A 57,671-nucleotide genomic window follows, 5' to 3' on the forward strand; every position below is an offset into this window, starting at 1 on the left:
CTGGACGCAGCGTGGGACTACGTGGCCCGGACGGGGCGCCGCGTGTCGATCGAGTACGCGATGATCAAGGACGTGAACGACCAGCCGTGGCGGGCGGACCTGCTCGGGCGGCTGTTGGCCGGCAAGCTGGCCCACGTGAACCTCATCCCGCTCAACCCGACACCCGGCAGCCGCTGGGACGCGAGCGCGAAGCCGGTCGAGCGCGAGTTCGTCCGGCGACTCCGCGAGGCCGGGGTGTCCACGACGGTGCGGGACACCCGGGGGCGCGAGATCGACGGCGCGTGCGGGCAGTTGGCTGCCGCCGAGGACAGGGACACCGATGCGCCGCGCGGGCGTGACCGGGCGTAGCGACGAGACCAGGAGACATAGTGGCGAGTCAGGGTCAGCGTTTCCGGCGTAAGGCGCTCCGCCGGGGATACAAGGTCGACGAGGTGGACGCCTTCCTGGACCGGGTCGAGGCGACACTCGCCGGCCAGCCGGTCGGCGCGCCCGTGGCCTCCCAGGAGGTCCACGACGTCGTCTTCCGGGTCCGCTTCAACGGCTACGACGAGTGGCAGGTCGACCTGCACCTGGACCGGGTCGAGCGGCAGTTGGCGGAGCTGGAGGAGCGCGGCGGCCTCGGCGGTCGCGGCGCCGACCCGCGGGGCGCCGACCGCCTCGGCCCGCCGATGCGCGACGACCACCGCGGCCTGTCCCCGGTGCCGCAGCCGCTCCCGCCGCGCGCCATGCCGGCCCAGGCCGGCCCGCAGGGCTACGGCAACCGGTACGACGAGCCCACCGGCGCCTTCGCCGGCGGGTACGACGCTCCCCGGGGCGGCTACGACGCGCCGCGCGGTCCGGGTGGTCCCGGCCCGGGCGGGCCGATGGGTCCCGGTGGTCCGGGCGGCCCGGGCGGGCACGGCGGTCCGCCGCAGCGCGGCCTGCCCCCGGGTCCGGGTGGCTACGGCGCCCCGGAGGAGCCGCGGTTCGACGGTTTCGAGGCGGGCCGGCACGGCCGGGCCGACATGACCGCCGAGATCCGGATGCCGGAGCGGGACCAGCGCGACATGCGCGGGCGCGGCCCGGCCGGCCCGCCGATGCCGCAGCCGGCGCTCGGTGGCCCGCCGATGGGTGGCCCGCCGCCGATGGCCGGTCCGCCGGTGGGCGGCCCGCCGATGGTGGGCCCGCCGATGGCCGGTCCGCCCGGCAGCGACCTCTACCGGGTCGACCAGATCCGGCGCAGCTTCCAGGTGCGTCGCTTCGGCAGCGGATACGACCCGGACCAGGTGGACCGGTTCTTCGAGACGCTGCTCGGCGGCATGCAGGGCCGCAACCCGATGCCGGTGAACCCGAAGGACCTGGACACCCTGCGCTTCGGGCTGGTTCCGGGCGGCTACTTCGAGGCCGAGGTCGACGCCGCGCTCAAGGACGTGCAGGACATCCTCTTCGGCCGCTGACCGCGCGAGGGGACCGCCGCGACGAGACAGCAGCGACAGGACCGGAGCGACGGGGACCGACGTGACGAAAGGGCCCACCCCCGAGGGGGTGGGCCCTTCACGCGTTCGTGGTCCGGCGCGGCGGTCGGGTCAGGAGCGCAGGCCGTTGCGGCGCAGCACGGCGTCGCCGATGACGATCGCCAGCAGCAGCACGGCCAGGCCGACCAGCCAGATGTCCTCGACCCTGCCCTCGTGGTTGCCGCACAGCATCGCCAGCAGCGCCAACGCGGAGAGCACCGCGCCGATCCGTCCGGACCTGCGGTGCCCGGGCTTGTGCTGATCTGGCGCGGTTACCGGCTCGCTTCCTGCCACTGTCGGTCCTTCCCTCGCGATCGGATCTCCGGTTAGTCTGGCACGCCCCGCGGCGGGCCCGGCGCAGGGTCCGGCCTGATGGGGGTACGCGGGCGGGGAGCGCCGGGCGGACCGGGCCGATGGACCCCCACCACGGGGGCGCAACGCCTCTGGCGGCGTCGCGGGTCGGCGACCACACTGCCTCCGGTAGCGTTCGGACGTACACCTTGATTGTCGTTTTGAGGGGGACTGCGGTGCGAGTGACCGGTACGGGACATGCCAGCATGCGGATCGACACGGCCGCGGGCAGCATCCTGTGCGACCCGTGGGTCAATCCCGCCTACTTCGCCTCGTGGTTCCCCTTCCCGGACAACTCCCAGCTCGACTGGGCGGCCCTCGGCGACGTCGACTACCTGTACGTCTCGCACCTGCACCGGGACCACTTCGACGCCGCCCACCTCAAGCGGTACGTCTCCAAGGACGCCACGGTGCTCCTCCCCGAGTTCCCCACCTCGGAGATGGAGGACGAGCTGCGGGCGCTCGGCTTCACGAAGTTCCTCAAGGCCCCGAACGAGCAGGTCGTGGAGCTCGACGGCGGCCTGAAGATCATGATCCAGGCGCTGACCAGCCCGACCGACGGCCCGATCGGCGACTCCTCGCTCTGGGTGGAGTACGACGGGGTCCGGCTGCTGAACCAGAACGACGCCCGCCCGACCGACCTGAGCGTCTTCGCCGAGCTGGGCCACGTGCACGCGCACCTGCTCCAGTTCTCCGGGGCGATCTGGTACCCGATGGTCTACGAGCTGCCGCAGGCGGCCAAGACCGCGTTCGGCAAGCAGAAGCGCGACCGGCAGTTCGACCGCACCTGGCGCTACATCGACGACCTGAAGGCCGACCACGTCTTCCCGATCGCCGGTCCGCCGTGCTTCCTCGACGACGCGCTGTGGCAGTTCAACGACATCCACGGCGACGAGGGCAACATCTTCCCCGACCAGTCGGTCTTCCTCGCCGAGTACGCCAAGGTCGGCGGCACCAACGGCATCGTGCTGCTGCCCGGCAGCGTCGCCGAGGTGACCACGGAGGGCGCGAGCACCACCCACCCGGTGCCGGTGGAGGAGTTCTTCGCCAACAAGACCGCGCACCTGGAGGAGATGCGGGAGCGCAAGCGCCCGATCATCGAGGCGGAGAAGGCGTCCTGGCGGCACCCCGAGGTGGACGTGCTCGGCGAGATGAAGCGCCGCATCGAGCCGCTGCTGGACGAGTCGATCTACCTGGCCAAGGGGGTCGGCGGCCCGGTCCGCTTCGACCTGGTCGGCTACGACGGCGAGAGCGTCGAGTCGATCGTGGTGGACTTCCCGGGCAAGGAGGTCCGCCCGTACGCCGACGAGAAGGTGCGCTACCGGTTCCGCACCGAGCGGGCGCTGATCGAGCACCTGCTGCACATCGGGGAGGTGGACTGGGTCAACTCCCTCTTCCTCTCCTGCCGCTTCTCGGCGGCCCGGATCGGCCAGTACAACGAGTTCGTCTACGCCTTCTTCAAGTGCCTCTCCGAGGAGCGCCTCCAGTACGCCGAGGGCTGGTACGACGAGCACGAGCGGGCCGTCGATGCGGAGGACATCACCATCGGCGACTGGGTGGTGCAGCGCCGCTGCCCGCACCTGAAGGCGGACCTGAGCCGGTTCGGCATCGTCGAGGGTGACCAGCTCACCTGCCAGCTGCACGGCTGGAAGTTCGACATGCCCAGCGGCCGCTGCCTGACCAGCGTCGGCCACAAGATCCGCGCGCACCGCGCCGACGAGCAGACCCCCGCTCCCGCGGGGGAGGCGCTCAGCTAGGCGGTTCACCCACGCCCGCCGCCCCCGCCGGGTGACCATCAGGTCGGGAAGGGGGGCGGCGTGGCCGACGGCGCGGGCGAGAGCGGGTACCGGTACCGGCGGGACCGGGAAATGGCTCGGGACGCCTCCCGGGTGGAGACGTTCAGCGACGGCGTCTTCGCGGTCGTGCTGACGGTGATGGCCGTCGAACTGCTCCAGTACGGCCCGGCCAGGGCCGCCGGAAGGGAGCTTCCCGACGCCCTCGCCCACGCCTGGCCGACCTACCTGGCGTACGTCATCACCTTCGGGATCGCCGGTCAGATCTGGCTCGGCCATCACAACATGTGGCGGTACGTGGTCCGGGTCGACCAGCTGCTGCTGGTGTTCAACCTGCTCGTGCTGCTCTTCGTGGCCGCCATCCCGTTCACCGCCGACCTGCTGTCGGACAACCTGCGCGCCGGTGCGGCCGAGCAGCGGCTGACCGCCGCCCTTTACCTCGGCACCGTGCTCGGCGAGTCGCTCTTCTTCAACCTGAGCTGGTGGTGGGCTCGGCGGCGGCAACTGCTCCACCCCGACCTGGATCCCCAGCTGGCCCGCGCGGTCTCGCGGCGATTGCTGGTGCGCCCACTGCTCTACCTGATCGCATTCGCCTTCGTCTTCGTCGACCCGATCCTCAGCCTCGTCCTCTACCTGCTGCTCGTCGGCCTCTCCCTCATCCGCCGCCCCGGCGACCTGCCTCCCGCCGAGCTCGGCGGTGAGGTCAGCGGCCGAGGTCGGTGAGGATGCGACGGGCGGCGTTGTGGCCGGCGGCGCCGATCACGCTGCCCGCCGGGTGGCAGCCGGCGCTGCCCGCGTAGACGCCGTCGACGCCGGTCGCGTACGGCATGCGGTCGGTGAACGAGACGGTGTTGTCCACGTGGTGGATGTGCCCGCCGGTGATGCCGAAGTGCGCCTCGATGCCGGGCGGGGACAGCGGTACCGCGTCGGCGATCAGATCGCCCGTGCCGGGGGCGTACCGCTCACAGATGGCGATCAGCTTCTCGACGTACCCGGGCATGGCCTCGTCCCAGGTGGTGCCGGCCAGCTCGTAGGGGACCGACTGCACGAACAGGGCCGACGAGTGGTGGCCGGCCTCGTCGGAGAGCGACGGGTCGACGGTGGTGTGCAGGTACCACTCGATGGTCGGCTCCTCGGGGAGCCGGCCGGCCTGCACGTCCGCCCACATCGCGCGCAGCGCGGCCATCGGCGCCTCGCCGCCCCCGCCGACCAGCGAGGCCGAGCCGGGCAGCAGGTGGATGGTGGAGCCGAACGGGCTCGGCGCCCCCGCCGGCAGGCAGGCGAACCGGGGCAGCCCGGTCAGCGCCAGGTTCAGCTTCAGGGTCGTGCCGGGGCGGCGGACCGCCGTCATCCGCTGGTGCAGCGGCGCCGGGAGCGCGCCGTCGGGCAGCAGGTCCATCAGCCGGTACGGGTCGCAGGCGCCGAGCACCACCGGGGCGGCGACGTGCCGGCCGTCGGCGAGCGTCACCCCGCTGGCCGCGCCGCCAGCGTCCAGGGTCACCCCGGTCACCGGCGTACCCGTGCGGATGGTGGCCCCGGCGGCGCGGGCGGCCTCGGCGAAGGTCCGCGAGACGGTGCCCATGCCACCCCGGGCGATCATCCAGGTGCCGCCCGCGCCGGGCAGCCGGCACATGTTGTGCACCAGGAAGTTGTGCCCGGTGCCGGGGTCGTCCGGCCCGGCGTTGAGGCCGGAGAGGCCGTCGGTGACCGCGTACATGCTGACCAGCAGCTCGGAGCGGAAGTCGAAGCGGGCCAGGTAATCGGCGACCGAGCCGCGCACCAGGTCGACGAAGACCTGCCGCAGCGCCGGGCGGACGTACCGCTCGGCGGTCTCCTCCACCGGCAGCGGCTCGGCCAGCCAGGCCGGCGCAAGGTCCTCGCGCAGCTGGGCCAGTTCGGCCTGCAACGCGTCGTCGGCCGCCGCGTCGGCGGGGGAGAAGAACTCGGCGAGCTGCTTGCGGGTCGCCGCGGTGTCGCTGCCGAAGAGCAGGTACGGCGAGCCGATGCCGCCCGGCGTGGGCAGGAAGTAGTGCGGGTCGCGGCGCAGCACCGGGATCCGCACGTCGAGCGTGGCGAGCAGCTCCGGCGGCATCAGCCCGAGCAGGTACGACCCGGTGGAGTGGCGCAGCCCGGGGACCTTGGGGAACGGGTTCTCGGTGCGGGTGGCCCCGCCGATGTCCTCCGCCGCCTCCAGCACCAGCACGTCCAGCCCGGCCCGGGCCAGCAGGACGGCCGAGACCAGCCCGTTGTGTCCGGATCCGACGATCACGACGTCGGCGCGGGCCGGCAGCTCACTCGCTTCGCTCATGCCCGGGCAGCCTAGTGCGGCGCAGCCCGCGGCGGGAGGGCTTCAGCGGCCGGAGGGTTTCCGCGGCCGGAGGGTTTCCGCGGCCGGAGGGTTTCAGCGGCGCTGGGCGCGCCAGCGGCTCAGGGCCAGGGTGGCGGAGTAGCCGACCAGCACGATCACGTGGAACAGGTAGAGCCAGAGCAGCACCGCGACGCCCGCGCCGATCTCGTCGAAGCCGCCGAAGGGCACCCCCAGGTCGATCGGGAGCGAGGCGAACAGCACGAACCCGTGCAGGAAGCCGGAGAGGTTCGCCGCCGTGAACGAGCCGAGGAGGAGGGTGGACAGCCAGTCCGGGGAGGCGGGCCCCACGACCCGGAACACCCACATCAGCACCGGCGTGAGCACCAGCCACACCGCCAGGAACGACAGCACCACGCCGAGCGCGCCGATCCAGCCGCCCTGCCGAACCAGGTTCGTGGTGGTGGGCAGGGCGATCAGGATCGACAGCAGCAGCGCCGGGGCCGGGGCGAGCAGCGGCAGCAGCAGCAGCCGACCGCGCCAGCCCACCAGCGACTCGTCGGGGTTCGGCGGCGTGGCGACCGAGACGAACGCCCGACGCAGCCCCTCGCCGTAGAGCGACGCCGGCAGCAGGGAGGCCAGCGCGAGCAGCGGGGTCAACTCCACCCCGGCCGCGACCAGCGCCTCCACCGCCCGGGGCGCCCCGATCGCGTCCGGCAGCGTGTTCACCGCGTACGAGGTGAGCCGGCGGACCCGCTCCCCGCCCGCGAGCAGGGAGGTCAGCCAGATCGCAAGCAGCGCCACCGGCACCACGGCGATCCCCCCGTAGAAGGTGATCGCGGCGGCGTGCAGCGAGATGTCCCGGCCGCGTACCGGCCGGAAGGCGGCGCTGGTGATCCGCTTCGTGCGCTGCCATGCGTGGCCCATCGCGATCTCCTTCCCCCTCCCGGGCCGGGGCACGCATTACGATCGCGCGTCATGACGGTGCTCACCACGGAACGCCTGGTGCTACGGGACTGGACCGACACCCCGGCGGACCTGGATCGGATCTTCGACATCTACTCCCGCATCGAGATCACCCGCTGGCTGGCCGCGTCCGGCCTGCCGCTGACCGACCCGGCCCAGGCCCTGGACCGGCTGGCCATCTGGCGGAAACGGCACGCCGGCCAGGGCGGCCGGTACGGCACCTGGGCGATGGAGGTCCGGGACACCGGCCGGGTCGCCGGCACCCTGATCCTCAAGCCCCTGCCCGGGGCGGACGGCGTGACGGAGACCGACGACATCGAGGTGGGCTGGCACCTGCACCCGGACTCCTGGGGGCGCGGGTACGCCACCGAGGCGGCCCGCGCGGTGCTGGCCCGCGAGTTCGCCGCCGGCACCCCGCAGGTGTACGCGGTGATCCCGCCCGGCAACGACCCGTCGATGGCGGTGGCCCGCCGGCTCGGCATGGTCCACCTGGGCCGGCGCACCGACTGGTACGGCGGCGAGGTGCTGGAGACCTTCGTCCGACGGGCCGACGCCTGACGCCCGCCGGGACAGCGGCGAAGGCCGCGCGGGCCGTATCGTCGTCCGCCGTGATGATCAGTTTCGAGACGCAGCCGGACCGGCGGCGACTCACCGCCGCCCTGCGCCGCGCCTACCGGCACACGCTGCTGCTGTACTGGCTCTGCCCGGTCGCGCTGCTCCTGCCGGCCCTGGTCGACGTGCTGCTCGGAGATCCGCTGGAGGGGGTGCCCTGGGTCGCCGCCGCGGTGACCGCCGTGGTGCTGTCGCCGCTGGTCCTGCGGGCGCTGGTCCGGGCCAGCTGGAAGATGCACGGCATCCCGATCACCTGGACGATCTCGGACGAGGGCGTGCGCGGCGCGAACGCGCTCTCCGACGGCGTCGTGCGCTGGGCGGCGCTGACCGGGGTGGAGCCGATCCCCGGCCAGTTGCTGTTCCGGCTCAGCCGGTACCAGGTGTTCCCGGTCCCGATCGACGGTCTGAGCGTGGAACAGCGGGCCGAGCTGTACTCCTACCTGCGCGGCCGGGGACTGCTCACCGCCGATCCGGTCGAGCCGGGGCCGCAGGCCGTCCGGCGGTAGGCCACCCTGCCGGATCGGTTACCGCGGGTAGTGCCCACCCCCGAACATGCCGGTGAGCGATATGCCTGGGAGTCATATTTATGCCTCTGAGGTATATCGCTCACCAGGCATACGTCCTCCTCACCGCGACACGCCGAGGGGCAGTGGAGGCGCGGCGCTTACGGCCGCCGCATCTCCTGGCAGATCGACGCGACCGGGGTGCGCCGGATCACCGAGCTGACCGACTCGCGGCTTCCGCCCGCAGCCGGCGGCGGGTGGGGGCAGGCCGAACTCCTCGACGAGGAGGCGCCGGCCGAGGACCCGAACGGCGGGGGTTGAGGCTCCCAGCGGGCGCACAGTGACGCCGGGGCAGAATGGCCGCGTGACAACTCCCCGCGACCTCGTTCTGCTCGGGTCCACCGGCTCGATCGGTACCCAGGCCATCGACATCGTGCGGCGCAACCCGGACCGGTTCCGGGTGGTGGCGCTCGGGGCCGGTGGCGGCAACGTCGAGCTGCTCGCTGCGCAGGCCCTGGAGCTGGGCGTGGACGCGGTCGGGGTGGCGAAGTCCTCCGCCGCGCAGGACCTCCAGCTCGCCTTCTACGCCGAGGCGAGCCGGCGCGGCTGGGCCACCGGGGACTTCCGGCTGCCGAAGATCGTCGCCGGCCCGGACGCCATGACGGAGCTGGCGCAGTGGCCCTGCGACGTCGTACTCAACGGGGTGGTGGGGTCGTTGGGGCTGGCGCCGACCCTGGCGGCGCTGCGCGCCGGCCGTACCCTCGCCCTGGCCAACAAGGAGTCGCTGGTGGCCGGCGGCCCGCTGGTGAAGGCCGCGGTGACGCGGCCGGGGCAGATCGTGCCGGTGGACTCGGAGCACTCGGCGCTGGCGCAGTGCCTGCGCGGCGGGGCCCGCGGCGAGGTACGCCGGCTGGTCGTCACCGCCAGCGGCGGGCCGTTCCGCGGCCGGCGCCGCGACGAGCTGACCGAGGTCACACCCGCGCAGGCCCTGGCCCACCCCACCTGGAACATGGGCCCGGTCGTCACGATCAACTCCGCCACCATGGTCAACAAGGCGCTGGAGGTGATCGAGGCGCACGAGCTGTTCGACGTGCCCTACGCCGACATCACCGTGATGGTCCACCCCCAGTCGGTGATCCACTCGATGGTCGAGTTCGTCGACGGCTCCACCCTCGCCCAGGCCAGCCCGCCGGACATGCGGCTGCCGATCGCCCTCGGCCTCGGCTGGCCGGACCGGGTGGCCGACGCCGCCGCCGCGGTCGACTGGACCACCGCGCACACCTGGGAGTTCGCCCCGCTGGACGACGAGGCGTTCCCGGCGGTCGCCCTGGCCAAGGCCGCCGGCGAGACCGGCCGCTGCCGCCCGGCGATCTACAACGCGGCGAACGAGGAGTGCGTCGCCGCCTTCGTCGCCGGCCGGCTGCCCTTCCTCGGCATCGTCGACACCCTGCGCCGGGTGTTGGAGGAGGCACCCGATTTCGGCGAACCAGGTACCGTCGAGGACGTGCTCGCGGCCGAGTCGTGGGCACGCGCGCACGCGCAGGAGATCATCTCGGGGTCGGGGAAGGAAGCCTGATGCTCTATCTGCTCGGGGTGGTCGCGATCGCCCTGGGGATTCTCATCTCGGTGAGCCTGCACGAGGCGGGTCACATGCTGACCGCCAAGGCGTTCGGGATGAAGGTCACCCGCTACTTCGTCGGCTTCGGCCCGACTCTCTGGTCCTTCCGCCGGGGTGAGACCGAGTACGGCATCAAGGCCATCCCGCTCGGCGGCTTCTGCAAGATCGTCGGGATGACGCCGCAGGACGACGACGTCGAGCCGGGCGACGAGCACCGGGCGATGTGGCGCTACCCGGTCTGGAAGCGGACGATCGTGATGTCCGCCGGCTCGGTGACCCACTTCGCGCTCGCGATCGTCGCCATCTGGCTCGTCGCGATGTTCGTGGGGATGCCGAACCGGGACCTGCCCAACCCGCTGCCGGCGCACGTCAAGGTCGTGGACTGCGTCATCCCCACCGACGCGCTGCGCGAGTGCGCCGCCGGCGACCCGGTGAGCCCCGCCAAGCAGGCCGGGCTGCGCGACGACGACAAGATCCTCGCGGTGAACGGGACGCCGGTGGCCGACTACACCGAGCTGGTCAAGAAGGTCCGCGACCTGCCCCCGGGCAAGGCCACCATCCGCTACGAGCGCGACGGCGTGCAGAACGACGCCCAGGTGACGCTGGCCGCCGTGCAGCGCAAGCCGCTGGACGACCCGAACGGCGTCCCGAAGACCGTCTCCGCCCTCGGCGTCGCCGGCCCGGTCCCGCCGCCGGGCGTGCCGGCCACCGTCACGTACGGCCCGGTCGAGGCGATCCCGGCCACCGCCGGCTACACCAAGGACCTCGCCGTCGGCACCTATGAGGCGATGAAGCGGATTCCGGAGAAGGTGCCCGCCCTCTGGACCGCCATCACCGGCGGCGAGCGGGACAAGGACACCCCGATCAGCGTGGTCGGCGCCAGCCGGCTCGGCGGCGAGGCGTTGGCGAACGGCTTCTGGCAGATGCTGCCCTTCCTGTTCATCTCGCTGAACTTCTTCGTCGGCGTGTTCAACCTGCTGCCGCTGCTGCCCCTGGACGGCGGCCACATCGCCATCGCCTGGTTCGAGCGCGCCCGCTCCTGGCTGTACGCCCGGATCGGCCGCCGGGACCCGGGTCGGGTGGACTACATGAAGCTCATGCCCCTCACGTACGCGGTGATCCTGGTCGGTGGCGCGTTCACGCTGCTGACCGTCACCGCGGACGTCGTCAATCCGATCACGCTCTTCTCAAGGTGAGTGCCTGAAGTGACCGCTGTCAGTCTCGGTATGCCCGCCGTACCGCCCCCGCCGCTGGCCCCCCGTCGGGCCAGCCGTCAGATCATGGTCGGCTCGGTGCCGGTCGGTGGCGGTGCGCCGGTCTCGGTGCAGTCGATGACCACCACCCTCACCTCCGACGTCAACGCCACCCTCCAGCAGATCGCCGAGCTGACCGCGTCCGGTTGCCAGATCGTCCGGGTCGCCGTGCCCAGCCAGGACGACGTCGAGGCGCTGCCGGCGATCGCGCGCAAGTCGCAGATCCCGGTGATCGCCGACATCCACTTCCAGCCGAAGTACGTCTTCGCCGCGATCGACGCCGGCTGCGCCGCCGTCCGGGTCAACCCGGGCAACATCCGGCAGTTCGACGACAAGGTCAAGGAGATCGCCAAGGCGGCCGGTGCGGCCGGCGTGCCGATCCGGATCGGCGTGAACGCCGGCTCACTGGACAAGCGGCTGCTCGCCAAGTACGGCAAGGCCACCGCCGAGGCGCTGGTCGAGTCGGCGCTCTGGGAGTGCTCGCTCTTCGAGGAGCACGGGTTCCGGGACATCAAGATCTCGGTCAAGCACAACGACCCGGTGGTCATGATCCGGGCGTACCGGCAGCTCGCCGAGCAGTGCGACTACCCGCTGCACCTGGGCGTCACCGAGGCCGGCCCGGCGTTCCAGGGCACCATCAAGTCGGCGGTCGCCTTCGGCGCGCTGCTGGCCGAGGGGATCGGCGACACCATCCGGGTCTCGCTCTCCGCGCCGCCGGTCGAGGAGATCAAGGTCGGCAACCAGATCCTGGAGTCGCTGGGCCTGCGCGAGCGGGGCCTGGAGATCGTCTCCTGCCCGTCCTGCGGCCGGGCCCAGGTCGACGTCTACAAGCTGGCCGAGGAGGTCACCGCCGGCCTGGAGGGGCTGCCGGTGCCGCTGCGCGTCGCCGTGATGGGTTGCGTGGTGAACGGCCCGGGTGAGGCCCGCGAGGCCGACCTCGGCGTCGCCTCCGGCAACGGCAAGGGCCAGATCTTCGTCAAGGGCCAGGTCATCAAGACCGTGCCCGAGGGGCAGATCGTGGAGACGCTGATCGAGGAGGCGCTCCGCCTCGCCGACGAGATGGGCGCCGAGATCCCCGAGGAGCTCCGCGACCTGGTCCCCGGCGCCACCGTCACCGTCCACTGACCCACCCCGCCCCGGCGCCCCTCGCGCCGCAAGTGCACTTACAGAGAAGAGTGGCTATTCCGGCCGGAATAGCCACTCTTTCTCTGTATCTGTCGGCCCAGGCGTCCGCTCGCGGGGGCGGGGCGGGGGTCAGTCGGATTCGGCGAGGATGGCGTAGAGCTTGCGGCGGGTCTCGTCGAGGACCTGGGCGGCGCGTTCCCGCTGGTCGTCGGTGCCGGTCATCATCACCTGGCGCAGCGCGTGCATCGCCTGCGCGCCGGCGTCGCGGATGTCGTGCCAGCTGTTGACGGTGTTCTCGGCGAACTCCGCCCAGGGCGGTGTCTGCGCCGCCGCGGCGGCCTCCTCGCGGCCGGCGTCGGTGAGGCCGAACCGCTTCCGCCCGCCGCCGGAGGAGTCGGTGCTGGCCTCGATGACCCCCTCGTCCTCCAGCAGTTGGAGGGTCGGGTAGATCGAGCCGGGGCTGGGCCGCCAGGCCCCGCCGGTGCGGGAGTCGATCTCCTGGATCATCTCGTACCCGTGCATCGGCCGCTCGGTGAGCAGCGCCAGCACGGCGCCTCGGACGTTCGGCCGGCGCCCGCGGCCCCGACCCCGGCCGCCCCGGCCCCCACCCCAGCCACCGTGCCCGTGCGGGCCCGGCGGGAAGCCGAACCCGCGTCGACGGGCCTCGTGCATCGCGTGGAAGTGCTGATGGAATCCCATGCCACGATCCCTTCTCGGGACTGTCGTTGATGCATCGACGATATATCGGCAACGTGTCGCCGACAAGAGGATTGGCCGAGGTGGGAACCAAACCGTACGTACGTCTTGCTAGATTGGCGGGGTGCGCCTGCTTCCCGAACCGGGTCCGGCCCGGACCCTCGCCCTCTCCACCCTGGTCAACACGGTCGGCCGGGGCACCTGGCTGACCGTCAGCGCGCTCTTCCTCACCCGCTCGGTCGGCCTCTCGGTGCGCGAGGTCGGCGTCGGCCTCACCGTCACCGCGCTGGTCAGCCTGATCGCCAGCACGCCGATGGGATACCTGGCCGACCGGCACGGCCCGCGCGGCATCCAGCTCGCCGCGCTGGTCGCCTCCGGCGTCTTCACCGCCGCCCTGGTGGCCGTCCGGTCGTTCCCGACCTTCCTGATCGTCGGCGTGCTGATGGCGGTCGCCGACGCTGCCAGCCGGGGTGCCCGGGGCGCGCTGATCGCCGGAGCCGTCCCCGCCGACCAGCGGGTCCGCCTCCGGGCCTGGCTGCGCGCCGTCACCAACGTCGGGATCTCGGTCGGCGCCGTGGTCGCCGGCGTCGGGCTGGCCGCCGACACCCGCGGCGCGTACGTCGCGCTGATCCTGCTCGACTGCGTCACCTACCTGCTGGCGGCGGTGGTCCTGCTCCGGCTGGCGCCGGTCCCGCCCGTGCCGGCGCCCACCCACGGGCCACGGCTGATCGCGCTGCGGGACCGCCCCTTCCTGGCGTTCACCGTGCTCGACGGGCTGATGTCGATGCACTTCGGGCTGCTCAACATCGCCCTGCCGCTCTGGATCGCCGACCACACCACGGCGCCGCACTGGCTCATCTCGGCCTGCATGCTGGTCAACACCGTGATGGTGGTGCTCTTCCAGGTGCGCGCCTCCCGAGGCACCGAGGACCTGCGCGGCGCCGCGCGGGCCGCCCGACGGGCCGGCGTGGTCATCGCGGTGGCCTGCGCGCTCTTCGCCGCCAGCGCCGGCGTGCCGACCCCGGCCGCCGTGGCGCTGCTGCTGGCCGGGGCGCTGGTACACGTGGTCGGCGAGCTGTGGCACGCGGCGGCGGGCTGGGGCATCTCCTTCGGCCTCGCCCCGGCCCGAGCGCAGGGCCAGTACCAGGGGGCGTACGGGATGGGCATGCAGCTCGGCGGGATGGTCGCCCCGGTGGTGGTGACCAGTCTCGCGGTCGGCTGGGGCGCGCTCGGCTGGCTGGTGCTCGGCGGGTTGTTCCTGGTGCTCGGCGCGCTGGTGCCGCCGGTGGTGCGGTGGGCGGCGCGGACCCGGCCGGCCGAGCCGGTGGCCGAACCTGTCACCGTCTGACCGGTCGGCCGGCGAGTGGCCGCCCACATCTGGCAGGCTGGTAGCCGTGCTGACGGTGCCGGTACGCCAACTGGGGGAGTCGGAGCGCCGCGCGGTCGAACGGCTGCTCGACCTCGACCCGTTCGCGGGCGCGCAGGTCGCCGAGCGGGTCGCCGCCCGCGGCCTGGCCTGGTGGCGGGCCGAGGGCCGGATCCTCGGGTACGGGGCGCGCCGCAACCTGGAGTCGATCTGCTGGCTGGGCGGCAACCTCACCCCGGTGCTCGCCTCGGAGCCGGCCGTCGCCGCCTTCGCCGAGCAGCTCGCCGCCGAGGAACGCCTCTGCTCCTCGATCGTTGGGCGGGCCGACGCCGTGCTCGGCCTCTGGGACCGGCTCTCCACCCACTGGGGTCCGGCCCGGGACGTCCGCCCCAACCAGCCGCTGCTGGCCACCGACGCGCTGCCCCCGGTCTCCGCCGACCCGCAGGTGCGCCGGGTGCGTGCCGCGGAGATCGACCGGCTCTTCCCGGCGGCGGTGGCAATGTACACCGAGGAGGTCGGCGTCTCGCCGCTGGCCGAGGACGGTGGACGGGCCTACCGGCGGCGGGTCACCGACCTGGTGCGGGCCGGTCGGGCGTACGCCCGGTTCGTCGACGGCCGGGTGGTCTTCAAGGCCGAGCTGGCCGTGGTGACCCGGCGTACCGCCCAGGTCCAGGGGGTCTGGGTGGCCCCCGAGTGGCGCGGGCGGGGGATCGCCACCGCGGCGATGGCGGCGGTGGTGCGCGACGCGCTGCTGCGGGTGGCGCCGACCGTGAGCCTCTACGTCAACGACTTCAACCTGCCCGCCCGCCGGGTCTACGAGCGCTGCGGCTTCCAGCCGGTCGGCACCCTCGCCACCGTGCTGTTCTGACCCGTCCCGCCCGCCGGCCATGGCGGGGATCACGCCCGCTCCGGTCGGGGAACCGGACGTCCGGCGCTATGCTGGGCATGTTTTTATACTGACCAGTCAGTTCAAGCATGTCGGGATGTTGAGTGAAGATCGTCGAGGCGCACGGGTTGGGTCTGCGCACCCGGCGGGGCTGGGTGTACCGGGACGTGGACCTGACCGCCGAGGCGGGTGAGCTGCACGTCGTCACCGGGCCGCCCGGCAGCGGGCGTACGTCGCTGCTGCTCGCCCTGGCCGGCCGCTTCCCGCACAACGAGGGCACCCTGCGCACCCGGGGGCCGGCCGCGCTCGGCCAGGTCGCCGGGGTGCACGAGCCCGACCCCGCGCTCACCGTCGCCGAGCACATCCAGGAGCGGCTGCTGCTGCTCGGGCCCGTCCCGCGCCGCCGTCGCCAACTGGTGCCGGTGGCCGCCGTCCGGGCCCGCCGGGCGTACCGGCGGGACGCCTTCGCCGCCGCGATCGCCGGGGCGGGCTTCACCGACGTACCCCTCGATCCGGACGTGCGCGGCCGCGACCTCACCCCGCAGCAGCGGCAGGTCCTCGGCCTGGTCCTGGCCACCCTGAGCGGCCCCAGCCTGATCGTCGCCGACGACGTGGACGCCGGCTCGGACGCCCCCGAACGGGCCTGGCTCTGGGAAGCCCTGGCCCGCCTCGCCGACCAGGGCTACGCGGTGGTGGCCAGCGCCCGCGCGGTCGAGCCCGGCGCCCGGGCCGTCGTGCACCGGCTCGGCGACCCGTCGCTGCCGGTTCGGCCCGACCTGAGCCTCCCGGCCACCACCGTCCCGACGCGCACCGTCGCCGTCCCCGCCCCGGCCGTCCCGACGGACGCCACCGACCCCGCCGCGACCGCCGATTCGGATGCGACCGCCGACTCGGACGCGACCGCCGACCCCGACGCGACTGCCGACCCGGAGGGTGCCGGCGACCCCGCCGGCGACCCGGCCACCCCCGACATCGTCGACCCCGAGGTGAACCGATGAGCGTCTTCCGCCTCGCCCGCTTCGAGCTGCGCCGGATGACCCGGGGCCGGCTGCCGCGCGCCGCGCTCGCCGTGCTGACCGTGATCCCGCTGCTCTACGGCGCCCTCTACCTCTACGCCTTCTGGGACCCGTACGGGCACATGGACCGGATCCCGGTGGCGGTGGTCAACGCCGACCGGCCCGCCACCGCCGGCGACGGCACGGTGGTGCACGCCGGCCGGGACCTCACCGACGAGCTGCTCGACCGCAAGGTCTTCGGCTGGCACGTGACCGACGCCGACGACGCCACGGCCGGCCTGCGCAGCGGCCGCTACCACCTGGTCTTCTCCATCCCTGCGGACTTCTCCGCCACCCTCGTCGCCAGCCCCGAGCCGGACCAGCCGGCCCGCCGGGGCGAGCTGCGGGTGGTCAACGACGACGCCACCAACTACCTCTCCGGCCTGCTCGCCCGCTCGGCGTTCAGCGAGATCCGGGCCGCCGCCGCGGAGAGCACCGCCAGCGGCTACTTCGACAAGATGCTGGTCGGCTTCACGGACCTGAAGGCCGAGACCGGCAAGGCCGCCGACGGCGCCGGCCAGCTCGCCGACGGGCTCGGCACCTCCCAGGACGGCGCCGGTCAGCTCGTCGACGGGCTGGGCCGCTCGGAGGCGGGCGCCGGGCAGCTCGCCGCCGGGCTGGACCGCAGCGCCCAGGGCGCCGACCAGCTCTCCTCCGGCCTCGACGAACTCCGCACCGGCGCGACCCAGCTCGCCGACGGCAGCGCCCAGGCGGCCACCGCCACCCGGGCCGCCGCCGACAAGGTGGACGCCCTCGCGGACCGGGCCGAGCCGTTCCTGCGCGAGAACGCCGACGAGATCGGCAGGGCCGCCACCGTCATCGCCGAGGGCGCCGACGCGCTGGCCGACGGGCTCGACACGCTGCCCGGGCAGGCCGACGTCGTGCTGACCCAGGCGCGCAAGGTCGCCGACCGCCTCGACGCGCTCGTCGCGGCGCATCCCGAACTCGCCGACGACCCGGCCGTCACCGCCGCCCGCGCCGCCGCCGACCAGGCCGTCACCGAGGCCGAGGACCTGACCGCCACCATCGACCGGACCGACCTGGCCGCGCTGCAGAAGAAGATGCGGGAGGTCGCCGCCGCCGCCCGCGAGGTGGCCGCCGCCGCGCCGCACCTCGCCGACGACGTGGCCGGCGCCAAGACCAAGGTGCACCGGCTCGCGGAGGCCATCGACCGGATCGCGAAGGGCAACGCCGAGCTGCGGGACGGGCTCGGCACCGCCGCCACCGGCGCCGACCAGCTGCGGGGCGGGCTGTTCCGGCTCTCCACCGGGGCCCGGGACCTCGACGGCGGGCTCGCCCGGCTCAGCGGGGGCGGCGACCGGCTCGCCGCCGGCCTGACCAAGCTGGAGGGCGGCGCCGGCCAGCTCGCCGACGGGCTGGCCGCGGGGGAGAAGAAGATCCCCGGGTACGACGACGCGGCCGACCGGGCCGGCGTCCTCGGCGACCCGGTCTCGCTGGACCACACGTCCGAGCACCCCGCCGGCTCGTACGGCGTCGGGTTCGCCCCGTACTTCCTCGGGCTGGCGCTCTGGGTCGGCGCGATGATCACGTACATGCTGCTGCGGCCGGTGAACCGGCGGCACGTGATGTCCGACGCGTCCGCCTGGCGGGTCGCGCTCGCCGGCTGGCTGCCCGCCGTGGCGATCGGTCTGGCCCAGGCCGGGGTGCTCTTCACCGTGGTCACCCTGGTGCTCGGCCTCGACCCGGAGTACCCGGCGGCGACGTTCGGGCTGCTCGCGCTGACCTCGCTGGCGTTCACCGCGATCATGCAGTGGCTCGGCGCGCAGCTCGGGCCGGCCGGCCGGCTCGCCTCGCTGGCCCTGCTGATGCTCCAGCTCACCTCCTCCGGCGGCACCTACCCGGTGCAGACCTCGCCCGACTTCTTCCAGGCCGTCCACCCGTGGCTGCCGATGACGTACGTGGTGCAGGGGCTGCGGCACACCATCAACGGCGGGTCGTCGGCGACCGTGGCCACCGGCGCGCTGGTCATCGTCGCCTTCGGCGCGGCGGCGCTGGTGCTCACCGTCGGCGCGGCGCGCCGGTCCCGGCGACTGACCCCGGCGAAGCTGCACCCCGAGCTGACCATGTGAGGATGCTGATGGGCCGGACGGGGGTACGAGAGCAGCCCCTCCCCGGCTCGCACCGGTCCGCCACGGGCCGGTCGGGCGGACGGGGAGGGCGAGTGACGGACGGACGGTCGCGGCGGCGGGAGGACACCCGGCAGCGCCTCTTCGTGGCGGCGGTGGAACTCATCGCCGAACAGGGCTTCTCCGCTACCACCGTGGACGACATCGCGGCCCGCGCCGGGGTGGCCAAGGGCACCGTCTACTACAACTTCGAGTCGAAGACGGTCCTCTTCGAGGAGCTGCTGCGGCACGGCATCGGCCTGCTCACCGCCGACTTCCGGGCCGCGGTGGCCGGCCTGCCGCCGCGCGAGGCGCTCGCCGCCCTGGTCCGTGCCGAGCTGGAGTACATCCGGCGCTACCGGGCCTTCGCCCAGCTGCTGCTCTCGGAGATGTGGCGGACCAACCGCGAGTGGCAGCAGACCCTGCGCCTGCTGCGCGGGGAGGCGATCGAGGTGATCGCCGACACCGTCCGGGCCGGGGTGGCCAGCGGTGACCTCCCCGCCGACCTGGACGTGCGGACCGCCTCGTCGGCGCTGTTCGGCGTCGGTCTGGTGGTGGCCGTGGACTGGCTGGTCTTCCAGCCGGAGCGGCCGATCGAGGACGTGCAGGAGGCGCTCCTCGGCATCGTCCGGCGGGTCGCCCAGACCTGACCTCCGGGGATCGCCGGGCAGGTCGGGGCGCGGGTGGGGGCGCGGTAAATGCGTTGAATCGTCGCGGCCGGAGGACCAGGCTGGGGCGTACCGCCACCAACCCGAGTCCGGAGGGACCCTCCCATGCGCCTGCTCCGTGATCTCTGGGCCACCGCGCCACGTCGGATGGCGGTCGTGGTCGTCCTGATCGTGCTCGGCGCCGCCGGGCAGGCCGCCGCCTCGGCCCTGGCCGGCCCGGTCCTGGTGCACCGGTCCGCCGCCTTCTTCGCCCTGCTGGTGGTGGCGCTGGTCGCCGCCGTCCTCAGCGATCTCGTCATCGGCCTGCTGATGGCCGGGCTCACCGCCGACTGGTCCGCCGACGTCCGCCGCCGGCTCTGCCGGGTGGCGCTCGGGCAGGACCTGACCACGCTGGAGACCACGCCGGTCGGCGAGCTGCTGGACCGGATCGACAACGACGTCTACCAGGTCGCCTCCGAGCTGCGGAACACCGGCGTACGGCTCGTCCAGGGGCTGGCGGTCTGCCTGCTGGCCACGGTCAGCGCCCTGTTCGTCTGGTGGCCGGCCGGTGTCGGCATGCTCGTGCTCACCGCCCTGCTCGGCGTCGTGCTGCGCCGGCCCACCGCGCGCATCGCCCCGGCCCGGATGGCCGAGGAGGAGGCCTGGTCGGACCTCGCCGCGGTGATGGAGGAGGCGGTGCACGGCCAGGACGACGTGCGGACCAGCCTGGCCCGGCCGTACGTGCTGCGCCTCTACGCCGGGCGCGCCGCCGAGGTGCTGGCGCGGTGCCGGCGGGTGTTCCTGATGTCCGCGCGGGTCACCACGATCGCCGCCGGCGCGATCCGCGCCGGCATCGCCGCCGTGGTGCTCGGCGGGGCGTGGGCGCTGGCCACCGGCCGGATCGACGGCGCCCGGCTGACCGCGATCTGGCTGCTGGCCATCGCCTTCGGGGCCACCGTCGAGCACCTCGCCCGCTGGGTGCCCCACCTGCAGTACGCGCTCGGCGCGTGGGCCCGGGTGCAACTGCTCTCCGACGCCCGGCAGGAGCCGGCGGGCGGCGCCGCCCCGGCCGAGGGTGACCTGAGCGTCCGCGGGCTCACCTTCCAGTACCCGGACACCGCCGACGGCGAGCGGGGGCCGGCGCTGCGCGACATCCGGCTCACCTTCGCCCGCGGCCGGTCGTACGCCCTGGTCGGGCGGACCGGGTCGGGCAAGTCGACGCTGGCCAAGGTGCTCACCCGCGCGGTCGACGTGCCGCGCGGCACGGTCTTCCTCGGCGACACCGACCTGGTGGACCTGGACGTCGAGCAGTTGCGCCGGTGGGTCGCCGTGGTCCCGCAGCGCACCGAGATCCTGGCCGGGACGCTGGCCGAGAACGTCGCGCTCTTCGACCCAGACCTGCTCGACGACGCCAACCGGGCACTGGAGGAGCTGGGGCTGGCCGGCTGGATCGCCGAGCTGCCCGACGGCGTCCGGACCCGGCTGGGCGAGGGCGGGCACGTCCTCTCCGCCGGGCAGGAACAGCTGGTGGCGTTCGCCCGGATCCTGGTCCGCGACCCGCACGTGGTGATCCTCGACGAGGCCACCGCCCGGTTGGACCCGGTCACCGAGACGCGGGTGCGCCAGGCCACCGAGCGGCTGCTCACCGACCGGATCGGCATCGTCATCGCGCACCGCCTCTCCTCGGTGCGCCGCTGCGACGAGGTGGTGGTGATGGCCGACGGCGCGGTGCTGGAGGCCGGCCCGCTGCGCGAGTCGGAACGCTTCGCCGAGCTGCTGGCCAGCAGCCACGCCGCCGCGTACGCCCCGGCCGGCGCGGGCCGGGGCGGGGTGGACCTGCTGCCCGGTCCGCGCGACCCGTGGGAGGTGGAGCCGCCGGCGGCGGCACCGGCGCAGGTCGACCGGCCGGCCACCGTGGCGGTGCCGAAGACCGACCCGCCGCCGCTGCCCGCGCCGCCGCCCGCGCGCACCATGCGGGAGATCCTCCGGCTGGGCACCAACGACCCGAGGTACGGCCTGGTGTCGGTCGCCATGTTCGTCGTGATGACGCTGCTCGGCCTGGACGGCGCGGTGCTGCCGTGGCTCTGGGCCGACGTGGTCGACGGCGGCAGCCCGTGGCTGCCCGCGCTCGGCATCGCCGCCGCGCTGCTGGTCGTCCTGCCGCTGCCGTTCTACACCAACCTGTGGTTCCCACAGTGGTGGGTCCGCCAGATGCTGCGGATCAGCCTGCGCCTGGTGCACGGGCAGACCGGGGCGCGCCGGGTCAGCGGGCACACCCCGGCGGAGGTGGTCGCCCAGAGCGGCGACACCGAGCGGGTGGTGCAGCTCGCCGACAACCTGATGGACCAGTTCATCGCCCTGGCGATCGTGGCCACCATGACGGCGGTGACCGGCAGTTTCGTACCGGCGCTCTTCTTCGCCGGGACGATGGTGGTCTCCGGGCTGGCGGCGACGCTGTTCGGGCCCCGGCTGGAGCGGTCCGCCCGGGGCACGGTGGCGGCGCGGGCGGCCTTCGCCACCGCGCTGGTCTCCGCGCTCTCCGCGGCCCGCACGGTGAAGCTGGCCGGCGCGACCCGGCCGGTGCTGACCCACCTGGCCGCCCTGGACACCGTGCGCAGCGACCGGCAGCGCCGGGAGATCTCCGCGCAGGTGTGGGCCCGGTCCACGCCGTCGCTGGTCAGCGGCCTGCTGCCGATCGGCGCGTGGGCGCTCTACCTGGCCGGTGGGCTCTCCGCCGGGGCGACCCTGGTGGCGGTCTCCACGCTCGGTGCCGCCCGCTGGTTCGCCTGGACCACCGCGTCACTGGTCTCGCACTACCCGTCGGCGCGGGTCTGGACCCGGCGGACGGCGGCGATGTGCGGGGTCGGGACGTACTCGGCGGCGGTCCCCGGGGTCGATCTGGCCGCCGGCACCGCGCCGGCGCCAGTGCCGCCGGCCCGGCGTCCGCTGCGCCGGCTGGAGCTGGCCGGCTTCGGGGCCCTGCACTCCGACGGCACCCTGGCGGTGCGGGACGTCGACCTGACCGTCGACCGGGGCCAGTTGGTGCTGGTCGTCGGGCCGGTCGGCTCCGGCAAGTCCTCGCTGCTGCGCGCGCTGGCCGGGATCGTGCACCACGTCGGCACGCTGCGCTGGAACGGTGAACCGGTGACCGAGCCGGAGCTGTTCCTGCGTCCGCAGCAGGTGGGGTACGTCGGGCAGCTGCCCCGGGTGCTCTCCGGCACGGTCGCCGACAACATCGCGCTCGGCCACGAGGTGGACGCGGCCGGGGCGGTGTCGACCGCGCAGCTCGACCACGACCTGGCCGCGGCCGGGGGTGGGCTCGGGCTGCTCATCGGGCACAAGGGGACCCGGCTCTCCGGCGGCCAGTTGCAGCGGCTGGCGCTGGCCCGCGCGTTGGCGCCGCGTACCGAGCTGCTGGTGGCCGACGACGTCTCGTCGGCGCTGGACGTCACCACCGAGCTGGCGCTCTGGGCGGCGCTGCGCGAGCACGGCGTGACCGTGGTCGGCTCGACGTCGAAACGCGCGGCCCTGGTCCGGGCCGACCACGTGGTGGTGCTGCGCGACGGGGCGGTCGCCGCGCAGGGCCCCTGGCGCGACCTGGAGGACGACTGGAGCCACCTGGCCGGCTGACCGGCGCGTGATCGATCCCGTTTGCGGCATGTCGGGGTGTTCCGCCACACGGACACCCCGACACGCCGCAAAGCCTGCGCCGGCTAGTTCGCCGCCGGCGGGCCGGGAGGTGGGGTCAGAAGGCGCGGGCGTACTGGTCAGGCCAGCCGGGGTGGGCGCCGAGCTTGGCGGCGGCGCGGCGGGGCCAGTACGGGTCCCGGAGCAGTTCCCGGCCGAGCAGCACCAGGTCGGCCTCGCCGCCCGCGACGATCTGCTCGGCCTGCTCCGGCTCGACGATCAGGCCGACCGCGCCGGTGAGCACCCCGGCGTCGCGGCGGATCCGCGCGGCGAGGGGCACCTGGAAGCCGGGCCCGATCGGGATGCTCGCCCGGGCCGCCGCGCCGCCGGAGGAGGCGTCGACCAGGTCGACCCCGGCGGCGGCGAGTTCGCCGGCGAGCACGACGCTGTCCTCGACGGTCCAGCCGCCCTCGACCCAGTCGGTGGCCGAGATCCGGGTCAGCACCGGCACCCGCTCGCCGACGACGGCGCGCACCGCGCGAGCCACCTCCAGGGTGAGCCGCATCCGGGCGCTCCGGTCGCCGCCGTAGCCGTCGGTGCGGTGGTTGGTGAGCGGGGACAGGAACTCGTGCAGCAGGTAGCCGTGCGCGGCGTGGATCTCCACCGCGCCGAAGCCGGCGTCCACCGCCCGGCCGGCGGCGGTGGCGAAGGCGGACACCACGCGGGCGATCCCGGCCTCGTCGAGCGCCGTCGGCTCGCGGTGGTCGGGCAGGAACGGCTCGGCGCCGGGGCCGACCGGGGTCCAGCCGCCCTCGGCGTCCGGCACGCCGCCGCGCCGCTCGGCCCACGGCCGGTACGTCGACGCCTTGAACCCGGCGTGCGCGAGCTGCACCGCCGGCACCGCGCCCTGGGCGGCGACGAACCCGGTGACCGGGCGCCAGGCGTCGACGTGCGCGTCGGACCAGAGGCCGGTGTCCTGCGGGCTGATCCGCCCCTCGGGCACGACGGCGGTGGCCTCGGTGATGATCAGGCCGGCTCCGCCCACGGCCCGGGAGCCGAGGTGGATCCGGTGCCAGTCGGTCGGCAGGCCGTCCGGGCCGGCGCTGTACTGGCACATCGGGGCGAGGGCGACCCGGTTGGGCAGGGTGACCGCGCGCAGGGTCAGCGGGGTGAACAGGGCACTCATGTCGGTGATCCTCCGTCAGTGGTGGCGAGGAGGGCCCTGCGGGCAGGGCCCTCCTCCATCAGCGGTCGGGCCGGGCGGGCTCAGGCGGGGACCGGGGTCAGCCCGTCCTGCCGGGTCGGCCGCTCGGTCTCCTCGGCGTCGGTCAGCTCACGCCGGCCGGCGGAGTCGTACGCGGCCCGGTCCAGGGTGCCCTCCCGGGCGGCGACGATGGTCGGCACCAGCGCCTGCCCGGCCACGTTGGTGGCGGTGCGGATCATGTCCAGGATCGGGTCGATGGCCAGCAGCAGGCCGGCGCCGGCCAGCGGCAGACCCAGCGTGCTCAGGGTCAGGGTGAGCATCACGATCGCGCCGGTCAGGCCGGCGGTGGCCGCCGAGCCGACCACCGAGACGAAGGCGATCAGCAGGTAGTCGGTGACGCCCAGGTCCACCCCGAAGACCTGCGCGACGAAGATCGCCGCCAGGGCCGGGTAGATCGCCGCGCAGCCGTCCATCTTCGTGGTGGCACCGAACGGCACCGCGAACGAGGCGTACTCGCGGGGGACGCCGAGGCGCTCGACGGAACGCTGGGTCACCGGCATGGTGCCCACCGAGGAGCGGGAGACGAAGGCCAGCTCGATGGCGGGCCACGCGCCGGCGAAGAAGCGCAGTGGGTTGAGCCGGCCGGCCGCCACCAGCAGCAGCGGGTAGACCACGAACAGCACGATCGCGCAGCCGACGTAGACGGCGGTGGTGAACTTCGCGAGCGGGGCGATCAGGTCCCAGCCGTACGAGGCGACGGCGTTGCCGATCAGGCCGAGGGTGCCGATCGGGGCGAGCCGGATCACCCACCAGAGCGCCTTCTGCACGATCTCCAGCAGCGAGCGGTTGAGCGCCACGAACGGTTCGGCGGCCTCGCCGACCAGCAGCGCGGCGGCGCCCACCACCAGGGCGAGGAAGACGATCTGGAGCACGTTGCCCTCGACGAACGCGCCGACCGGGTTGGTCGGCACGATGCCGGTGAGGAAGTCGGTCCAGGAGCCGGTCTTCTTCGGCGCGGTCGCGCCGGCCAGGTCGAGGCTGACCCCCTTGCCGGGGTCGGTCAGCAGGCCGAGGCCGATGCCGACGCCGACCGCGATCAGCGCGGTGGCGCCGAACCAGAGCAGCGTCTTCAGCGCCAGCCGGGCGGCGTTGGCCACCCCGCGCAGGCTGACCACGCTGACCACGATGGCGGTGAAGACCAGCGGCGGGACGGCCAGCTTGAGCAGCTGGACGAAGAGGCCGCCGACGGTGTCGAGGGTGCTGGCCAGCCAGCTCAGGTCATTGGCGCGGGCGAGGAAGCCCAGCGCCACGCCGAGGACGAGGCCGAGCAGGATCTGTGCGGAAAAGGGAATCTTGCGCAGGGCGGAAGCCATGAGGATGCGTCCAAGGTCTGTCGGTGGTCGGTACGGGCGGCGTCAGAGAGCGGGCCGCGCCGGACAGACGCCGCTGGCCTGCAGTCGGAGATCGACGTACAGGCGCACGGTGAGGTGCCAGACATTGGTCATCGCCTGGCGACGCTACTCCCGGCCACCGCGCAACGGGAAGGACCGAAGGGCGTGAGGCTCCTTACAGGGCGCGTTTGCCGTCCGTTGACCGCTTCGTCACGGTCGGGTCCCGGCGCAGGCCCAGCGCCGTCGCCGCCGCCAGGCCCCAGCCGAAGGTCACCGCCAGCAGCACCCGCTCCAGGCCGCCCACCAACCCGCCCCGACCGGCGATCAGCATGGCCAGCGCGATCGCGCCGGACAGCGGCAGCGCCAGCGCCCCGCCCAGGGCCGAGATCCGACGCAACGCGGGCGTCGTCGCCGGGGACCAGGCCAGCGCGAGCATCGCGAAGACCACCGCCGCCACCCCCGCGATGCTCGACCCGCCGTGCACCAGGTCCGCCACGGTCGCCGCCTCGAACGGCGGCAGCGGACAGCCGGTGCTGCACGTCACCACCGCGGAGAGCAGGGTGAACCCGCTGGCCGCGCCGAGCAGCGCCGCGGCGAGGCGCAGCGCCGCCGGCAGCGCGGCGGCGAGCAGCAGCAGCGCCGCGGCCAGGGCGAAGACCCCGATCCGGTACGTCGGGGCGTACGCGCTCTCGGCGACGCCGGCCTCGCTGACGTACCCGGTCAGGCCCGGACCGGGACCGGCGACCACGGCGACGATCACCGCGACGGTGCCGGCCAGCACACAGCCGGCGGCGGCGGACGCGGCGGCGGCCCGGGCGGGGCCGACGGCCCGGTCCGGCTCAGCCACGCCCGTGCGGCGTGGTCCAGCCGTGCAGGTCCGGGCCGAGCGGCACGATGCGGGTCGGGTTGATCATCTCGTGGGTGGCGTAGTAGTGCCGCTTGATCTGGTCGAAGTCGACCGTCTCCCCGAAGCCCGGCGTCTGGAACAGGTCCCGCGCGTACGCCCAGAGCACCGGCATCTCGGTCAGCTTCTGCCGGTTGCACTTGAAGTGCCCGTGGTACGCCACGTCGAAGCGGACCAGGGTGGTGAACAGCCGGACGTCCGCCTCGGTGATCTGCTCGCCCATCAGGTAGCGGCGTCCGGCCAACCGCTCCGACAGCGCGTCCAGCCGGGCGAAGAGCGCGGTGTACGCCTCGTCGTACGCCTCCTGCGAGGTGGCGAAGCCGCACCGGTAGACGCCGTTGTTGACGTCCCGGTGGATCTCGGCCATCAGCGCGTCCATCTCCGGGCGCAGCTCGACCGGGTAGAGGTCCGGCGCGCCCGGGGCGTGAAACCGCCGCCACTCGGTGGAGAAGTCCAGCGTGAGCTGGGGGTAGTCGTTGGTGACCACCCGCCCGGTGAGCGTGTCGATCAGCGCCGGCACGGTCACCCGTCCGGTGTAGTCCGGGTCGGTGGCCAGGTACGCGTCGGAGAGGAAGCCGATGCCGAGGACCGGGTCGAAGCCGTCCGGGTCGAGGTTGAACCGCCAGCCCCGTTCGTCCCGGATCGGGTCGACCGTGCCCAGCGACACGACCTCGTCCAGGCCGAGCAGGCCGCGCACGATCCGCGCCCGGTGCGCCCACGGGCAGGCGCGGCACCAGATCAGCCGGTAGCGGCCCGGCTCCAGCGGCCAGCGGTCCTGCTCGTCCGGCCCGCCACCGGGCGGCGAGGTGGAGTGCGGGGTGACCCGACCGGTGAACCGGTTGGGCTGGCGGACGAACGCGCCGCCGCCGGCGGTCTCTGCGCTGAACTGGGCCCGGGCCATGCCGTCAACCTATCCGCTCGGCGCGCGGATATCCTGGCCCTCGGGCGTCCCCGCGACCCGGGCCGACGCGCCGCCGCCGAGCCCCTTCCACCCCCCGAAGGACAGCGCCGATGACCGTGGCATACCTCGTGGCCGGAGTCCGCACGCCGATCGGCCGGTACGCCGGCGCCCTCGCCGGGGTGCGCCCCGACGACCTCGCCGCCCACGTGATCCGCGAGCTGGTCGCCCGCCACCCGTCGGTGGACTGGGCCCGCACCGACGATGTGGTGCTCGGCTGCGCCAACCAGGCCGGCGAGGACAACCGCAACGTCGCCCGGATGGCGGCGCTGCTCGGCGGCCTGCCCGAGGAGGTCCCCGGCAGCACGGTCAACCGGCTCTGCGGCTCCGGCCTGGACGCGCTGGCCACCGCCGCCCGGTCCATCGTGGCCGGCGAGGCCGACCTGGTGGTCGCCGGCGGGGTGGAGAGCATGAGCCGCGCGCCGTTCGTGATGCCGAAGGCGGCGACGCCGTTCGCCCGCACCGCCGAGGTGTACGACACCACCATCGGCTGGCGGCTGGTCAACCCGCTGATGAAGGCCGGCTGGGGCATCGACTCGATGCCCGAGACGGCGGAGAACGTGGCCGCCGAGTTCGGCGTCGACCGGGCCGCGCAGGACGAGTTCGCGCTGCGCTCCCAGCAGCGGGCCGCCAAGGCGCAGGCCGACGGCCGGTTCGCCGAGGAGATCGTGCCGGTGACCGTGCCGGCCGGGCGGCGCGAGACGAAGCTGGTCGAGGTCGACGAGCACCCCCGGGAGACGTCGCTGGAGAAGCTCGCCGCGCTGCCCACCCCGTTCCGCGAGGGCGGCACGGTGACCGCCGGCAACTCCTCCGGCGTCAACGACGGCGCGGTGGCGCTGCTGGTCGCCTCCGAGGCCGCGGTCGCCCGGTACGGACTGACCCCGCTGGCCCGGATCGGCGGGGCCGCCGCGGCCGGCGTACCGCCCCGGATCATGGGCATCGGGCCGGTGCCGGCCACCCGTAAGCTGCTCGACCGGCTCGGCCTGGGCCTCGGCGACGTCGACGTGGTCGAGCTGAACGAGGCGTTCGCCGCGCAGGGCGTGGCGGTGCTGCGCGAGCTGGGCCTGCCGGAGGACGCCGAGCACGTCAACCCCAACGGCGGCGCCATCGCGCTCGGCCACCCGCTCGGCGCCAGCGGCGCCCGGCTGGCGCTGACCGCCGCGCTGGAGCTGCGCCGCCGGGGCGGCCGACGGGCGCTGGCCACCATGTGCATCGGCGTCGGGCAGGGCATCGCGCTGATGCTGGAGTCCGCCGCCTGACCCGTCGCGCCGGTCGACGGCGCGAGGTCGAGCGGCCGCCGGTGTCCCGGGCCCCGGGGCACCGGCGGGTACCGCCGCCGGGACGCTGCGGGCGGACAGGTGATCACCGCCCAAATGTGGATCTCCCGCGCTCGGGCGTACGCGCCTAGAGTGGTCAGCACCACACCTTCCGCGGGTCGGCCGGTGTCGCCTCCGCGTGCCTGCGCGCGTCCGGACACCGGTGCCCTCCCGCACCGCGGCGACGAACTGGGGCGAACCGATGCAGATGCCGGACGGAACTCCCGCCGAGATAGACCTGAGCCGGCCGAGCGCGGCCCGCGTCTACGACTACTTCCTCGGCGGCGCGCACAATTTCGAGATCGACCGGCAGCTCGCCGAGCAGATCGCCAGCATGACGCCGAACCTGGCGGCCACCATGCGCTCCGGGCGGGAGTTCCTGCGCCGGGCCGTCCGGGTGCTGCTCGACGCCGGTATCGACCAGTTCCTCGACATCGGCTCGGGTATCCCCACCGTCGGCAACGTGCACGAGGTGGCGCAGGCCGCCAACCCGCAGGCCCGGATCGTCTACGTCGACATCGACCCGGTGGCCGTGGCGCACAGCCTGGAGCTGCTCGCCGGCAACGACCGCGCCACCGCGATCCGCGCCGACCTGCGGGAGCCGAAGCTGATCCTGGACGAGGCCCGGGCCAGCGGCCTGATCGACTTCAGCCGCCCGGTCGGCATCCTGCTCGCCGGGGTGGTGCACTTCATCCCCGACGTCGACCGCCCGGCCGACATCCTCGCCGCCCTGCGGGCCGCCGCGGTGCCCGGCAGCTTCCTGGTCATCTCCCACTCGACCTTCGAGGACCAGCCGCAGGAGATGCTGGACGCGCAGCGGCTGTCGGCGCGTACCGCCACCGAGATCACGCTGCGCTCCCGGGCCGAGATCACCGGCTTCTTCGGCGACTGGACGATCCTGGAGCCGGGCGTGGTGCACATGCCGCTGTGGCGGCCGGACTCACCCTCCGACGTGGACGAGCACCCCGAGCGGTTCGGCGCCTTCGGCGGCGTCGCCCGGTACGACCGCACCGCCGGCTGAGCCCGACATGGCCGCCGTCCCGGACTCCGGCGGGGACGATCTCCACCGCCCCGGCGCCCAGCGGTACGCCGCCGACTGGGCCCGGGCGGTGCGCCGGCTCGGTTTCGTGCCGCTGAGCGCGGACGAGACCGAGCGGCTGCTGCTCGTCCACACCGTACGGCTGGGCCAGGCCGTGCTGGCCCGGCAGTTCTCCGCCACCCCGGCGGAGGACGTGGGCCGGGCGCTGGTGGAGGCGCACCTCACCGAGCCCCGGGTGCTGGACTGGTCGGTGCACGCCCTCGGTCACCGGTTCCTGGCGCAGGTGCTGCCGGACCGGGTCCACCCCGCCGACGTCGCCGACCGGGTGGCGGCGTTGCAGGGGGCGCTCGCGGCCGGGTTCGCCCGCGCCCTGCGCAACCGGACCTTCAGCCAGCAGGAACGCATCGCCCGCTCGGCCTGGCAGGCCCGGGACGCGGTGGAGCGGGCGCTGCGCGACAGCGAGGCGCGCTTCCGCGCGGTCTTCACCGGCGCGGCGATCGGCATCGGCATCGCCGGTATCGACGGGCAGATCATCGAGGTCAACCAGTCCTTCGCCGACATGCTCGGCTACCCCGTCGACGAGCTGCGGCAGATCAACGTGGCGTCGCTGTTCCACGCCGACGACGCCGCCGGCATGTGGGAGCTGTACCAGGAGCTGATCGAGGGCAAGCACGACCACGCCCGGGTGGAGAAGCGCTACCACCGCAAGGACGGCACCGTCGTCTGGACCGACCTGGCGGTCTCGCTGATCCGGCACGACGACGGACGCCCCCGGTTCACGGTGGCGATGATCGAGGACATCACCGAGCGGTACGAACTCCAGCAGCGACTGCGGTTCCAGGCCCTGCACGACCCGCTGACCGGCCTGCCCAACCGGACGCTGTTCTTCGAGACCCTGGGGCGGTGCTTCGAGCGGGCCGGTCCGGAGCAGCGGATCGCCGTCTGCTTCCTGGACCTGGACGGCTTCAAGGCGGTCAACGACAGCCTCGGCCACGACCTCGGCGACCGGCTGCTGATCACCATCGCCCGCCGGCTGGCCGACTGCGTGGCCGGGCAGGGCCACCTGGTCGCCCGGATGGGCGGCGACGAGTTCGTCATCCTGGTCGACGGCGGCGACGGGCTGGACGACGCTGTCGGCGTCGCCGAGCTGGCCCTGGCCGCCGTCTCCGCCCCGGTGCTGGTCGGCGACCAGCAGCTCGCGGTCTCCGCCAGTGTCGGCGTGGTGGAGTGCCCGGCCGCGGAGACCAGCGCCTCCGAGCTGATGAAGGCCGCCGACACCACCCTGTACTGGGCGAAGGCGGAGGGCCGGGGCCGCTGGGCGGTGTACGACCCGGAGCGCAGCGCCGCCGACATCGCCCGGTCGGCGCTCGCCGCCGGGCTGCCGGCCGCCCTGGACCGGGACGAGTTCGTGGTCCACTACCAGCCGATCGTCTCGCTGCTGGACGGGGCGATGCTCGCGGTGGAGGCGCTGGTGCGCTGGCGGCACCCGGAGCTGGGCCTGGTCGGGCCGGACCGGTTCATCGGGCTGGCCGAGGAGACCGGCCTGATCGTCCGGCTCGGCGAGTGGGTGCTGGGGCAGGCCTGCCGCGACGCCCGGGCCTGGCACCGCGATTTCCCCGCGCAGCCGCTGGTGGTCAGCGTCAACCTGGCCGCTCGGCAGGCCGACGACCCGGCCATCGTCGACACCGTGGCGGGCGCGCTGAGCCGGACGGGCCTGCCGGCGGAGCTGTTGCAGCTGGAGCTGACCGAGAGCGCGGTGATGGGCACCGCCGGGGAGCCGCTGCGCTCGCTGCGTCGGCTCGCCGGGCTGGGCGTCCGGCTCGCCATCGACGACTTCGGCACCGGCTACTCCAACCTGGCGTACCTGCGGCGGCTGCCGATCCACTGCCTGAAGCTGGCCGGCCCGTTCGTCGAGGGGATCCGGGCCGAGGAACCGGACGCCCCCGTCGACCACCGGGACGAGCGCATCGTGGACGCCCTGGTCCGGCTCGCGCACGCGCTGGAGCTGTCGGTGACCGCCGAGGCCGTGGAGACCGGCGCCCAGGCCGAACGGCTGCGGGCGCTGCGGTGCGACACCGGTCAGGGGCGCTGGTTCGGCCCGCCGATGCCGGCGGAGGAGATCACCGCCCGGCTGCGCGGCGGGGAGGCGGCGGCGTGAGCGCTCGGATCGGGCGCGGCGGGGCGTACCCGGATGGTGGTCCCACCGGGGGCCGTGGGCGACGGGCGGAGGCGGCGTGGGCCTGACCGATTCACAGGCGGCCGTGTCGGTGGTGGCCGCGCTGGCCATCCTGGCCGGACTGGCCGGCGTGGTGGTGCCCGGGCTGCCGGCGCTGCCGCTGTGCTGGGGCGGCGTGCTGGTCTGGGCGCTCTTCGGCGGCGCGGGCCCGGGCCGGTGGGCGGTGCTCGCCGCGGCCACCGTGGTCGCCGCCGGCGGGACCGTCGTCAAGTACGCCTGGCCGGGGCGGAACCTGAAGCGGACCGGGGTGCCCACCTCGTCGCTGCTCGCCGGCGGCCTGCTCGGGCTGGTGGGGTTCTTCGTGATCCCGGTGGTGGGGCTGGTCCTCGGCTTCGTCGGCGGGGTCTTCGGCGCCGAGCGGCTGCGGTTGGGCAGCAACCAGCTCGCCTGGCCGGCGACCGTGCAGGCGCTCAAGGCGGCCGGGCTGTCGATGATGGTGGAGTTCCTGGCCGGGCTGGTCGTCGCCGCCCTCTGGGTCGCCGGCCTGCTGTTCGCCTGAGCCGGCGGCCGGTCCGGGCGGTGCGCATCGCCTCACATCCGGGATTTCAGCACGTCGACCTCGCAGCCTGGCGCGGCCGGGTCGAAGCCGTGCTCGACCAGCCAGCGGATCGCCAGCAGGCTTCGCACTGACCACCACGCGCGGATCACGTCGAGGTCGACGTCGGTGCCGTAGCCGGCGACGACGTCGCCAAGGTGCTCCTCGTGTCCGAGCGTCAAGGTGGCGAGGTCGAACAGGGCATCGCCCTGGGCCGCCTCGGACCAGTCGATCACGCCGGTGATCTCGTCACCGTCGACGAACACGTGGGTGACCTGCAGGTCGCCGTGCGTGAACACCGGTGTCCACGGCCGGAGTGCAGCCTCGGCAACCCCGCGGTTGCGCGTGACCAGGTCGGTGGGAAGGACGCCGTTCGTGACGAGCCACTCGCATTCGCCGTCGAGGCGCGATGCCAACTCGTCGAGGCTCCGACCGGGCCATGGCGGTAGCGGCGCGTCGTGCAGCATCCGTGCGGCGGCACCCGCCGCGGCCCACGCCGCCGGCGACGCGGTCGACGGCTCGCCGAGGCGGCCGAGTGCCGTCCCTGGGAGGGCGGCGAGCGCGAGCACGGGCGGCGTCCGCCACAGGACCTCCGGAGTCGGGATCGGCGCCATGGCCATCGCCTCGACCTCGACGTCGGTGCGCGCCTGATCGGCGTCGATCTTCAGGAACACGTCGCCGACGCGCAGGGTCGCGCGCTCGTGATGGGCGACGACGACCTCGACCTCCACCACGTCGGGAATTATCGCGGGGACGACCACCGACGTCACCGGCTTATCGCGGGCGACTGCGCGGCTTATGAGCACGCCAGGCGATGCGGTGGGAGAGACTCGGACGATGACCGGCATGCCCCCGGAGACGTTGTATCACCGATGCCTGGGCTGGCACGCCCCTGCCATGCGGCGAGCCGTCCTCGTCGCCTCCATCGGGCTCATTGTCGCTCTGGCGCTCCTGCCGTTCATGACGTGGGAGTTGGCCGCGGTCGGGGGCTGGGACGCCGCCGCGCTCTCCTTCCTCCTCACCATCTGGCCGGTCATCATCCGAGCGGACAGCTCCCACACCGAGATGATGGCCATGCGTGAGGACGAGACGCGGGTGACCGCCGCAGTGCTGCTGGTGGCAGCGGGCGTCACCAGCCTGCTGGGTGTCGGCCTTGCGCTCAGCCTCGCCGGCAAGCAGAGCGGCTCGACGCGGGTGCTGCTCGTCGGCGTCGCAATGCTGACCGTCCTGCTGTCGTGGACCGTGGTCAACACGGTCTTCACCCTGCGCTACGCCGACCTGCAGTTCCGATCGACGACCGGGGGGATCGGCTTCGAAGGCCAGCCTGTGCAGGGGCAGACCACCTACCGCGACCTGGCCTACGTCGCCTTCACGATCGGCATGACCTACCAGGTATCGGACACGGCCATCAGCGATCCGCAGATCCGGGGCAGCGTGCTGTCCCATGCCGTCCTGTCGTACGTATTCGGTGTGGTGATCGTGGCGGGCTCCGTGAACCTCATCGCCGACCTGGCCCGCTGACGCGGGGCGAGAGCGGCGGCGGGGGCGCCCGTCGGGTACGGCGCATCGCCGTACTAGTGAGAGAGAGGTGAGCGCCCCGCGCCGCCGCGGACCGGGCGTTGCCGAGCGCCCGGCGGAAGGCCCGTCGCGATCGGGCCTGGTCACGGGCTCAAGCATGCCGCCGGGCCACCCCGGTCGGCAACGCAATTTGCGAGTTCGGGACTTGCGACGGATTGACCGCGGTGATCCACGGGACGAGACTCGGGCGCACTCGTACCGGGGATCACCTCAGGGAGGTGTGCAGTGGCCACGACGCCCTCGCCGACCGCCGAGCAACCGATGGACGACGACGCCCGACGGCTCGCCGAACTCGGTTACCAGCAGGAGTTGCGCCGCAAGTGGAGCGGCTTCTCCAACTTCGCCATCTCGTTCTCGATCATCTCGATCCTGGCCGGCTGCTTCACCACCTTCGGTCAGGCGTGGAACAACGGCGGCCCGGTCGCCATCTCCTGGGGCTGGCCGCTGATCTCACTGTTCATCCTGATCATCGGCTTCTGCCTGGCCGAACTGGTCTCGGCGTACCCGACGGCGGGCGGCATCTACTGGTGGGCGGCGAAGATGGGCCGCCCGGTGCACGGCTGGTTCACCGGCTGGCTCAACCTGATCGGGCTGGTCGCCGTCACCGCCTCGGTGGACTACGGCTGCGCGACCTTCCTCAACCTGACCTTGTCGGCGCTCTTCGACGGCTGGGCGGGGACGCTGCGCCAGGCGTTCCTGCTCTTCGTGATCATCCTGGTGCTGCACGGGCTGATCAACATCTTCGGACACCGGATCATCGACGTGCTCCAGAACGTCTCCGTCTGGTGGCACGTGGCCGGCGCGGCGGCCGTGGTGGCGATCCTGCTGCTGGTGCCGGACGACCACCAGAGCTTCAAGTTCGTCTTCACCGAGCGGTTCAACAACTCCGGCTTCGGCGACGGCGACACCGGCGGGCTGACCTTCTGGTTCTACGTGCTGCCGCTGGGCTTCCTGCTCACCCAGTACACGATCACCGGCTTCGACGCCTGCGCGCACGTCTCCGAGGAGACCCGGGGCGCGTCGCAGGCCGCCGCCAAGGGACTCTGGCGGTCGATCTTCTACTCCGCGGTCGGCGGCTGGATCCTGCTGCTGGCCTTCCTCTTCGCCGCCACCGACGTCGACGCGATCAACGAGGCCGGCGGGTTCTCCGGGGCGATCTTCGAGACCGCGCTGACGCCGTTCTTCTTCAAGGCCGTCATCATCATCTCCACCATCGGCCAGTTCTTCTGCGGGATGAGCTGCGTGACCTCGATGAGCCGGATGACGTACGCGTTCAGCCGGGACCGCGCGATCCCCGGCTGGCGGCTCTGGTCGAAGGTGGACCGCAATGGCACGCCCGCCAACGCGATCATCGGCGCCACCCTGGCCGGGCTGGTGCTCACCCTGCCCGCCCTCTACGAGAGCCCGTCCGGCATCCCGATCGCCTTCTACGCCGTGGTCTCGGTAGCGGTGATCGGGCTCTACCTGTCGTTCGTCATCCCGATCGCGCTGCGGCTGCGGATGGGGGACCGGTTCCAGCCCGGGCCGTGGACGCTCGGCCCGAAGTACAAGCTGCTCGGCTGGATCGCGGTGATCGAGATCGCCGTCATCTCGGTCTACTTCGTGCTGCCGATCGTCCCCGCCGGGGTGCCCGGCAACGCCGACTTCAGCTGGTCGGCGGTGAACTACGCACCGCTCGCCGTGGGCGGGGTGCTGCTGCTGGTCGCCGTCTGGTGGTACGCCTCGGCCCGGAAGTGGTTCACCGGCCCCCGCCGTACCGTCGACCTGCCGGCGCCGCGAGCGGCCACCGACGCCGCGCGGGCCGACGAGCCGGCCTGACCCGCCCCCTCGTCGGCGCCGGGTCACCCGGCGCCGACGAGGAGCGCCGGGGGTTGCGGCTGCCGCGCCCCGGCCGGGAAGCGGAGGACGCGGTCGTCGTCCGCCGCCGGGCTGCCCCGGCCGTCCCGGTTGCTGGTGGTCACCCAGAGCGCGCCGTCCGAGGCCACCTCGACGGTACGCAGGCGGCCGTAGGCCCCCTGCAACACGGCGGTCGGCGTGCCGACCCGACCGGCGGCGTCAACCGGCACGGCCCAGAGCCGCGCTCCCCGCAGTGCCGCGACGAAGAGCGTGCCGGCGGCGAAGGCGGCCCCGCTCGGTGACGCCTCCGCGGGCGGCCAGACGACCACCGGGTCGCGGAACCGCGGGTCGCCGCTCTTGCCCTCGACGACCGGCCAGCCGTAGTTGCCGCCCGGCACGATCCGGTTCACCTCGTCCCAGGCGCTCTGGCCGAACTCGGTGGCGAACATCCGCCCCCGCCGGTCCCAGGCGAGACCCTGCACATTGCGGTGGCCGTAGCTGTAGACCAGCGAGCCGGGGAACGGGTTGTCCGCCGGCACCCCGCCGTCCGGGCGCATCCGCAGGATCTTGCCGTTCCGGCTGGCCAGGTTCTGCGCGTTGGCGGGGACGACGGCGTCACCGATGCCGGCGTAGAGCATGCCGTCCGGGCCGAACGCGATCCGGCCACCGTCGTGGGCGGCCGCCCGGGTGACCCCGCTCAGGATCACCTGGAGGGACTGTGGCGCGTGGAGCCGGAACCGCGCGATCCGGATGTCGGAGGCGGTGGTGTAGCAGACGTAGACCAGCCGGTCCCGCCGGAACGTGGGGGAGATTGCCAACCCGAGCAGGCCCGCCTCGCCGCCGCCGACCACACCGGGGATCCGGGCGACCTCCCGGGGCGGCGCACCGGGCCGGACCCGGACGACGGTGCCCAGGTCGCGCTGGGCCACCAGCGCGCTGCCGTCGGGCAGGAAGTCGAGCCCCCAGGGCACCTCCAGGCCGGTGGCGACCACCTGCGGGTTCGTGAAGTCGAAGCCGGCTCGGGCCGGCGGGCGGTCCGGTCCGGCCGGCGGCTGCCGGTCCGCCCGGGCGTCGGTGACGCCCAGCCCGACGGTGAGCAGGGCGGTGACCGCGGCGACGATCCGACGCATGTGGAGTCCTCGCTTTTCTGCCGACAGGCCGGGATGATGGCGGCCCGATGTTCAGCAGAACGTCCCTGACCTGGGAAAGTTGCGGGTCGCGGGCGCGGAGTAGGTAGCAGGCCTGTCCACCGTCGCCACCCCGTTGTTCACCTGGCCGCTGGACGACGACGCCGCCCTCATCCCACGCACGGCCGCAATCGGCGAGGCGCACCGGCCGCTGGTGGAGGCGAACTACCGGCGCCTCGCCCGCTGGTTCCCGGACGCCTTCCAGGAACCGCCGAACTGGACGGGGTGCGGGCGAACCTGGAGCGAGCCGGGCAGGCGTGGCAGGAAGGATCGCTGCTACCGCTGTCCATCGCCGTGCCGGCGGAGGAGGGCAGGCGCCTCGTCGGCTGGCAACTGGTGATCGGCGGTCCGGCACGGTCGGGCGAGGTGGGCTACTGGCTCGACGCCGGCCACGTGGGCCGGGGCCTGGTCACCCGGGCCGTCACGGCCGTGCTGGACCACGCCTTCGGGCCGCTCGGCCTGGAGCGGGTCGGGCTGCCCACCACCGTCGACAACACCCGCGCGGTTCAACGGGACGTCGTAGCCGCTCGGTACACATGAGGTCCCTCCCGCGGACGGCGCGTGAGGTGTTCCCATGCCCCCTCTCAGGCGGAAAGGCAGGACTCGCCGCCCCGAGTCCAGGTGCCCGATGACGAACAAGACCGACTTCAAGAAGACCCTCGACGCCTACCAGGCACAACGGGGCCGGTTCCGGGTGGTGGACGTGCCCGACATGAGTTATCTCATGATCGACGGCCACGGCGACCCCAACACCTCGCCCGCCTTCGCCGAGGCGGTCGAAGCGCTCTATCCCGTGGCGTACAAGCTGAAGTTCGCCAGCAAGCGTGACCTCGGGCGGGACTATGTCGTCCCGCCGCTGGAAGGCCTGTGGTGGGCCGAGGACATGTCCGCCTTCACCGCGGCACGGGACAAGTCGCAGTGGGACTGGACGCTGATGCTGATGGTCCCGGACTGGATCGACCAGGCCATGTTCGGCGCCGCCGTCGAGCAGGCCGGAGCGAAGAACCGGCCGGCGCGTCTGGACGACGTCCGTCTGGAGACGCTGTCCGAGGGGCGGTGCGTGCAGACGCTGCACGTCGGTTCCTTCGACGACGAAGCGGACGTGCTCGCGCACCTGCATCACGCGGTCATCCCCGATCAGGGGTTCCGCCTGGCCGGCACTCACCACGAGATCTACCTCAGTGACTTCCGGAGGGTCGCACCGGAGAAGCAGCGCACGATCCTCCGGCAGCCGGTCACCACCGAGCCCGCATCCGGCGCGTAATGGCACCCCGACCGCGCCCGGCCGACCCGGTTCCCGCTCTCGGCCGATCGCGTTTGCGACGGTGGCCGCAGGGGGCATTGACGGTGATCCGGTTCTGCCAGTAGACCTTGGTGATGGAGACGCGCCGATGAGGAAAGCTCCGCTCACGCTGGAACAGTTGCGCGTCGCGGTCGCCGAGGGCGAGATCGACACGGTGGTGCTCGCGCTGACCGACATGCAGGGCCGCCTCCAGGGCAAGCGGTTCCACGCCCCCTACTTCCTGGACCAGGTGGTCGCGCACGGCAGCGAGGGCTGCAACTACCTGCTCGCCGTCGACGTCGACATGAACACCGTCGACGGGTACGCGATGTCGGGCTGGGAACGCGGCTACGGCGACTTCGCCATGCTGCCGGACTTCGACACCCTGCGCCGGGTGCCCTGGCAGCCCGGCACGGCCATGCTCCTGGCCGACCTGGGCTGGCTGGACGGCGGCGGGCCGGTGGTCGCCTCGCCCCGGCAGATCCTGCGCCGCCAGCTCGACCGGCTGGCCGCGCACGGGCTGACCGCGTACGCCGGCACCGAGCTGGAGTTCGTGCTCTTCCGCGACTCGTACGAGGACGCCTGGCGGCGCGGCTACCGCGAGCTGACCCCGGCCAACCAGTACAACGTGGACTACTCGCTGCTCGGCACCGCCCGGGTCGAGCCGCTGCTGCGCCGCATCCGCACCGAGATGGCCGGCGCGGGGCTGACCCCGGAGAGCGCCAAGGGCGAGTGCAACCTCGGCCAGCACGAGATCGCCTTCCGGTACGACGAGGCGGTGGCCTGCGCCGACCACCATGTCATCTACAAGAACGGGGCCAAGGAGATCGCCGCCCAGGAGGGCATGTCGATCACCTTCATGGCCAAGCCGAACGCCCGCGAGGGCAACTCCTGCCACATCCACTTCTCGCTGCGCGACGCCGACGGCCGCTCGGCGATGCTCGGCGACGGGCCCGCCCACCTGTCGGTGACCGGGCAGCGGGTGCTGGCCGGGCTGCTCGACACCATGCGCGAGCTGAGCCTCTTCTTCGCCCCGAACGTCAACTCCTACAAGCGCTACCAGCCCGGCTCGTTCGCCCCGACCGCGCTGCGCTGGGGCACCGACAACCGCACCTGCGCGCTGCGGCTGGTGGGGCACGGGCAGGGGATGCGGGTGGAGAACCGGGTGCCCGGCGCGGACGTCAACCCGTACCTGGCGATCGCCGCCCTGGTGGCCGGGGCGGTGCACGGCATCGAACGGGAGCTGGAGCTGGGCGAGGAGTGCCGGGGCAACGCGTACGACGACCCGGCCGCCGAGCGGGTCCCCGCCACCCTCCGCGACGCTCTCACCCTCTGGGAGTCCTCCGCCGTCGCGAAGGACGCCTTCGGCGACGAGGTGGTCGCCCACTACGCCAACCAGGCGAAGGTCGAACTGGCCGCCTTCGACGCCGCCGTGACGGACTGGGAACTCGTCCGTGGCTTCGAACGCCTCTGAGGCCGCCCGCCTCGGCCGCCCGTCGGGCCGGCGCGGGACGGGCGCGACGCGCCGGGACGACAGCTGCGCAGACACCGTGGAGAGGGCAGGGTGGGACGGGTGACCGACGTGCGGAACCCGGCGACCGGGGAGATCCTGCGAAAGGTGCCGGCCAGCTCGCCGGCGGAGGTGGACGCGGCGATCGAGCGGGCCGCGCGGGCGTACGAGAGGTGGCGGGGCGTGGCACCGGGCGACCGGGCGCGGCTGCTGCGCCGGTTCGCCGCCGTGGTGGACGCGCACCTGGAGGAGCTGGCCCGGCTGGAGGTGCACAACGCCGGGCACACCATCGGCAACGCCCGCTGGGAGGCGGGCAACGTCCGGGACGTGCTCGACTACTACGCCGGCGCCCCGGAGCGGTTGACCGGCCGGCAGATCCCGGTGCCGGGCGGGCTGGACGTCACCTTCCACGAGCCGCTCGGCGTGGTCGGGGTGATCGTGCCGTGGAACTTCCCGATGCCGATCGCCGGCTGGGGTTTCGCCCCGGCGCTCGCCGCCGGCAACACGGTGGTGCTCAAGCCCGCCGAGCTGACCCCGCTGACCGCGCTGCGGCTCGGCGAGCTGGCGGTCGAGGCGGGCCTGCCGGAGGGGGTGTTCACCGTCCTGCCGGGGCAGGGCGGCGTGGTGGGGGAGCGGTTCGTCACCCACCCGGCCGTGCGCAAGGTCTGCTTCACCGGCTCCACCGAGGTCGGCACCCGGATCATGGCCGGCTGCGCCGAACAGGTGAAGCGGGTGACCCTGGAGCTGGGCGGCAAGAGCGCCAACCTGGTCTTCGCCGACGCGGACCTGGCGAAGGCGGCGGCCACCGCGCCGTACGCGGTCTTCGACAACGCCGGCCAGGACTGCTGCGCCCGCTCCCGGATCCTGGTCCAGCGCAGCGTGTACGACCGCTTCCTCGAACTCCTCGAACCGGCCGTGCGCGCCTTCCGGGTGGCCGACCCGGCCGCCGAGAGCACCGAGATGGGGCCGCTGATCTCGGCCGCGCACCGGGACCGGGTCGCCGGGTACGTCGACGGCGCGAAGGTCGCCTTCACCGGCTCGTGCCCCGACGGCCCCGGCTACTGGCACGCCCCGACGGTGCTGCTCGCCGAGTCGCCGGCCGACCGGCACTGGCGGGAGGAGGTCTTCGGGCCGGTGGTGTCGGTGCTCCCGTTCGACGACGAGGCCGACGCCGTGCGGCTGGCCAACGACACCGAGTACGGCCTGTCCGGGTCGGTCTGGACCCGGGACGTCGGCCGGGCGCTGCGGGTGGCCCGCGCCGTCGAGTCGGGCAACCTGAGCGTCAACTCGCACTCCTCGGTGCGGTACTGGACCCCGTTCGGAGGGATGAAGCGCTCCGGCCTCGGCCGGGAGCTGGGCCCGGACGCGCTGCACGCCTTCACCGACGTCAAGAACGTGTTCATCAGCACAGAGGAGTGACCAGCGTGCAGGGACGACTTCAGGACCGGGTGGCCGTGGTGACCGGGGCGGGCAGCGGGATCGGGCTGGCCACCGTGCGGCGCTTCGCCGCCGAGGGCGCGCGGGTGGTCTGCGTCGACATCGACGCCGAGGCCGGCAAGCGGGCGGCCGACGAGGTCGGCGGCGAGTTCGTCGCCTGCGACGTGGCCGACGAGACGTCCGTCCGGGAACTCTTCGATGGCGTGGTGCAGCGGCACGGCCGGGTCGACGTGGCGTTCAACAACGCGGGCATCTCCCCGCCCGACGACGATTCGATCCTGGAGACCGGCCTGGACGCCTGGGAGCGGGTGCTGCGGGTCAACACCACCAGCGTCTACCTCTGCTGCAAGTACGTCATCCCACACATGCGCCGGCAGGGCAAGGGTTCGATCATCAACACCGCCTCCTTCGTCGCGCTGATGGGGGCGGCCACCTCGCAGATCGCGTACACGGCGAGCAAGGGCGGGGTGCTGGCGATGACCCGGGAGCTGGGCGTGCAGTTCGCCCGGGAGGGGATCCGGGTCAACGCGCTCTGCCCCGGCCCGGTCGCCACCCCGCTGCTGCTGGAGCTCTTCGCCGCCGACCCGGAGCGGGCCGCCCGCCGGCTGGTGCACGTGCCGATGGGGCGGTTCGGCGCCCCGGAGGAGATCGCCGCCGCCGTCGCCTTCCTGGCCAGCGACGACGCGTCGTTCATGACCGCCGCGCAGTTCGTGGTCGACGGCGGCATCACCGGCGCATACGTCACCCCGCTGTGAGCCGCCCGCTGATGAGCCGCCCGCTGATCGGGATCAGCGCGTACGTGGAGCCCGCCGCCTGGGCGGTGTGGCGGGACGTGCCGGCGACCCTGGTGCCGCAGGCGTACGTCCGGGCGGTCAGCGCGGCCGGCGGCCGGGCCGTGGTGCTGCCCCCGGACGACGTGGACGCCGACGTGGTCCGGGTGCTCGACGGGCTGATCCTGGCCGGCGGCGCCGACGTCGCCCCGGAGCGGTACGACCAGCCGCCCGACCCGAGTACCGAGCCCCGGCCGGACCGGGACGCCGGCGAGCTGGCGCTGCTCGCCGGCGCGCTCGCCGCCGACCTGCCGGTGCTGGGGATCTGTCGGGGCCTGCAACTGTTGGTGGTCGCCCACGGCGGAGTGCTGCACCAGCACCTGCCGGACGTGGTCGGCCACGACCGGCACCGCCCGGCCCCGGGCCGCTACGGCGCGCACCCGGTGCGGTTCGCGCCGGGCAGCCTGGCCGGGGCGGTGATGGCCGGGGTGGACCGGGTCAACTCCTACCACCACCAGGGGGTCGCCGACCCGGGGCGGCTGGTCGCGACCGGCTGGGCGGACGACGGGGTGGTCGAGGCGGTCGAGGATCCGCGCCGGCGCTTCCTGCTCGGGGTGCAGTGGCATCCGGAGAACGAGGCCGACCCGCGCCCGGTCACCGCCCTGGTCCGGGCCGCCCGTTCCAGCTGACGGGAACGGGCGTCCCACTCTTCGGCCGCGGGTGCGAGGATGGCCGGCATGGGGAAGGTGTATCCGGAGATCGGCGGGCGGCTGCGGGAGTTCATCGAGGCGCAGCCGGTGTTCTTCGTGGCCTCCGCCCCGTCCGGGCCGGACGGGCACGTCAACGTCTCGCCCAAGGGGATGCGCGGCACCTTCCTCGTCGTCGACCCGCTGACCGTGGCCTGGCTGGACTACCACGGCAGCGGCGCGGAGACCCTGGCCCACCTGCGGGAGAACGGGCGGGTCACCGTCATGTTCTGCGCCTTCACCGGCCCGCCCAAGATCGTCCGGTTGCACGGCCGGGGCGTCGCCACCCCGCTCACCGACCCGGGCTTCCCGGCGCTGCTCGCCGGCTTCCCGGACCCGCCCGACCCGCACGCCGTCCGCAGCGTGGTGACGGTCGCCGTCGACCGGGTCAGCGACTCCTGCGGGTACGCGGTGCCGCTGATGGACTACCGCGGCGATCGCGACCTGTTGATCGAGTGGGGTTCCCGCCGCACGGATGAGGACCTGACGGCCTACCGGAGCAGGAAGAACGCCGCCAGCATCGACGGCCTGCCGGTCTTCTGACCCGCCGCCCCGGCCTGCCGGGCCCGCTCCGGGCGAGCGGTCCGCCGCCGGTGCCGGCAGGATGAGACCCAGGTAACCAGCGTCTGTTGGGGCCGATGCGTTACGTTGCTGATCCGTCTGGGTAGAAGGCGGGGCACGGCCGGGTGAACGCCGAGGCGTCGCGGGGCACGGCCGGAGCGGGAGGGTGCATGAGCTCGGCCCAGGTGGGCGAGGGCGAGCGGAACTCGTCGGGTCGGTCCGGCGACGGCTCACTCCCTCCGCAGCTCGCCGAGGCGTTCGCGGCCGGTGGCGAGATGGGCCGGAGGCTGGCCGGGTACGACTGGTCCCGCACCCCCCTCGGCACCCCCGACACCTGGCCCGCGGCGCTGCGCCACGCGGTCAGCATGATGCTCGCCTCCCGCGCCCAGATCGCGATGTTCTGGGGCGCGGATCACCGGACCTTCTACAACGACGCGTACCTGCCCACCATCGGCACCAAGCACCCGGGCGTCATCGGCCAGCCGGCCCGCGAGCACTGGACCGAGACCTGGGACGTGCTCGGCCCGGTGCTGGACGGCGTGCTGCGCACCGGCGAGCCGTACCACGGTGAGGACCACCCCTTCGTCATCGACCGGCAGGGCTTCGTCGAGGAGGTCTACTTCGACGTCTCGTACGACCCGATCCGGGCAGCCGACGGGCGGGTCAACGGCGTCTTCTGCTTCGTCAACGAGACCACCGGCCGGGTGCTCGGCGAGCGCCGGCTCCGGGCGCTGGCCGAGCTGGGCTCCCGGCTCGGCGAGGCGCGCACCGTGGCGGAGGTAGGCCGGATCGCCGCCGAGGTGCTCGACGGGTACCGCTCCGACATCCCCTTCGCCCGCGTCCGGCTCTACGACGACACCGGTCAGCTCGCGCTGGCCGGGTGCAGCGGCACCGGCCCCGGGAGCGTCCCGGCCGAGGCGTCGCCCACGCTGCTCCGGGTCGCCGAGGAGGGCGTGGCCGCCGAGATCGACGTGGCCGACCTCTTCGGCACGGTGCCGCCGGAGGCCGCCGACCAGGCCCTGGCGCTGCCGCTGACCGCCACCAACGAGCCGGCCGGGGTGCTGGTCGTCGGCGTCTCCCGGCGGCTGTTCCTCGGCGACGAGTACCGCAACTTCTTCGACCTGGTCGCCGCGCAGATCTCCCGGGCCGTCGGGCAGCAGCGGGCGTACGCCCAGGAGCGGGCCCGCGCCGCCGAGCTGGCCGCGCTCGACCGGGCCAAGACCAACTTCTTCGCCAACGTCAGCCACGAGTTCCGCACCCCGCTGACCCTGGTCCTCGGGCCGCTGGAGGAGATGCTCGCCGATCCGGCGCTGCCCGCGGCGTACACCGACCGGCTGACGATGATGCACCGCAACGCGCTGCGCCTGCTCAAGCTGGTCAACACGGTGCTCGACTTCTCCCGGCTGGAGTCCGGCCGGCTGGCCGCCCACTACCAGCCCACCGACCTGGCCGACTACACCTCCCGGCTGGTGAGCACCTTCCGTTCCGCCGCCGCGCGGGCCGGGCTGAGCCTGGTGGTCGACTGCCCGCCGCTGCCCGGGCCGGTCTTCGTCGACCGGGACATGTGGGAGAAGATCGTCCTCAACCTGGTGTCGAACGCGCTGAAGTTCACCTTCGACGGCGAGATCCGGGTGCGGATCCGGGCGGTCGACGGCGTCGCCCGGCTGGAGGTCAGCGACACCGGCGTCGGCATCGTGCCCGAGGAGCTGCCGCACGTCTTCGAGCGTTTCCACCGGGTGCCCAGCGTGCGTTCGCGCACCCACGAGGGCACCGGGATCGGCCTGGCGCTGGTCCGCGAGCTGGTCGAGATGCACGGCGGCCGGGTGGTGGCGAGCAGCCGGGTGGACGAGGGCAGCACGTTCACCGTGACGGTCCCGTTCGGCTCCGCGCACCTGCCCGCCGACCGGGTCGCCAGCGGCGCGCCGGCCCCGCTGGCCGAGCCGCAGCAGGCCCGGCTCTACGTCGCGGAGACCGCGATCTGGGGCGACGGCGGCGACGTCGCGCAGCCGCCGAAGCCGGACGACCGGGCGGTGACCGCGGGCACCGGCCGGATCCTGCTCGCCGACGACAACGCCGACCTGCGCGAACACGTCACCCGACTGCTCGGCCCGTCGTACGAGGTGGTGGCGGTGCCCGACGGGGTGGCAGCGCTCGAACAGGCGATGGAGAGCTCCTTCGACCTGGTGCTGACCGACGTGATGATGCCCCGGCTGGACGGCTTCGGCCTGGTCACGGCGCTGCGGGCGAATCCGCGGACCCGGCACGTGCCGATCGTGCTGCTCTCCGCCCGGGCCGGCTCCGCCGAGGCGGTCGCCGGGCTCTCCGTCGGCGCCGACGACTACCTGACCAAGCCCTTCTCCGGGCAGGAGCTGATCGCCCGGGTCCGGGCCAACGTCGAGCTGGGCCAGCTGCGCGGTGAGATCATCCGCCGGCTCCGGGCGCTGGCCGACGCGGCGGTGGCGGTCAACACGGCCCGGTCCACCGCCGAGGTGGTGCAGGTCGCCGCCCGGCACGCGCTCAGCCTGGCCGAGGCGGCCCGGGTGCTCGTCACCACCGCCGGCGCCCGCCACGAGGTCGACGCCGGCGGGACCGTCCCGGCCGAGCCGTCGCACGTGCTGCCGCTGACCGGCACCGCCGGCGCGCAGCTCGGCGAGCTGCGGGTGTGGCACCGCGAGGGCAACGGCACCGAGCAGGCCGCGCTCACCGAACTGGCCCGCCTGGTCGGGGTACGCCTGGAGAACGCCCAGCTCTACGAGGCCGAGCACCGCATCGCCACCACCCTGCAGCACAGCCTGCTGCCCCGGACGCTGCCCCAGCTGCCCGGCGCGGTGGTGGCCAGCCGCTACCTGCCCGGCAGTGCCGACGTGGAGGTCGGCGGCGACTGGTACGACGTGATCGGGGTCGCCGACGACGAGGTCGTGCTGGTCATCGGCGACGTGGTCGGCAAGGGCGTCCAGGCCGCCGCGGCGATGGGCCAGCTGCGCAACGGGCTGCGGGCGTACCTGTTGGAGGGCTACGACCCGGGGGAGTCGCTGACCCGGCTGAACCGGCTGGTCGGCTCGACCGAGCGGCAGTCCTTCGCCACCGTCGTGTGCCTCTGGTTCTCCCCGCGCACCCGCCGGCTGCGGTACGCCAGCGCCGGCCATCCGTCCCCCCTGCTGATCCGAGGAGACGACGTGGCGTTCCTGCACGAGGCGGCGCTCGGTCCGCCCATCGGCGCCATCGCCGGCACCACGTACCGCACCGTCGAGGGCGAACTGGCCCCCGGTGGCCGGCTGCTGCTCTACACCGACGGGCTGGTCGAGGACCGGCAGGTGGGCATCGACGAGGCGTTGGCCCAGCTCCGCCGGGACGCCGCCGTCCGGGGCGAGCACGTCGCCGACCTGGTCGACGCCGTGGTGGAGCGGGTCGCCGAGCGCACCCGGCACGACGACGTCGCGGTGCTGGCGCTGGAGGCCGTCGAGCTCAACCGGTTCGCGCTGCGGCTGCCGGCCGACCCGACCCGGCTCAGCGTGCTGCGCAAGCGGCTGGAGGACTTCCTGGTCGCCCACCGGGTCGGCGAGACCGACCTGTTCGACCTGACCGTGGCGGTCTCGGAGGCCGCCGCGAACGCGATCGAGCACCCGGTGGCGCCCGCCGAGCCGACGATCAGCGTCGAGGTGACCATCGCCGACCGGACGGTGGTGGCGACGGTGCGCGACAGCGGCCAGTGGCGCGAGTCGACCGGGGCGGGCTTCCGCGGCCGGGGGCTGGCGCTGATCCAGGCGCTGGGCGAGCTGACGGTCAGCCGGGGCGCGGACGGGACGGAAGTGCGACTGACCCGGCGGCTACGGGACTGAGCCCGGCTGCCCGGGCAGCGGCGCCGGTCAGTCCCGGCGCAGCCAGTCCTGCTCGCCGAGGCCGGAGATCTCCAGCACCCGGGCGACCTGCCGGGACGGCAGCACGGCCAGCCGGCCGGGAACGCGCTGGGCTAGTTGGACGACGGCGTGGATGGCGGCCGAGTCGAAGAACGTCACGGCCCGCAGGTCCAGCGTGACCCGCGCGGCGGGCTCGCGCAGGGCGGCCTGGAGCATGGTGTCGGCGGTCGCCATGTCGACCTCGCCGGTCACCACGACGTGGAGGTGGTCTCCGTCGAGCTCCGCACTCACGGAGAAGACGGGAGGTGCTCCTCCTTGATCCACGCAGCCACAATGGCACAGCCGTATGCGCACGGCAACAACCGTCGCGGCCCGGCCGTAGCGGGGGTCACCGCGGGGCTCGGCGATAGGCTGTCGCCATGACCGTCCGTGCGCCGCTGACCCCAGGCACGCTCTCCCCGTGGCGAGCGGTTCCTGGCCACATCGTCCGTCCGGAGTACGTGGGCAAGAAGCGTCCGCAGGAGTGGCGTGGCTCGCACGTGCAGACCCCGGAGACCATCGAGAAGATGCGGGTCGCCGGTCGGCTCGCCGCCCAGGCGACCCAGCTCGCCGGCGAGCACTGCAAGCCGGGGGTGACCACCGACGAGATCGACCGGGTGGTGCACGAGTTCCTCGTCGACCACGGCGCCTACCCGTCGACCCTGGGCTACAAGGGCTTCCCGAAGTCCTGCTGCACCAGCCTCAACGAGGTGATCTGCCACGGCATCCCCGACTCGACGGTGCTCCAGGACGGCGACATCATCAACGTCGACGTCACGGCGTACCTCGACGGGGTGCACGGCGACACCGACGCGACGTTCTGCGTCGGGGAGGTCGGCGAGGAGGCCCGGCTGCTGGTCGAGCGCACCCACGAGGCGATGATGCGCGGGATCAAGGCGGTCAAGCCCGGCCGCCAGATCAACGTGATCGGCCGGGTCATCGAGTCGTACGCCAAGCGGTTCGGCTACGGCGTGGTGCGGGACTTCACCGGTCACGGCATCGGCGAGGCCTTCCACAGCGGCCTCTACGTGCCGCACTACGACAGCCCGCGCCCGACCGACATCATGGAACCGGGGATGACGTTCACCGTCGAGCCGATGATCACCCTCGGCACGTACCAGTACGACATGTGGGACGACGGCTGGACGGTGGTCACCAAGGACCGCAGGTGGACGGCCCAGTTCGAGCACACCATCGTCGTCACCGACGACGGTTACGAGATCCTGACCCTGCCGTGACCGAGACCCCGGCCGCGTTGCGGGAGGCGCACCACGCGGACGTGTCCGGCGGCTGGCTGCGCCCGGCCGTCTTCGGCGCGATGGACGGGCTGGTCACCAACATCGCCCTGATCGCGGGCGTCGGCGGCGGTGGCGTCTCCCCGCGCAGCATCGTGCTCACCGGCACCGCCGGCCTGGTCGCCGGCGCCATCTCGATGGGGCTGGGGGAGTACACCAGCGTCCGCTCGGCCAACGAGCAGGTCGCCGCCGAGGTGGCCAAGGAACGGCGCGAGCTGGAGCGGCACCCCGAGGCGGAGGCCCGCGAGCTGGCCGACGCGTGGGTCGCCCGGGGCCTGCCCCGCGACCTCGCCACCCAGGTCGCCGAGGCGGTCCGGCGCAACCCGGAGGAGGCGCTGCGGGTGCACGTCCGGGAGGAGCTGGGCGTCGACCCCGACGAGCAGCCCAGCCCCTGGTCGGCGGCGACCTCGTCGTTCCTCTGCTTCTCGGTCGGGGCGCTGGTGCCGCTGCTGACCTACCTGCTCGGTTTCACCAGCCTCTGGCTGGCGCTCGGCGTCGGCGCGGTGGGGCTCTTCGTGGCCGGGGCGATCGTCGCCCGGTTCACCAACCGCCCCTGGTGGACCAGCGGCCTGCGCCAACTCCTGCTCGGCACCGCCGCCGCCGCGGCCACCTACCTCGTCGGCGCCCTCATCGGCATCCAGGGCGGCATCAGCTAACCCCCTCCCCGGTCCCCTCCCAACGCGCACGTTCAGAGGAAGAGTGGCTATTCCGCGTCGGATAGCCACTCTTTCTCTGAAAGAGGGCGCACGGAAGGCGGGCGGTGGGGGGGTCAGGTGGTGAGGAGGTCGTCGACGGTGCCGTCGACCGGGCGGCCGCGGGCGGCCAGTTCGTCGGCCTGCCGGCGCAGCACCGCACCCACCTCGGTCATGTCCGCGCCGGCCAGCCCGGTACGCCGGACCGCGTCGCCGGGATCGCGGAAGTAGGTGCGGGTGAGCAGCCCGGTCACCGTGGCCGCCGCCAGCCGCGCCTCGCCGAGCATCAGCAGCGCCTGGTCGGTCTCGTACCACTCGGCGAGCCGGGCCGCCCGGGCGTGCGCCGCGCAGCCCCGGTACCAGGCCTGCCGGGCGGCGGTGCTGAACTCCGCCGGGCGGGCCCGGGCCAACCGGCCCAGGTGCTCGTCGCGCAGGGTGCGCAGCCAGCCGGTCGGGTCGTACAGGGCGGTGGTGGTGACGTACCGGTCGGCGGTCAACGGCCAGAGCGCGCTCAGCGCCCGGGCCTGCCGCAGGTACTCCTCGGCGCCGGCCACGGTGAGGTCGACCAGCACGCCGTCCACCCGCCGGGTGGACGGCACCGGGCCGGCCCCGGCCCGGTAGGTGGCCAGCAGCAGCCCGACCTCCCGGTCCCCGCCGCCGTCGTCGTCGCCGTGCGCCAGCGGACCGTGCACCGCCACCGCCAGGATGTCCGCCGGGAACCGCCGCCGGGCCGCCTCGGCCACCCGCTCGGCGACCCGCCACCGTGGATCGTCGAGGTGCTCCTCGGCGCCGATCTCGGTGCTGCTGACGCCCACCGGGTACCACCTCCGTCACGGTCCACGCACCGTCGGTACACCGCACCCTAGCCAGCGCCGGCCGCCGTGTCGGGCCGCCGCGCCCGGGTCAGGCCGGCGCGTCGCCGTCCGGTCCGCCGGTCGGCACCAGCCGGAAGATCCGGATCTCCCGGCCGCCGGCCCGCTCGACGTACGTCCGGTACGCCGGCCACTCGGTGACCAGCAGCCGCCACAGCCGGTCCCGCTCGGCGTCGGTGGCCAGCTCGGCGCGGACCGCGACCCGGCGTCCCTTCACGTCCACCTCGGCGTTCGGGTCGGCGAGCAGGTTCATCGCCCAGCCCGGCTGGTGCTGCTGCCCCCAGTTCGACCCGATCACCACGTACGCGTCGCCGTCCGGCACGTACAGCAGTGGGTTGCTGCGGGGCTGGCCGGAACGGCGGCCGGTGGTGGTGATGACCAGCGAGGGGATCAGCCCGAGCGCGACCACCCGGCCGCGGGTGAGCCGCCCGACCACCCGGTCGGCGGGGACGAGCAGACGCATGGTGGCGCCGAACCACGCGTGGTGACCGAGTCGGCGCGTGAGGGTTCCCAGGACGGACACGCCGCCAGTCTGCCGGCTCGGCGGGCCCGGCGACACCCCCGGCTACTCCAGCCGTCGCTCCACCGCCAGCCGGGACCGGGTGAACAGCCCCGCGCCGAGCATCGCCACCAGCGGCACCACCACCAGCACCCCGAGGGTCGGCCAGGGCACCACCACCGGGTACGGCGTCTCCACCGGCCAGGCCTCGGCGTACTGGCGGTTGACCGAGGTCAGGATGATCACCGCCGAGCCGAGGCCGGCCACGATGCCCAGCACCGAGCCGAGGCCGGCGATCACTCCGGCCTGGCAGAGGGAAAGCACCCGGCGTACCCCCGGACTGGCGCCGACGGCGGCGAGCGTGGACAGGTCCCGGCGGCCCTCCGCCGCGGCGAGCCCGGTGGCCGTGCCGGCCGCGCCCAGGGTGATCACGCCGGCGCCGAGCGCCAGCAGGAGCAGCAGCGGTCGCTGGTCCGACGCCGGCGGCCCCGACTCCACCTCGACCAGCACCGGCGCCAGCGACCGCAGCTCGGCGGCGAGACGCCGCTGCTGGGCGGCGCTCGGTGTGCCGTCGGTCTGCACCGCGTAGCCGAGGTGTTCGGCGGCCAGGCCGAGCCTCGTCGCCGTCGGGGCGGAGAGCACCAGCCGGTCGACCGGCAGGCCACCGCGCAGCACGTACCCGGGGACGGCGAGGGTGGTGCTCACCGGCGGACCGGAACCCGCGGACGTCCGGTCGGCCGTCACCGCCACCGTCCCGTCCACCAGGTAGCGCGGATCGGTCACCACCACTCCGCCGGCCCGCAGCACGGCGGTCGCCCGCGCCACCTCGTCCGGCGGGGCGTCGGTGAGGGCCGGCAGGGCGGCCCCGTCGTCCACCAGCACCGGCAGGTACATCCCCTGTGGACTGGGTGTCGGCCGCCGGCAGCGCGGGTCCGCCAGGGCCCGCTGCCGGACGGCGGCCGACCGGAACACCTCCGCCTCGAACGGGCAGACCTGCTCGGGCGGCAGCATCGCGGTGACCGTGCAGTAGTCGTCGGGCTCGCGGGGCGCCGCGCAGATCGGCACGTCGACCGGGCCGACCGAGCCGGCGGGGAGCACGGCCCGCACCCGGTCGGCGACCGCGGGCACCGGCGGCAGGCCCGTCCCGTTCGCCGGCCCGGACCGCAGCAGCAGCACGTGACCGGGCGGGAGGCCGGGCTGCCAGTCGGCGCGGGTGCGGGCGTCGTCGCTGGCGACGTAGACGCCGAGGGCGACGCTGCCGGCGACCGCGGCCATCACCGCGGAGATGGCCGGCCCCGCCGAGGAGCGGTTGCGGCTGGCGTCGCGCAGCGCGATCCGCGGCGCCAGCGGCAGCGCCCGGCCGGCCCGGGCGAGCAGCCCGATCAGGGTGGGAGTGGCGAAGACCAGCCCCAGCTCGCCGAGGGTCAGCCCGGCGAGGATCACCGCCGGCCCGCTCCGCTGCGCCCCGATCGCGGCGATCGCGGACCCGACGACGGTCAGCGCCGCGCCGAGGACGAGCCAGCGGCGGCGGTGCGGCGGAACGGTGCGCCGTCCGGCCAGGCCCGCCACCACGTCCTGTCGGGCCGCGGCCCAGGCCGGGGCGAGCGCGGCCAGCACCCCGGCCAGCACGGCCACCGCCGCGATCAGGGCCAGCGCCGCCGGGAAGACCCGGTAGCCGCCGGCGCGGGCACCGAAGAGGTACTGCTCGACCAGCGGCCGACCGGCGAACGCGGCGGCTATGCCGAGCGCGAGCCCGAGCGCCGCCCCGCCGGCGCCCAGCACCACCCCGTCGGCGAGCACGATCCGGCGCAGGTGGGCCGCGTCGCCGCCGGCCACCGCCACCAGGGCGAGATCCCGGCGTCGCCGGCGGACGCCGACCGCGAAGGCCGGCCCGACCATCAGCACGACCTCCAGCAGGCCGAGCCCGCCGACCAGCACCACCGTGCCGGTCTCCTCGGCGTCGCCCGGGACCGGCGTACGGGTCTGGTCGGTCTCGACGACGGCCGCGCCGGGGACCGGTGTCCGCGCGCTGATCGTGATGCCGTGCGCGTTGAGCCGGTCGGTCAGCGTCGCGTCCACCGGTCCCGGCAGGTCGACCAGCCAGCTCTCCTCCGCCGCGCTCTCCGGCGGGGGCGCCGCCCCCGGGTGCAGCGCGACCACCTCGGTCAGGTCGTCGGGGAACTCCACCATGCCGACCACCGTGTAGCTCCGGGAGCCGTCGGCCAGGGTCACCCGCTCGCCCACCTCGGCTCCGAGGCGGCGCAACGCCCAGGCGCTGACCGCGATCTCGTCGGGGCCGGTGGGCGTCCGGCCGGCGCGCAGCCGGGCCGTCGACCGGGCGAGCGGGTCGGCCAGGTCGAGCGACCGGCCGTTGAGAGCCACGAGGTCGTCGTCGACGCGTACCTCGAACGGCACCCACCAGCGCACCCGGGCGACCCGGCTGCCGGCCGGCAGCAGCGCGACGACCGCCTCGGCGGTGACCCGGCGGACGCGCGACTTGTCGTCCCCGGTCGGGTAGGCGTTGTCGCCCCACGGGTCCTGCGTCACCGCGGTGTCGGCGGTCCAGCGCAGCTCGGCGTCGGCGGCGCCGAGCCGCTGCGCGGCGCGTTCGCCGCGGGTGAGCGCGGCCATGTCGTAGCTGACCGCGACGAAGGTCAGCGCCAGCACCGGCAGCGTGATCATCGCCAGCACCAGCGCGGTACGCCCGCGCGCCCGGCGCGCCTCCCGGCGGGCGATCCGCAGCGCGACCCGCCACGAACCGACCGCCCCGGCGAAGCGCCCGTCGCCGCGCCGCACCGGCGACCGCCTCACCGACCGCTGCCGGAGAGCAGTTGCTCGACACCACCCAGCGGCGCGGTCGAGTCGACCATCACCCCGTCGCGCAGGAAGACCACCCGGTCGGCCCAGCCGGCGTGCCGGGCCTCGTGGGTGACCAGCACGCCGGCCGCCCCCGCGTCGACCCGGCGGCGCAGCAGGGCCAGCACCGCCTCCCCGGTCTGCGAGTCCAGCGCCCCGGTCGGCTCGTCGGCCAGCACCAGCCGGCGCTCGCCCACCAATGCCCGGGCGATCGCCACCCGCTGCTGCTGGCCGCCGGACATCTGGTCGGGGAAGCGCCCGCCGAGCCCGGTCAGCCCCACCTCGTCCAGCGCGGCCAGCGCCGCCCGGCGCGCCGGCCGGACGCCGACGCCGTCGAGTTCGAGGGGGAGCGCCACGTTCTCCGCCGCGGTGAGGCTGCCGAGCAGGTTGAGGTCCTGGAAGACGTAACCGATCCGGCGGCGGCGCAGCCGGGCCAGCTCGCGGCGGTCGAGCGCGCCCAGCGACTGGCCCTCGACCCGCACCTCACCGGCGGTGGGGCTGTCCAGCCCGCCGGCCAGGGTCAGCAGGGTCGACTTGCCGGAGCCGGAGGGGCCCATCACGGCGACCAGCTCGCCCGGTTCGACGGTGAGGCTCACCCCACGCAGCGCGTGCACGGCGGCCGCGCCCCCGCCGTGGGTGCGGTGCACCTCCCGCAGTTCGAGCACCGGGCCGCCGGCCGCGTTCACCGCACGCCCGCCCGCTCGTGGTCGCCGTCGCTCACCGGCGGGCCTCCTCGTCGGCGTGCCACACCGCCCCGGGCCGCCCGGTGGGGCTCGTGGGCGGGGCCGGGCGGTACCGGACCAGGCTCGTCTCGCAGTGGTCCAGCCAGCGGATCTCCGCCTCGGCCTGGAACACCATCGCGTCCAGCACCAGCCGCCAGGGCAGGTCCTCCGGCCGGTCGCTGGCGAACTTCAACCGGGTCAACTCCTGCAACGTGCGCATGGTCGCGCTGCGCTGGGTCTGCACCACGGACCGGACGTCGACGCCGGGGGTGGTCAGGGCCAGGGCCAGCTTGATGGAGAGTTCGTCCCGGGGCCGGTCGGCGCGGCTGATCGGGGTGGCGAACCAGAGCGCCAGGTCCGCCCGCCCGGCGTCGGTGATCTCGTACGGCCGCTGCCCGCCCTCGTGCTCGGGCAGCGAACGGACCAGCCCGTCGCGTTCCAGCCGGTTGAGGGTGGTGTAGACCTGCCCGATGTTCAGCGGCCAGGTCGAGCCGGTCGACTCCTCGAACGCGGCGCGCAGCTGGTAGCCGTACATCTGGCCACGCTCGAGCAGGGCGAGCAGGCCGTGACGGATGGACATGGCAACGGAGTATGCATACCTGGTATGCGCTCCGCAACCGGAGCGCCGGTCGGCACGCTCAGGTGGGCCGGCCGGGGAACGCCACGGTGACCGGCGACACCCCGGCGGTCCGCCGCCACCGGGTGGCGCGCACGGCGCAGTCGGTCAGCGCGTTCAACGCCCGGGTGCGGTCCGCGCCGGTGGTCACCGGCAGCGCCGCGCGCCAGAACGCCGCCGTCCGCTCCTCGATCTCCACCGCCAGCCGCAGCGCGGCGGCCCGGTCGGTGACCGGGAACGGCAGCGCGTAGCCGGCCCGGTCCGCCGGGACCTGGCCACCCCCGGCGCTGAGCTGGAGCACCAGCGCGTCGCGCCGGGCCCGGTGCGCCGCCTCGGCCGACCGGGCGTCGCGGCGGGCGGCGTCGGTGAGCCGTACCCCGATCGGGCCGTACGCGAAGATCGCCGCGTACTCGGCGGCCAGCGCGTCCGCCAGCGCCTGGGCCGGGTCGGTGGGTGCCTGTCGCCGGGTCACCGCAGCACCTCCACGTGGGTGGCGCGGGCGGCGGCGATCGAGCCGAGCACGGCGGCCCGCTCCGCCGGGGCCGCCCCGCACGCCTTCGCGGCCGACTCCCGGCCGCGCTTTTCCGCCGCTCGCAGCTCGGCGAGCAGTCCGTCCCGCTCGGTCGCCGGCGGGGTGGCGCCGGCGGCGGGGGAGCCGGAGGGCGCGGGGCGCCCGATCAGCCGCTGGATCTCCTCGGCGTGCGCGGCGTGCGCGTCGGCGATCGGGGTGAGCCGGTCGGCCAGCGCCGGATCGGCCGCGACGGCGGCCCGGTGCCGGGCGGCCAGCTCGCGTGACTCGGCGGCCAGCGGCTCCAGCGGGTCGGGCGGCGGGGGCGGTTCGTTCCGGTCGAAAAGATCACAGCCAGTCAGCGGCAGGGTCGCGCCGCCCGCCGTCAGGAGTGCCCCCGCGCGCAGCAGCGCCCGCCGGGTTTGCCCCGGTCCACCGCGCTGCGTAGTCGTTCTTCCTGTCGCCACCGGACAAGTCAACACCATCTCCGCCGTCAGGTGGGCGACCGGCGTCGGTGCGCCGCCCGGCCCGGTGCCCGGCCGGCGCGTTACGCTCTGCGCAGCCACCGGCGGGTTCGCCCCGGTGGCGTGTGGGCATGCGGGCCACCGGGCCGCCGCACAACAGGAGAAGGGTGCGCCAGATGACGCAGCGTGGCCGTGCCACCAGGCCGACGGGCCCGACGGGGCGACCCCGTCGTACCGACGGCCCCCGGGGCGGGGACCGTGCGGGCGCACCCCGGGGCGGTGACCTCGCCGCCCGGCGCAACCGACTGCGCGAGGTGATCGAACCCGTCGTGCAGGGTGCCGGGTACGACCTGGAGGACCTGTCGGTGTCCCGGGCCGGCCGGCGGCACGTCGTACGCGTGATCGTGGACGCCGACGGCGGGATCAACCTGGACGCCGTCGCGGACGTCTCCCGGGCGGTCTCGGCGGCGCTGGACGCGGCCGAGGAGGCCGGCGGCGACATCGTGGCGGGCGAGTACCAGCTGGAGGTCAGCTCACCCGGCGTGGACCGGCCGCTCACCCTGCCCCGGCACTGGCGGCGCAACGTGGGCCGCCTGGTCAAGGTGACCACCCGGGCCGGCGCGGGCCTGCCCGGGCCGCGCGGCGAGCAGCCCGTCGGGGACCGCCAGGTCACCGGCCGGGTGGTGGCGGCCGACGACGAGCGCGTGGTGCTGGAGACCGACTCCGGCCGCACCGAGCACCCGTACGCCGAGCTCGGCCCCGGCCGCGTGCAGGTCGAGTTCACCCGCCTCGACGAGATCGACGAGGCCGGCGACGACACCGGCGACATTGACGACATTGACGACATCGACGACGAAGATGATGTGGAGGACGAGGAGAGGTGAACATCGACCTCGCGGCGCTGCGCGCACTCGAGCGCGAGCGGGAGATCCCGTTCGACACGATCCTCGCGGCGATCGAGACCGCGCTGCTGACCGCCTACCGGCACACCGACGGGGCCGAGCCGCACGCCCGGGTGGAGATCGACCGCAAGACCGGGGCCGCCCTGGTCTACGCCCAGGAGGTCGACTCCGACGGCACCGTGGTGCGGGAGTGGGACGACACCCCGCACGACTTCGGGCGGATCGCCGCCATGACCGCCAAGCAGGTGATCCTCCAGCGGCTGCGGGAGGCCACCGACGAGGTGCACTTCGGCGAGTACGTCGGCCGCGAGGGTGACCTGGTCACCGGGGTGGTGCAGGCGCACGAGGCGCGGGTCGAGAAGGGCATCGTCAGCGTCGACCTGGGCAAGCTGGAGGGCGTCCTGCCGCAGTCCGAGCAGGTGCCCGGCGAGCGGTACGTCCACGGCGAGCGGATCCGCTGCGTCGTGGTGCACGTGGCCAAGGGGATGCGCGGCCCGCAGATCACCCTCTCCCGCTCGCACCCCGCGCTGGTCAAGAAGCTCTTCGCGCTGGAGGTGCCGGAGATCGCCGACGGCACCGTGGAGATCGGCGCGATCGCGCGTGAGGCAGGTCACCGTACGAAGATCGCGGTGCGCTCCACCACGCAGGGCGTGAACGCCAAGGGCGCCTGCATCGGCCCGATGGGCCAGCGGGTCCGCGCGGTGATGAGCGAGCTGCACGGTGAGAAGATCGACATCATCGACTGGTCGGACGACCCGGCGACCTTCGTCGGCAACGCGTTGTCGCCGGCCAAGGCGCTGCGGGTCGAGGTGGTCGACCTGGCCAGCCGGACCGCCCGGGTCACCGTGCCGGACTTCCAGCTCTCGCTGGCGATCGGGCGCGAGGGGCAGAACGCCCGGCTTGCTGCCCGACTGACCGGTTGGCGGATCGACATCCGGTCGGACGCGGAGCAGACCAGCCCGGCGGGACGGGGCGGAGCCGATCACGTGCCGGAGCCGGGCGGCGCGATCTCGAGCAGCTAGGGGTAGACTTCCTCCAGTGGTACGACGCGCGCAGCCGGAGCGCACCTGTGTGGGTTGCCGGAGACGTGCGCCGGCCAGCGAATTGCTGCGGTTCGTCGCGGTCGGCGACGAGGCTGGTCACAGCCTCCGGCCTGATCCGGCCCGCAGGCTGCCGGGTCGGGGAGCGCACATGCACCCGGATCCGGCCTGCTTCGCGCAGGCGGTGCGGCGGCGCGCCTTCGGGCGTGCGCTGCGCATCACCGGGGTCCTCGACCACGGCGAGCTGGCGGAGCACGTCGATGCGCCAACCACTACGTCCGGTCAACCCGACCGGGCGAGGGTCGCTAGCAAGGTAGGACGACCGACATGAGCACACGATGAAGTCCCTGAAATGACCAGGCTTCAAGTGCACGAGTGAGGTTGTTGCGGGTACTGC

51 protein-coding genes and 1 pseudogene (1 of these 52 only partly in view) are annotated in these 57,671 nt (G+C 74.0%); 34 read left to right on the top strand and 18 right to left on the bottom strand.

The genetic code is table 11. The annotated features are described in order from the left end of the window. Both rlmN and FHX75_RS28550 read left to right on the top strand, forming a co-directional pair. A protein-coding gene (rlmN, locus tag FHX75_RS28545; RefSeq protein WP_154943493.1) for a dual-specificity RNA methyltransferase RlmN crosses the window boundary here: on the top strand, positions 1-348 show its final stretch. 804 nt of this gene lie to the left of the window's left edge; 348 of the gene's 1,152 nt are visible here — the last part of the coding sequence; its start codon lies beyond the left edge, outside the window; the stop codon is at positions 346-348. A 20-nt stretch (positions 349-368) separates the two neighbouring features. Next, positions 369-1,436, top strand: a complete 1,068-nt coding sequence (locus FHX75_RS28550) for a DivIVA domain-containing protein (protein ID WP_154943495.1) — start codon at positions 369-371, stop codon at positions 1,434-1,436. Positions 1,437-1,565: 129 nt separating this feature from the next. On the opposite strand, the gene FHX75_RS28555 is transcribed toward FHX75_RS28550, so the two are convergent. Then, positions 1,566-1,787 carry a DUF2631 domain-containing protein gene (locus FHX75_RS28555; RefSeq protein ID WP_154943497.1) on the bottom strand — a complete coding sequence of 74 codons (222 nt, stop codon included), beginning with the start codon at positions 1,785-1,787 and terminating at the stop codon, positions 1,566-1,568. 233 nt (positions 1,788-2,020) lie between these two features. Between FHX75_RS28555 and FHX75_RS28560 the strand changes: the two genes are divergently transcribed. Beyond that, complete coding sequence (locus FHX75_RS28560; RefSeq protein ID WP_154943499.1) at positions 2,021-3,601, top strand: Rieske 2Fe-2S domain-containing protein; 1,581 nt, start codon at positions 2,021-2,023, stop codon at positions 3,599-3,601. A 111-nt stretch (positions 3,602-3,712) separates the two neighbouring features. Further along, positions 3,713-4,360 (top strand): TMEM175 family protein, encoded by a 648-nt coding sequence (locus FHX75_RS28565; protein WP_154943593.1) that lies wholly within the window; start codon positions 3,713-3,715, stop codon positions 4,358-4,360. On the opposite strand, the gene FHX75_RS28570 is transcribed toward FHX75_RS28565, so the two are convergent. Together FHX75_RS28570 and FHX75_RS28575 are read right to left on the bottom strand one after the other, a co-directional pair. Continuing rightward, positions 4,341-5,945, bottom strand: a complete 1,605-nt coding sequence (locus FHX75_RS28570) for a phytoene desaturase family protein (protein ID WP_154943500.1) — start codon at positions 5,943-5,945, stop codon at positions 4,341-4,343. The genes FHX75_RS28565 and FHX75_RS28570 overlap by 20 nt on opposite strands. Positions 5,946-6,038: 93 nt before the next feature. Further along, on the bottom strand, positions 6,039-6,869 hold the full coding sequence (locus FHX75_RS28575; protein ID WP_154943501.1) for a YhjD/YihY/BrkB family envelope integrity protein: 831 nt from the start codon (positions 6,867-6,869) through the stop codon (positions 6,039-6,041). A 51-nt stretch (positions 6,870-6,920) separates the two neighbouring features. On the opposite strand from FHX75_RS28575, the gene FHX75_RS28580 reads away from it, so the two are divergent. The 5 genes from FHX75_RS28580 (at position 6,921) to ispG (ending at position 12,019) form a co-directional block, all read left to right on the top strand. Next, a complete protein-coding gene (locus FHX75_RS28580; protein ID WP_154943503.1) occupies positions 6,921-7,466 on the top strand; it encodes a GNAT family N-acetyltransferase in 546 nt (181 codons plus the stop codon). A 50-nt stretch (positions 7,467-7,516) separates the two neighbouring features. Next, on the top strand, positions 7,517-8,026 hold the full coding sequence (locus FHX75_RS28585) for a YcxB family protein (protein ID WP_154943505.1): 510 nt from the start codon (positions 7,517-7,519) through the stop codon (positions 8,024-8,026). 361 nt (positions 8,027-8,387) lie between these two features. After that, complete coding sequence (gene dxr / locus FHX75_RS28590) at positions 8,388-9,599, top strand: 1-deoxy-D-xylulose-5-phosphate reductoisomerase (protein WP_154943506.1); 1,212 nt, start codon at positions 8,388-8,390, stop codon at positions 9,597-9,599. Then, on the top strand, positions 9,599-10,837 hold the full coding sequence (locus FHX75_RS28595; protein ID WP_154943508.1) for a M50 family metallopeptidase: 1,239 nt from the start codon (positions 9,599-9,601) through the stop codon (positions 10,835-10,837). The genes dxr and FHX75_RS28595 overlap by 1 nt, the downstream gene beginning before the upstream one ends. A gap of 9 nt (positions 10,838-10,846) precedes the next feature. Then, entirely contained in the window at positions 10,847-12,019 is a 1,173-nt protein-coding gene (ispG, locus tag FHX75_RS28600) for a flavodoxin-dependent (E)-4-hydroxy-3-methylbut-2-enyl-diphosphate synthase (RefSeq protein ID WP_088963467.1), read from the top strand. Positions 12,020-12,148: 129 nt separating this feature from the next. On the opposite strand, the gene FHX75_RS28605 is transcribed toward ispG, so the two are convergent. Continuing rightward, positions 12,149-12,718: a PadR family transcriptional regulator gene (locus tag FHX75_RS28605; protein WP_154943510.1), complete on the bottom strand. Its 570-nt coding sequence runs from the start codon at positions 12,716-12,718 to the stop codon at positions 12,149-12,151. A gap of 121 nt (positions 12,719-12,839) precedes the next feature. Here FHX75_RS28605 and FHX75_RS28610 point away from each other — a divergent pair, with 121 nt between their 5' ends. From FHX75_RS28610 to FHX75_RS28635, 6 genes are all read left to right on the top strand, one after another. Beyond that, positions 12,840-14,063 carry an MFS transporter gene (locus FHX75_RS28610; protein ID WP_154943512.1) on the top strand — a complete coding sequence of 408 codons (1,224 nt, stop codon included), beginning with the start codon at positions 12,840-12,842 and terminating at the stop codon, positions 14,061-14,063. A gap of 46 nt (positions 14,064-14,109) precedes the next feature. Further along, positions 14,110-14,949, top strand: coding sequence for a GNAT family N-acetyltransferase (locus FHX75_RS28615; RefSeq protein WP_154943514.1), 840 nt, complete (start codon positions 14,110-14,112; stop codon positions 14,947-14,949). A 122-nt stretch (positions 14,950-15,071) separates the two neighbouring features. After that, positions 15,072-15,965 (top strand): ATP-binding cassette domain-containing protein, encoded by an 894-nt coding sequence (locus tag FHX75_RS28620; RefSeq protein WP_246158777.1) that lies wholly within the window; start codon positions 15,072-15,074, stop codon positions 15,963-15,965. Then, complete coding sequence (locus tag FHX75_RS28625; RefSeq protein ID WP_154943516.1) at positions 15,962-18,112, top strand: YhgE/Pip domain-containing protein; 2,151 nt, start codon at positions 15,962-15,964, stop codon at positions 18,110-18,112. The genes FHX75_RS28620 and FHX75_RS28625 overlap by 4 nt, the downstream gene beginning before the upstream one ends. Before the next feature lie 92 nt (positions 18,113-18,204). Further along, positions 18,205-18,798 (top strand): TetR/AcrR family transcriptional regulator, encoded by a 594-nt coding sequence (locus FHX75_RS28630; protein ID WP_154943518.1) that lies wholly within the window; start codon positions 18,205-18,207, stop codon positions 18,796-18,798. A 123-nt stretch (positions 18,799-18,921) separates the two neighbouring features. Continuing rightward, positions 18,922-22,425 (top strand): ATP-binding cassette domain-containing protein, encoded by a 3,504-nt coding sequence (locus FHX75_RS28635; protein ID WP_154943519.1) that lies wholly within the window; start codon positions 18,922-18,924, stop codon positions 22,423-22,425. 115 nt (positions 22,426-22,540) lie between these two features. Here FHX75_RS28635 and FHX75_RS28640 read toward each other — a convergent pair whose 3' ends face one another. The 4 genes and pseudogenes from FHX75_RS28640 to FHX75_RS28655 all read right to left on the bottom strand — a co-directional run bounded on the left by FHX75_RS28640 (position 22,541) and on the right by FHX75_RS28655 (position 26,822). After that, entirely contained in the window at positions 22,541-23,608 is a 1,068-nt protein-coding gene (locus FHX75_RS28640) for an NADH:flavin oxidoreductase/NADH oxidase (protein WP_154943520.1), read from the bottom strand. Between the two features lie 80 nt (positions 23,609-23,688). After that, positions 23,689-24,987 carry a dicarboxylate/amino acid:cation symporter gene (locus tag FHX75_RS28645; RefSeq protein ID WP_211364633.1) on the bottom strand — a complete coding sequence of 433 codons (1,299 nt, stop codon included), beginning with the start codon at positions 24,985-24,987 and terminating at the stop codon, positions 23,689-23,691. 205 nt (positions 24,988-25,192) lie between these two features. Beyond that, positions 25,193-25,798, bottom strand: a complete 606-nt coding sequence (locus FHX75_RS28650) for a DUF998 domain-containing protein (protein ID WP_425463542.1) — start codon at positions 25,796-25,798, stop codon at positions 25,193-25,195. Beyond that, a pseudogene (locus FHX75_RS28655) lies at positions 25,774-26,822 on the bottom strand (glutathione S-transferase family protein). The gene FHX75_RS28650 and the pseudogene FHX75_RS28655 overlap by 25 nt, the downstream one beginning before the upstream one ends. Positions 26,823-26,932: 110 nt before the next feature. Here FHX75_RS28655 and pcaF point away from each other — a divergent pair. The 4 genes from pcaF (at position 26,933) to FHX75_RS28675 (ending at position 31,969) form a co-directional block, all read left to right on the top strand. Then, positions 26,933-28,138 (top strand): 3-oxoadipyl-CoA thiolase, encoded by a 1,206-nt coding sequence (gene pcaF / locus FHX75_RS28660; RefSeq protein ID WP_154943525.1) that lies wholly within the window; start codon positions 26,933-26,935, stop codon positions 28,136-28,138. Positions 28,139-28,397: 259 nt separating this feature from the next. Then, positions 28,398-29,216 (top strand): SAM-dependent methyltransferase, encoded by an 819-nt coding sequence (locus tag FHX75_RS28665; protein ID WP_154943526.1) that lies wholly within the window; start codon positions 28,398-28,400, stop codon positions 29,214-29,216. A gap of 7 nt (positions 29,217-29,223) precedes the next feature. Then, a complete protein-coding gene (locus FHX75_RS28670) occupies positions 29,224-31,392 on the top strand; it encodes a putative bifunctional diguanylate cyclase/phosphodiesterase (protein ID WP_154943528.1) in 2,169 nt (722 codons plus the stop codon). A gap of 76 nt (positions 31,393-31,468) precedes the next feature. Next, a complete protein-coding gene (locus tag FHX75_RS28675; protein ID WP_154943530.1) occupies positions 31,469-31,969 on the top strand; it encodes a DUF456 domain-containing protein in 501 nt (166 codons plus the stop codon). Positions 31,970-32,001: 32 nt separating this feature from the next. Here the strand turns inward: FHX75_RS28675 and FHX75_RS28680 are convergent, their stop codons facing one another. After that, complete coding sequence (locus tag FHX75_RS28680) at positions 32,002-32,739, bottom strand: phosphotransferase (protein ID WP_154943531.1); 738 nt, start codon at positions 32,737-32,739, stop codon at positions 32,002-32,004. A 103-nt stretch (positions 32,740-32,842) separates the two neighbouring features. Here FHX75_RS28680 and FHX75_RS28685 point away from each other — a divergent pair, with 103 nt between their 5' ends. Further along, a complete protein-coding gene (locus FHX75_RS28685; RefSeq protein WP_170285498.1) occupies positions 32,843-33,526 on the top strand; it encodes a DUF1345 domain-containing protein in 684 nt (227 codons plus the stop codon). A 282-nt stretch (positions 33,527-33,808) separates the two neighbouring features. Beyond that, positions 33,809-35,401 carry an amino acid permease gene (locus FHX75_RS28690; protein ID WP_154943535.1) on the top strand — a complete coding sequence of 531 codons (1,593 nt, stop codon included), beginning with the start codon at positions 33,809-33,811 and terminating at the stop codon, positions 35,399-35,401. A 23-nt stretch (positions 35,402-35,424) separates the two neighbouring features. Here FHX75_RS28690 and FHX75_RS28695 read toward each other — a convergent pair whose 3' ends face one another. Next, entirely contained in the window at positions 35,425-36,549 is a 1,125-nt protein-coding gene (locus FHX75_RS28695) for a PQQ-dependent sugar dehydrogenase (RefSeq protein WP_154943537.1), read from the bottom strand. A gap of 240 nt (positions 36,550-36,789) precedes the next feature. On the opposite strand from FHX75_RS28695, the gene FHX75_RS28700 reads away from it, so the two are divergent. The 8 genes from FHX75_RS28700 to FHX75_RS28735 all read left to right on the top strand — a co-directional run bounded on the left by FHX75_RS28700 (position 36,790) and on the right by FHX75_RS28735 (position 46,751). Next, entirely contained in the window at positions 36,790-37,146 is a 357-nt protein-coding gene (locus FHX75_RS28700) for a GNAT family N-acetyltransferase (RefSeq protein ID WP_342799407.1), read from the top strand. Between the two features lie 88 nt (positions 37,147-37,234). Then, a complete protein-coding gene (locus tag FHX75_RS28705; protein ID WP_154943540.1) occupies positions 37,235-37,870 on the top strand; it encodes a GyrI-like domain-containing protein in 636 nt (211 codons plus the stop codon). A 127-nt stretch (positions 37,871-37,997) separates the two neighbouring features. Further along, the gene (locus FHX75_RS28710) at positions 37,998-39,362 is read left to right on the top strand and encodes a glutamine synthetase family protein (protein WP_154943542.1); all 1,365 of its coding nucleotides are present in this window, start codon (positions 37,998-38,000) and stop codon (positions 39,360-39,362) included. A 108-nt stretch (positions 39,363-39,470) separates the two neighbouring features. Then, a complete protein-coding gene (locus FHX75_RS28715; RefSeq protein WP_246158795.1) occupies positions 39,471-40,817 on the top strand; it encodes an aldehyde dehydrogenase family protein in 1,347 nt (448 codons plus the stop codon). 5 nt (positions 40,818-40,822) lie between these two features. After that, complete coding sequence (locus tag FHX75_RS28720; RefSeq protein WP_154943545.1) at positions 40,823-41,590, top strand: 3-oxoacyl-ACP reductase; 768 nt, start codon at positions 40,823-40,825, stop codon at positions 41,588-41,590. Between the two features lie 11 nt (positions 41,591-41,601). After that, positions 41,602-42,294: a gamma-glutamyl-gamma-aminobutyrate hydrolase family protein gene (locus FHX75_RS28725; RefSeq protein ID WP_154943595.1), complete on the top strand. Its 693-nt coding sequence runs from the start codon at positions 41,602-41,604 to the stop codon at positions 42,292-42,294. A gap of 48 nt (positions 42,295-42,342) precedes the next feature. Beyond that, the gene (locus FHX75_RS28730) at positions 42,343-42,894 is read left to right on the top strand and encodes a pyridoxamine 5'-phosphate oxidase family protein (RefSeq protein ID WP_154943546.1); all 552 of its coding nucleotides are present in this window, start codon (positions 42,343-42,345) and stop codon (positions 42,892-42,894) included. 188 nt (positions 42,895-43,082) lie between these two features. Then, on the top strand, positions 43,083-46,751 hold the full coding sequence (locus FHX75_RS28735) for a SpoIIE family protein phosphatase (protein ID WP_154943548.1): 3,669 nt from the start codon (positions 43,083-43,085) through the stop codon (positions 46,749-46,751). Between the two features lie 27 nt (positions 46,752-46,778). Here FHX75_RS28735 and FHX75_RS28740 read toward each other — a convergent pair whose 3' ends face one another. Further along, complete coding sequence (locus FHX75_RS28740) at positions 46,779-47,093, bottom strand: STAS domain-containing protein (RefSeq protein WP_211364626.1); 315 nt, start codon at positions 47,091-47,093, stop codon at positions 46,779-46,781. A gap of 95 nt (positions 47,094-47,188) precedes the next feature. On the opposite strand from FHX75_RS28740, the gene map reads away from it, so the two are divergent. Then, positions 47,189-48,046 (top strand): type I methionyl aminopeptidase, encoded by an 858-nt coding sequence (map, locus tag FHX75_RS28745; protein WP_088963427.1) that lies wholly within the window; start codon positions 47,189-47,191, stop codon positions 48,044-48,046. Continuing rightward, the gene (locus tag FHX75_RS28750; RefSeq protein WP_154943552.1) at positions 48,043-48,759 is read left to right on the top strand and encodes a VIT1/CCC1 transporter family protein; all 717 of its coding nucleotides are present in this window, start codon (positions 48,043-48,045) and stop codon (positions 48,757-48,759) included. Before map ends, FHX75_RS28750 begins: the two co-directional genes overlap by 4 nt. A gap of 113 nt (positions 48,760-48,872) precedes the next feature. On the opposite strand, the gene FHX75_RS28755 is transcribed toward FHX75_RS28750, so the two are convergent. The 7 genes from FHX75_RS28755 to FHX75_RS28785 all read right to left on the bottom strand — a co-directional run bounded on the left by FHX75_RS28755 (position 48,873) and on the right by FHX75_RS28785 (position 55,278). Continuing rightward, on the bottom strand, positions 48,873-49,610 hold the full coding sequence (locus FHX75_RS28755; RefSeq protein WP_154943554.1) for a nucleotidyltransferase domain-containing protein: 738 nt from the start codon (positions 49,608-49,610) through the stop codon (positions 48,873-48,875). Positions 49,611-49,698: 88 nt separating this feature from the next. Continuing rightward, positions 49,699-50,190 (bottom strand): nitroreductase family deazaflavin-dependent oxidoreductase, encoded by a 492-nt coding sequence (locus tag FHX75_RS28760; protein ID WP_154943556.1) that lies wholly within the window; start codon positions 50,188-50,190, stop codon positions 49,699-49,701. Between the two features lie 42 nt (positions 50,191-50,232). Then, complete coding sequence (locus FHX75_RS28765; RefSeq protein WP_246158779.1) at positions 50,233-52,977, bottom strand: FtsX-like permease family protein; 2,745 nt, start codon at positions 52,975-52,977, stop codon at positions 50,233-50,235. After that, entirely contained in the window at positions 52,974-53,708 is a 735-nt protein-coding gene (locus tag FHX75_RS28770; protein WP_154943558.1) for an ABC transporter ATP-binding protein, read from the bottom strand. Before FHX75_RS28770 ends, FHX75_RS28765 begins: the two co-directional genes overlap by 4 nt. Positions 53,709-53,739: 31 nt before the next feature. Further along, positions 53,740-54,324 carry a PadR family transcriptional regulator gene (locus FHX75_RS28775; RefSeq protein ID WP_154943560.1) on the bottom strand — a complete coding sequence of 195 codons (585 nt, stop codon included), beginning with the start codon at positions 54,322-54,324 and terminating at the stop codon, positions 53,740-53,742. 58 nt (positions 54,325-54,382) lie between these two features. Then, entirely contained in the window at positions 54,383-54,832 is a 450-nt protein-coding gene (locus FHX75_RS28780) for a ferritin-like domain-containing protein (protein ID WP_154943562.1), read from the bottom strand. Continuing rightward, positions 54,829-55,278, bottom strand: coding sequence for a hypothetical protein (locus FHX75_RS28785; protein WP_211364598.1), 450 nt, complete (start codon positions 55,276-55,278; stop codon positions 54,829-54,831). The genes FHX75_RS28780 and FHX75_RS28785 overlap by 4 nt, the downstream gene beginning before the upstream one ends. 230 nt (positions 55,279-55,508) lie before the next feature. Here FHX75_RS28785 and rimP point away from each other — a divergent pair, with 230 nt between their 5' ends. From rimP to FHX75_RS28800, 3 genes are read left to right on the top strand one after another with little or no spacing between them, the layout of a single operon-like run. Then, positions 55,509-56,216 (top strand): ribosome maturation factor RimP, encoded by a 708-nt coding sequence (rimP, locus tag FHX75_RS28790; protein ID WP_154942756.1) that lies wholly within the window; start codon positions 55,509-55,511, stop codon positions 56,214-56,216. Continuing rightward, on the top strand, positions 56,213-57,256 hold the full coding sequence (gene nusA, locus FHX75_RS28795; RefSeq protein ID WP_154942757.1) for a transcription termination factor NusA: 1,044 nt from the start codon (positions 56,213-56,215) through the stop codon (positions 57,254-57,256). The genes rimP and nusA overlap by 4 nt, the downstream gene beginning before the upstream one ends. Before the next feature lie 16 nt (positions 57,257-57,272). Continuing rightward, positions 57,273-57,605, top strand: coding sequence for a YlxR family protein (locus FHX75_RS28800; RefSeq protein ID WP_154942758.1), 333 nt, complete (start codon positions 57,273-57,275; stop codon positions 57,603-57,605). The last annotated feature ends 66 nt before the right edge of the window (positions 57,606-57,671 follow it).

The organism is Micromonospora palomenae (assembly GCF_007829925.1).
GTDB lineage: Bacteria > Actinomycetota > Actinomycetes > Mycobacteriales > Micromonosporaceae > Micromonospora > Micromonospora purpureochromogenes.

Coding starts and splice junctions, on each gene's coding strand:
- FHX75_RS28565 (WP_154943593.1), top strand. CDS start 3,713: ATGGCTCGGGACGCCTCCCGGGTGGAGACGTTCAGCGACGGCGTCTTC.
- FHX75_RS28570 (WP_154943500.1), bottom strand. CDS start 5,945: ATGAGCGAAGCGAGTGAGCTGCCGGCCCGCGCCGACGTCGTGATCGTC.
- FHX75_RS28575 (WP_154943501.1), bottom strand. CDS start 6,869: ATGGGCCACGCATGGCAGCGCACGAAGCGGATCACCAGCGCCGCCTTC.
- FHX75_RS28625 (WP_154943516.1), top strand. CDS start 15,962: ATGAGCGTCTTCCGCCTCGCCCGCTTCGAGCTGCGCCGGATGACCCGG.
- FHX75_RS28730 (WP_154943546.1), top strand. CDS start 42,343: ATGGGGAAGGTGTATCCGGAGATCGGCGGGCGGCTGCGGGAGTTCATC.
- FHX75_RS28665 (WP_154943526.1), top strand. CDS start 28,398: ATGCAGATGCCGGACGGAACTCCCGCCGAGATAGACCTGAGCCGGCCG.
- pcaF (WP_154943525.1), top strand. CDS start 26,933: ATGACCGTGGCATACCTCGTGGCCGGAGTCCGCACGCCGATCGGCCGG.
- FHX75_RS28725 (WP_154943595.1), top strand. CDS start 41,602: ATGAGCCGCCCGCTGATCGGGATCAGCGCGTACGTGGAGCCCGCCGCC.
- rimP (WP_154942756.1), top strand. CDS start 55,509: ATGACGCAGCGTGGCCGTGCCACCAGGCCGACGGGCCCGACGGGGCGA.
- FHX75_RS28640 (WP_154943520.1), bottom strand. CDS start 23,608: ATGAGTGCCCTGTTCACCCCGCTGACCCTGCGCGCGGTCACCCTGCCC.
- FHX75_RS28605 (WP_154943510.1), bottom strand. CDS start 12,718: ATGGGATTCCATCAGCACTTCCACGCGATGCACGAGGCCCGTCGACGC.
- FHX75_RS28695 (WP_154943537.1), bottom strand. CDS start 36,549: ATGCGTCGGATCGTCGCCGCGGTCACCGCCCTGCTCACCGTCGGGCTG.
- FHX75_RS28595 (WP_154943508.1), top strand. CDS start 9,599: ATGCTCTATCTGCTCGGGGTGGTCGCGATCGCCCTGGGGATTCTCATC.
- FHX75_RS28775 (WP_154943560.1), bottom strand. CDS start 54,324: ATGTCCATCCGTCACGGCCTGCTCGCCCTGCTCGAGCGTGGCCAGATG.
- map (WP_088963427.1), top strand. CDS start 47,189: ATGACCGTCCGTGCGCCGCTGACCCCAGGCACGCTCTCCCCGTGGCGA.
- FHX75_RS28705 (WP_154943540.1), top strand. CDS start 37,235: ATGACGAACAAGACCGACTTCAAGAAGACCCTCGACGCCTACCAGGCA.
- FHX75_RS28635 (WP_154943519.1), top strand. CDS start 18,922: ATGCGCCTGCTCCGTGATCTCTGGGCCACCGCGCCACGTCGGATGGCG.
- FHX75_RS28735 (WP_154943548.1), top strand. CDS start 43,083: ATGAGCTCGGCCCAGGTGGGCGAGGGCGAGCGGAACTCGTCGGGTCGG.
- FHX75_RS28685 (WP_170285498.1), top strand. CDS start 32,843: ATGACCGGCATGCCCCCGGAGACGTTGTATCACCGATGCCTGGGCTGG.
- FHX75_RS28670 (WP_154943528.1), top strand. CDS start 29,224: ATGGCCGCCGTCCCGGACTCCGGCGGGGACGATCTCCACCGCCCCGGC.
- FHX75_RS28710 (WP_154943542.1), top strand. CDS start 37,998: ATGAGGAAAGCTCCGCTCACGCTGGAACAGTTGCGCGTCGCGGTCGCC.
- FHX75_RS28580 (WP_154943503.1), top strand. CDS start 6,921: ATGACGGTGCTCACCACGGAACGCCTGGTGCTACGGGACTGGACCGAC.